The organism is Azospirillum sp. TSO35-2 (assembly GCF_003116095.1).
In the GTDB taxonomy this organism is placed as follows: domain Bacteria; phylum Pseudomonadota; class Alphaproteobacteria; order Azospirillales; family Azospirillaceae; genus Azospirillum.
The window spans coordinates 637440-678609 of the sequence record NZ_LGRA01000018.1 but is presented as its reverse complement, the minus strand read 5'-3'; the positions used below and the strand labels follow the sequence as shown (position 1 = coordinate 678609).

General features: G+C 69.4%; 40 protein-coding genes and 2 pseudogenes (1 of these 42 running past the window's edge). 23 read left to right on the top strand and 19 right to left on the bottom strand.

Annotated features, from left to right (window positions below):
- Positions 1 to 1060: pseudogene (locus tag TSO352_RS14005) on the bottom strand (flagellin); the annotation flags it as partial.
- Between the two features lie 352 nt (positions 1061 to 1412).
- Between TSO352_RS14005 and TSO352_RS14000 the strand changes: the two are divergent.
- Together TSO352_RS14000 and TSO352_RS13995 are read left to right on the top strand one after the other, a co-directional pair.
- Positions 1413 to 1880 carry a RidA family protein gene (locus TSO352_RS14000; RefSeq protein ID WP_085088381.1) on the top strand — a complete coding sequence of 156 codons (468 nt, stop codon included), beginning with the start codon at positions 1413 to 1415 and terminating at the stop codon, positions 1878 to 1880.
- A gap of 101 nt (positions 1881 to 1981) precedes the next feature.
- Positions 1982 to 3142 (top strand): GNAT family N-acetyltransferase, encoded by a 1161-nt coding sequence (locus TSO352_RS13995; protein ID WP_109107920.1) that lies wholly within the window; start codon positions 1982 to 1984, stop codon positions 3140 to 3142.
- A 15-nt stretch (positions 3143 to 3157) separates the two neighbouring features.
- Here the strand turns inward: TSO352_RS13995 and TSO352_RS13990 are convergent, their stop codons facing one another.
- From TSO352_RS13990 to TSO352_RS13970, 5 genes are all read right to left on the bottom strand, one after another.
- Positions 3158 to 4270, bottom strand: a complete 1113-nt coding sequence (locus tag TSO352_RS13990) for a CoA transferase (RefSeq protein ID WP_109107919.1) — start codon at positions 4268 to 4270, stop codon at positions 3158 to 3160.
- A 203-nt stretch (positions 4271 to 4473) separates the two neighbouring features.
- Positions 4474 to 5466 (bottom strand): GTP 3',8-cyclase MoaA, encoded by a 993-nt coding sequence (gene moaA / locus TSO352_RS13985; RefSeq protein ID WP_109108324.1) that lies wholly within the window; start codon positions 5464 to 5466, stop codon positions 4474 to 4476.
- A 205-nt stretch (positions 5467 to 5671) separates the two neighbouring features.
- The gene (locus TSO352_RS13980; protein ID WP_109107918.1) at positions 5672 to 7726 is read right to left on the bottom strand and encodes a 4Fe-4S dicluster domain-containing protein; all 2055 of its coding nucleotides are present in this window, start codon (positions 7724 to 7726) and stop codon (positions 5672 to 5674) included.
- A 171-nt stretch (positions 7727 to 7897) separates the two neighbouring features.
- Positions 7898 to 8749 (bottom strand): substrate-binding domain-containing protein, encoded by an 852-nt coding sequence (locus TSO352_RS13975; protein ID WP_109107917.1) that lies wholly within the window; start codon positions 8747 to 8749, stop codon positions 7898 to 7900.
- Positions 8750 to 8869: 120 nt separating this feature from the next.
- On the bottom strand, positions 8870 to 9571 hold the full coding sequence (locus TSO352_RS13970) for an ABC transporter permease (RefSeq protein WP_109107916.1): 702 nt from the start codon (positions 9569 to 9571) through the stop codon (positions 8870 to 8872).
- A 62-nt stretch (positions 9572 to 9633) separates the two neighbouring features.
- On the opposite strand from TSO352_RS13970, the gene fdhD reads away from it, so the two are divergent.
- The 11 genes from fdhD to TSO352_RS13915 all read left to right on the top strand — a co-directional run bounded on the left by fdhD (position 9634) and on the right by TSO352_RS13915 (position 19066).
- Positions 9634 to 10515 (top strand): formate dehydrogenase accessory sulfurtransferase FdhD, encoded by an 882-nt coding sequence (fdhD, locus tag TSO352_RS13965; RefSeq protein ID WP_109107915.1) that lies wholly within the window; start codon positions 9634 to 9636, stop codon positions 10513 to 10515.
- Complete coding sequence (gene mobA / locus TSO352_RS13960) at positions 10505 to 11128, top strand: molybdenum cofactor guanylyltransferase MobA (RefSeq protein ID WP_109107914.1); 624 nt, start codon at positions 10505 to 10507, stop codon at positions 11126 to 11128. The genes fdhD and mobA overlap by 11 nt, the downstream gene beginning before the upstream one ends.
- On the top strand, positions 11125 to 11643 hold the full coding sequence (locus TSO352_RS13955) for a DUF3305 domain-containing protein (protein ID WP_109107913.1): 519 nt from the start codon (positions 11125 to 11127) through the stop codon (positions 11641 to 11643). Before mobA ends, TSO352_RS13955 begins: the two co-directional genes overlap by 4 nt.
- Positions 11640 to 12215, top strand: a complete 576-nt coding sequence (locus TSO352_RS13950) for a DUF3306 domain-containing protein (protein WP_109107912.1) — start codon at positions 11640 to 11642, stop codon at positions 12213 to 12215. Before TSO352_RS13955 ends, TSO352_RS13950 begins: the two co-directional genes overlap by 4 nt.
- Positions 12216 to 12509: 294 nt before the next feature.
- The gene (locus TSO352_RS13945) at positions 12510 to 13133 is read left to right on the top strand and encodes a molecular chaperone TorD family protein (protein WP_109107911.1); all 624 of its coding nucleotides are present in this window, start codon (positions 12510 to 12512) and stop codon (positions 13131 to 13133) included.
- A gap of 17 nt (positions 13134 to 13150) precedes the next feature.
- A complete protein-coding gene (locus TSO352_RS13940) occupies positions 13151 to 13402 on the top strand; it encodes a formate dehydrogenase (RefSeq protein WP_109107910.1) in 252 nt (83 codons plus the stop codon).
- 13 nt (positions 13403 to 13415) lie between these two features.
- A complete protein-coding gene (locus TSO352_RS13935) occupies positions 13416 to 16316 on the top strand; it encodes a formate dehydrogenase subunit alpha (protein WP_109107909.1) in 2901 nt (966 codons plus the stop codon).
- 18 nt (positions 16317 to 16334) lie between these two features.
- The gene (gene fdh3B / locus TSO352_RS13930; protein ID WP_247872090.1) at positions 16335 to 17045 is read left to right on the top strand and encodes a formate dehydrogenase FDH3 subunit beta; all 711 of its coding nucleotides are present in this window, start codon (positions 16335 to 16337) and stop codon (positions 17043 to 17045) included.
- Between the two features lie 2 nt (positions 17046 to 17047).
- Positions 17048 to 17230: a hypothetical protein gene (locus TSO352_RS13925; RefSeq protein WP_109107908.1), complete on the top strand. Its 183-nt coding sequence runs from the start codon at positions 17048 to 17050 to the stop codon at positions 17228 to 17230.
- Positions 17231 to 17255: 25 nt separating this feature from the next.
- Entirely contained in the window at positions 17256 to 18293 is a 1038-nt protein-coding gene (locus TSO352_RS13920) for a formate dehydrogenase subunit gamma (RefSeq protein WP_109107907.1), read from the top strand.
- An 83-nt stretch (positions 18294 to 18376) separates the two neighbouring features.
- Entirely contained in the window at positions 18377 to 19066 is a 690-nt protein-coding gene (locus TSO352_RS13915; RefSeq protein WP_109107906.1) for a class II aldolase/adducin family protein, read from the top strand.
- Positions 19067 to 19090: 24 nt separating this feature from the next.
- On the opposite strand, the gene TSO352_RS13910 is transcribed toward TSO352_RS13915, so the two are convergent.
- The 10 genes from TSO352_RS13910 to TSO352_RS13865 all read right to left on the bottom strand — a co-directional run bounded on the left by TSO352_RS13910 (position 19091) and on the right by TSO352_RS13865 (position 29002).
- Entirely contained in the window at positions 19091 to 21094 is a 2004-nt protein-coding gene (locus TSO352_RS13910; RefSeq protein WP_247872089.1) for a HAMP domain-containing sensor histidine kinase, read from the bottom strand.
- Positions 21095 to 21280: 186 nt separating this feature from the next.
- On the bottom strand, positions 21281 to 22111 hold the full coding sequence (locus tag TSO352_RS13905; RefSeq protein WP_109107904.1) for a class III extradiol ring-cleavage dioxygenase: 831 nt from the start codon (positions 22109 to 22111) through the stop codon (positions 21281 to 21283).
- 163 nt (positions 22112 to 22274) lie between these two features.
- Positions 22275 to 22754 (bottom strand): F0F1 ATP synthase subunit B, encoded by a 480-nt coding sequence (locus tag TSO352_RS13900; protein WP_109107903.1) that lies wholly within the window; start codon positions 22752 to 22754, stop codon positions 22275 to 22277.
- The gene (locus TSO352_RS13895; protein WP_109107902.1) at positions 22751 to 23401 is read right to left on the bottom strand and encodes an ATPase; all 651 of its coding nucleotides are present in this window, start codon (positions 23399 to 23401) and stop codon (positions 22751 to 22753) included. Before TSO352_RS13895 ends, TSO352_RS13900 begins: the two co-directional genes overlap by 4 nt.
- 93 nt (positions 23402 to 23494) lie before the next feature.
- Positions 23495 to 23719 carry an ATP synthase subunit C family protein gene (locus TSO352_RS13890; RefSeq protein ID WP_109107901.1) on the bottom strand — a complete coding sequence of 75 codons (225 nt, stop codon included), beginning with the start codon at positions 23717 to 23719 and terminating at the stop codon, positions 23495 to 23497.
- Between the two features lie 80 nt (positions 23720 to 23799).
- Positions 23800 to 24543 carry a F0F1 ATP synthase subunit A gene (locus TSO352_RS13885; RefSeq protein ID WP_109107900.1) on the bottom strand — a complete coding sequence of 248 codons (744 nt, stop codon included), beginning with the start codon at positions 24541 to 24543 and terminating at the stop codon, positions 23800 to 23802.
- 12 nt (positions 24544 to 24555) lie between these two features.
- Positions 24556 to 24924, bottom strand: coding sequence for an AtpZ/AtpI family protein (locus tag TSO352_RS13880; protein WP_109107899.1), 369 nt, complete (start codon positions 24922 to 24924; stop codon positions 24556 to 24558).
- A gap of 241 nt (positions 24925 to 25165) precedes the next feature.
- The gene (locus tag TSO352_RS13875; RefSeq protein WP_109107898.1) at positions 25166 to 25780 is read right to left on the bottom strand and encodes an SCO family protein; all 615 of its coding nucleotides are present in this window, start codon (positions 25778 to 25780) and stop codon (positions 25166 to 25168) included.
- 57 nt (positions 25781 to 25837) lie between these two features.
- Positions 25838 to 28024, bottom strand: coding sequence for a bacteriohemerythrin (locus TSO352_RS13870; RefSeq protein WP_109107897.1), 2187 nt, complete (start codon positions 28022 to 28024; stop codon positions 25838 to 25840).
- 225 nt (positions 28025 to 28249) lie between these two features.
- Positions 28250 to 29002, bottom strand: a complete 753-nt coding sequence (locus TSO352_RS13865; protein WP_109107896.1) for a PhoH family protein — start codon at positions 29000 to 29002, stop codon at positions 28250 to 28252.
- A 912-nt stretch (positions 29003 to 29914) separates the two neighbouring features.
- Here TSO352_RS13865 and minC point away from each other — a divergent pair.
- From minC to dgcA, 8 genes and pseudogenes are all read left to right on the top strand, one after another.
- The gene (gene minC, locus TSO352_RS13860; protein ID WP_109107895.1) at positions 29915 to 30679 is read left to right on the top strand and encodes a septum site-determining protein MinC; all 765 of its coding nucleotides are present in this window, start codon (positions 29915 to 29917) and stop codon (positions 30677 to 30679) included.
- 92 nt (positions 30680 to 30771) lie between these two features.
- On the top strand, positions 30772 to 31587 hold the full coding sequence (gene minD / locus TSO352_RS13855) for a septum site-determining protein MinD (protein WP_109107894.1): 816 nt from the start codon (positions 30772 to 30774) through the stop codon (positions 31585 to 31587).
- Positions 31584 to 31832: pseudogene (gene minE, locus TSO352_RS13850) on the top strand (cell division topological specificity factor MinE); the annotation flags it as partial. The gene minD and the pseudogene minE, both read left to right, overlap by 4 nt.
- Positions 31833 to 32225: 393 nt before the next feature.
- Positions 32226 to 33593, top strand: a complete 1368-nt coding sequence (locus TSO352_RS13845; RefSeq protein ID WP_109107892.1) for a CRTAC1 family protein — start codon at positions 32226 to 32228, stop codon at positions 33591 to 33593.
- A 301-nt stretch (positions 33594 to 33894) separates the two neighbouring features.
- Positions 33895 to 34419, top strand: coding sequence for a PAS domain-containing protein (locus tag TSO352_RS13840; protein WP_109107891.1), 525 nt, complete (start codon positions 33895 to 33897; stop codon positions 34417 to 34419).
- The gene (locus tag TSO352_RS34270) at positions 34394 to 35719 is read left to right on the top strand and encodes a methyl-accepting chemotaxis protein (RefSeq protein ID WP_109107890.1); all 1326 of its coding nucleotides are present in this window, start codon (positions 34394 to 34396) and stop codon (positions 35717 to 35719) included. Before TSO352_RS13840 ends, TSO352_RS34270 begins: the two co-directional genes overlap by 26 nt.
- A gap of 341 nt (positions 35720 to 36060) precedes the next feature.
- Complete coding sequence (locus TSO352_RS13830) at positions 36061 to 37107, top strand: methyl-accepting chemotaxis protein (RefSeq protein WP_247872088.1); 1047 nt, start codon at positions 36061 to 36063, stop codon at positions 37105 to 37107.
- Between the two features lie 74 nt (positions 37108 to 37181).
- Entirely contained in the window at positions 37182 to 38174 is a 993-nt protein-coding gene (gene dgcA, locus TSO352_RS13825) for an N-acetyl-D-Glu racemase DgcA (protein ID WP_109107889.1), read from the top strand.
- Positions 38175 to 38204: 30 nt separating this feature from the next.
- Here the strand turns inward: dgcA and TSO352_RS13820 are convergent, their stop codons facing one another.
- The gene (locus TSO352_RS13820; protein WP_109107888.1) at positions 38205 to 38600 is read right to left on the bottom strand and encodes a 4a-hydroxytetrahydrobiopterin dehydratase; all 396 of its coding nucleotides are present in this window, start codon (positions 38598 to 38600) and stop codon (positions 38205 to 38207) included.
- A gap of 147 nt (positions 38601 to 38747) precedes the next feature.
- On the opposite strand from TSO352_RS13820, the gene TSO352_RS13815 reads away from it, so the two are divergent.
- Positions 38748 to 39368: a uracil-DNA glycosylase gene (locus TSO352_RS13815; protein ID WP_109107887.1), complete on the top strand. Its 621-nt coding sequence runs from the start codon at positions 38748 to 38750 to the stop codon at positions 39366 to 39368.
- Positions 39369 to 39371: 3 nt separating this feature from the next.
- Here the strand turns inward: TSO352_RS13815 and TSO352_RS13810 are convergent, their stop codons facing one another.
- On the bottom strand, positions 39372 to 40031 hold the full coding sequence (locus tag TSO352_RS13810; protein WP_109107886.1) for a 50S ribosomal protein L11 methyltransferase: 660 nt from the start codon (positions 40029 to 40031) through the stop codon (positions 39372 to 39374).
- A gap of 239 nt (positions 40032 to 40270) precedes the next feature.
- On the opposite strand from TSO352_RS13810, the gene TSO352_RS13805 reads away from it, so the two are divergent.
- Positions 40271 to 41023: a CHAP domain-containing protein gene (locus TSO352_RS13805; protein ID WP_247872087.1), complete on the top strand. Its 753-nt coding sequence runs from the start codon at positions 40271 to 40273 to the stop codon at positions 41021 to 41023.
- A gap of 62 nt (positions 41024 to 41085) precedes the next feature.
- Here the strand turns inward: TSO352_RS13805 and ubiA are convergent, their stop codons facing one another.
- Positions 41086 to 41170, bottom strand: partial view of a 4-hydroxybenzoate octaprenyltransferase gene (ubiA, locus tag TSO352_RS13800; RefSeq protein ID WP_109107884.1) — the 3' end only. 863 nt of this gene lie beyond the right edge of the window; 85 of the gene's 948 nt are visible here — the last part of the coding sequence; the start codon falls outside the window, past its right edge — the gene reads right to left on this strand; it ends in the stop codon at positions 41086 to 41088.

The following is a 41170-nucleotide window of genomic DNA, read 5'->3' as shown; positions in this document are numbered from 1 at the left end:
CGGTCAGGGTGATCGTGCCGTTGCCGCCGACCGCCGCCGCTGCGACGTCCTTGCCGGCCAGACGGCCGCTGCCGGTGATGGCCGCGCTGATCGACTGCTGGAGCTTGGTCGCGATGTTGACGCTGGCGTTCTGGCCGACCGCGACGTCCGTCGAGGTGGCGGTGTAGCTGAAGGACTGGCCTTCCACCGTGATGGTGAAGATGTCGCCCGCTTCGATCGTGCCGCTGACGTTCACCGTGGAGACCTGCGACACGCCCGACTTGGCGGCGGTCTGCATCTTCGCTTCGATCGTCTGCGTGTTGTCGAAGTAGGAGATGGTGCGGCTTTCGTTGCCGTCCGTGACGATGAAGTCGCGGGTGCGGCCGTTGGCGCCGCGGACCTCCAGCTGGACGTCGGAGAAGCTGCCGAGCGTCGTCGACATGGTGCCCGACAGCTTCAGGCCGGTGAAGCCGTGCGCGTTTTCGGCCTTGGAGATGTCGGCGGTCTTGGCTTCGATCGAGCCGTCACCCTTGATGCGGATCGAGTAGGTGTCGGCCGAGATGACGTTGGTGACGCGGGCGTTGTCGATGCCGGTGATGGTGTTCACCGCGGCGCGCGAGGCGCTGGTGCTGTCCATGCTCATGCCGTTGCCGTTGATCAGGTTCTTGCCCTGATACCCGCTGTCGGCGGCGAGCTTGTCGATCTGGTCCTTCAGCGTGTTGAACTGCGAGGCCAGCGACTTGCGGGTGGCGATGGACGCGCTGTCGTTGCCGAGCGCGGCGTAGGCGGCGGTGGTCAGGCCCTTGGCCTGGTCGACCAGCGAGTCGATCGAGGTCAGGCCCTTGTCGGCCGACTGGATCGTGCTGATCGACTGGCCCATCGCGTCCTTCAGCGACGTCAGGTCGCCGGCGCGCTGGTTCAGGCCCTTGGCCGCGAAGAAGGCGGTCGGACCATCGAGGGCCGAGTTGATCTTGTTGCCCGTCGACAGGATGTTCTGCTTCTTGTCGATACCGGCCTGCGTGCTCTGCAGCTGCAGGAGGTTCGTGCGCATCGAGGCGGTCAAGGTCACATTACCGGCCATGGTCCTAGTCTCCTTCTGAGGCTGTCCCCGCACTTGGTCATTTGACCGGCGAGGCAACGTGCGTTTTCCTGACAGCCTCTCTTTCAAGCGCCGTGCCAACTGCGATGGCATGCCATAAGACGTTGATTTCACTGCGAGATAAAAATGGGCCGGCAAAAAGCGCAGGGTGCCGGCGGGCCGTTGGGCGGGGCGGTCCGAAAAAGAGTCCCGGAATCTTTTGCCGCTGATGGACGGAACTGCCGATTGCCCCGACGGAACGAATCTTCCCAGCGGCGGACCGGTGCGGCTATGGTCGGGTGTCGACACGCAACCCGTGACCGCAAGCGTCACAGCAGGGATAAGGACAAGCAGCATGACCGGTCGGATCGACGCGCGCCTGGCGGAACTGGGGATCGAGCTGCCGCAGGCGGCGGCCCCGGTGGCGGCCTATGTGCCCTACACGCGCTCGGGCAACACGCTCTACATCTCCGGGCAGGTCACCGTGTGGAACGGCGAGCGCAAGTTCGTCGGCAAGGTCGGCCAGGACTTCACGGTGGAGCAAGGCAAGGAAGCGGCGCGGCTCTGCGCCCTCAACATCCTGGCCCAGGCCAAGGCCGCGCTGGGCGGCGACCTCGACCGCGTCACCCGCGTCCTGCGGTTGGGCGGCTTCGTCAACTCCGGCGCCGATTTCCACGACCACCCGCTGGTGATCAACGGCGCGTCGGAGCTGATGCGCGACGTCTTCGGCGAGGCCGGCCAGCACGCCCGCGCCGCGGTCGGCGCCCCGTCGCTGCCCGGCAACGTCGCGGTCGAGGTCGACGCGATCCTGGAAGTCGCCTGAGATCGGCTGTCCTGGACGGTGGTGACTTGCCGCGCTGCGGCATGAGACTTACCTCCATGCCGAAGGCATAAGCGGGTGCCGAAGGCATAGGGAGGGCATGCATGCCGGATGGCAACGACGCGATCACCGTCAAGGTTCTGACCGGGATCGGCGAGGCGGACGCGGGGGACTGGGACGCCTGCGCCGGTCCCGACAACCCGTTCCTGTCCCACGCCTTCCTGCTGGCGCTGGAGGAGTCGGGATCGGCGACGGGCAAGTCCGGCTGGCAGCCCAGCCATCTGGCCGCCTATGACGGCGCCGGCCGCATGGTCGGCGCCGTGCCGGCCTATCTGAAGAGCCATTCCTATGGCGAGTACGTCTTCGACCACGCCTGGGCCAACGCCTACGAGCGGGCCGGCGGCCGCTATTACCCCAAGCTCCAGGTCGCGGTGCCCTTCACCCCGGTGCCGGGACCGCGGCTGCTGGCGGCGCCGGGGGAGCGGGCCGACGCCGTGGCGGACGCGCTGGTCGCGGCGCTGGAGCAGGTCGCCGGGCGCTACGGCGTGTCCTCCGCCCATGTGACCTTCCCGCACAAGGCCGACTGGGACCGGCTGGGCGAGGCCGGCTGGCTGCAGCGCACCGGCGTCCAGTATCATTGGCACAACCGCGGTTACGGCAGCTTCGACGCGTTCCTGGAGACGCTGAACTCCCGCAAGCGCAAGGCGATCCGCAAGGAGCGGCGCGAGGTCGCCGACAGTTCGGTCCGGCTGCACACCCTGACCGGCGGCGACCTGAAGCCGGAGCATTGGGATGCCTTCCACCGCTTCTATCTGGACACCACCGACCGCAAATGGGGCGGCGGCTACCTGAACCGGCGCTTCTTCGACCTACTGGGCCGGACCATGGCCGACCGGGTGGTGCTGGTGATGTGCGAGGATGGCGGGGAATGGGTGGCCGGCGCCCTGAACCTGCTGGGCAGCGACACGCTGTACGGCCGCAACTGGGGCTCGGACGGGCGCTACCGCTTCCTGCATTTCGAGGCGTGCTATTACCGGGCGCTGGACTGCGCCATCGAACGCGGTCTGGCGCGGGTCGAGGCCGGCGCCCAGGGCGAGCACAAGATCCAGCGCGGCTACCTGCCGGTGACCACCTACAGCGCCCACTGGATCCCCGACCCCGGCTTCCGCCGCGCCGTCGACCGCTATCTCGCCCAGGAACGCCCCGCCATCGCCGCCGAGATCGAGGCGCTGGGCGAACTGTCGCCCTATCGTCAGGACGGCTGAAGTGTCGGGTGGGGCTCAGCCCCAGCCGGCCAGCACGGCGGCGGCGTCGCTTTCGCGCAAGGGTGCCCGCTCCGGCGGCGGGCCGCCGTCGACGCGCAGGCCCATCAGCGTTTCCACCAGCGGCTCCGGCCCCCCGGTCGCGCGGACCTGGCCGCGTGCGGCGATGTGCGGGTGGCTTGCCACCTCGGTCAATTCCGGCAGCGCCTCGAAACAGCAATCGACCGGGTCGAGCAGCGCCTTCCAGTCGGCCAGCGTCCGGCTGGCGAACAGGGCGTCCAGATCGGCCGTCAGGGCGGTCTGCGGCAGGGGATCGGCTTGGCGGGCGATCCAGTCCGGCCGTCCCACCGCCTCGCAGAAGCCGCGCCAGAACTTGGCCTCCAGCGCCGACAGGGTGACGAAGCGGCCGTCGGCGGTGCGGTAGATGCGGTAGCAGGCCGACCCGCCCGACAGCAGCGCCTCGCCCCGCTTCGGCATCTGGCCGCGCGCCGCGGCGGTCAGGTTCAGCCCCTGCCAGCCCAGCACCGATTCCATGATCGACAGGTCGAGGAAGCAGCCGGTGCCGCTGCGCTCGCGCCCGAACAGCGCGCCGACCACCGCCAGCGCCGTCTGCTGGGCCGACGCGAAGTCGGCGACCGGCAGATAGCTGATGACCGGCCGGTCGGGCAGCCCGGAGGCGTCCAGACCGCCGCCGACCGCCATGTAGTTCAGGTCGTGCCCGGCCCGCGTCGCGTAGGGACCGCCATAGCCCCAGCCCGACAGGCTGGCGTGGACCAGCCGCGGATTCAGCGCCCGCAGCCGCTCGCGCCCCAGCCCCAGCTTGTCCATCACGCCCGGCCGGTAGCTTTCGATCAGCGTGTCGGCCTTCGCCAGCAGCGACTCCAGCGCGGCGCGGCCGTCGGCCGACTTCAGGTCGATGCGGATGACCGTCTTGCCGGCGTTCAGCAGCTTGTAGGCGGCGGTGGTGCCGTCGCTGTCCGTCGGGCCCAGCCGGCGCAGCGGGTCGCCGTCGGGCGCCTCCACCTTGACCACCTCGGCGCCGAGGTCGCCCAGCAGCTGCGCCGCGTGCGGGCCGGGGAGATACTGGCCGAGATCGACGATGCGCAGGCCGGACAGGAAGGGCAGGGGCATGGCGGTGCTCGGGGTTTGTTGTTGGTCGGGGACGGTGGGTGCAAGGTGTTGCCCCCACCCTGACCCTCCCCCTCTTCGAGGGAGAGGGAACTCCGTTGCATTCCTGCAAAGCTCCTACCCCCTCTCCCGCCGAAGGCGGGGGAGGGATGGGGAGGGGGCATCAAACAGGAAGGGCAAAGAGCCGGCGCCTCAGGCGGAAAGCCTCACCCCCCGGTGACGCTCATGTGCCGGCCGACCGCCGGACCCTGGTGGCGGCGGTCGATCATGAAGTCGTGGCCCTTGGGCTTGCGGGTGATCGCCTCGCGCACCGCGTCGATCAGCGGGGCGTCGTCGTCGCTGACCCGCAGGGGCGTGCGCAGGTCGGCGGCGTCCTCCTGGCCCAGGCACATGTAGAGGGTGCCGGTGCAGGTCAGCCGCACCCGGTTGCAGCTTTCGCAGAAATTGTGGGTCAGCGGCGTGATGAAGCCGATGCGCTGGCCGGTTTCGCCGACCCGCACGTAGCGGGCCGGGCCGCCGGTGCGGTGGTCGCTCTCCTCCAGGGTCCAGCGCTTCTGCAACTCGGCCTTCAGCATGGTCAGCGGCCAATACTGGTCCAGGCGGGCGCCCTCGCCGATGTCGCCCATCGGCATCACCTCGATGAAGGTGAGGTCGAAGCCCTGCTCGCCGCACCACGCCACCATGCGGTGGATCTCGTCGTCGTTGACGCCTTTCAGCGCAACGGTGTTGATCTTGATCTTCAGCCCGGCGTCCTTGGCCGCCTGGATGCCGCCCAGGATCTTGTCCAGCTTGCCCCAGCGGGTGATCGCCTGGAACTTGTGCGGGTCGAGCGTGTCCAGCGACACGTTGATCCGCCGCACCCCGGCCTCGTACAACCCGGCGGCGTGCTTGAACAGCATGGTGCCGTTGGTGGTCAGCGTCAGCTCGTCCAGGTCGCCCGCCTTGATGTGACGGCCCAGCGCATGGATCAGCCGCATCACGTCGCGCCGCACCAGCGGCTCGCCGCCGGTCAGCCGCAGGCGGCGCGTGCCGAGCTTCACGAAGGCGCTGCACAGCCGGTCCAGCTCCTCCAGCGTCAACACCTCCGCCTTGGGCAGGAAGCTCATGTCCTCCGCCATGCAGTAGACGCAGCGCAGGTCGCAGCGGTCGGTCACCGACACGCGCAGATACTCCACCTTGCGGCCGAACGGGTCGATCAGCGGAGCGAGGCGGGGCTGGGAGAGCGACGGCGGGGACTGCAACTGCGTCGAAGGCGGCAGGGTGCTGGTCATCGATGGACTCCACGGACGGCCGACGGCGGGCCGCCCCAGTATATGTTCGCTGCACGGACGACATGCAACGATCGGGGGAGCGTATTCCACATCACGGTATGCCGACTTTGATGGCGATCAAGTGTGTACGATGTCATGTCAGCTTTTGTCGCACCGCCTCCTGCATCGCCTCCTCGCGCTCGCGCAGGTCGTCGTCGGTGGTGCGGGGCACCGGCGGGCGACCCAGCGAGAAGGGGGCGTCGCCGCGGTTGAATTGGTCCTGGACGCGGCAATCCTCGCACATGCGGATGCGGTTGGCGGCCTCCGGCGTGGCGAACATCCAGTGTTTGCCGGCCAGCGTCGCCACGATCTTCTCGATCGAGGATTTGCTGGCGAACGGCTTGCCACAGGACACGCAGCAGAAGGGCTCCTCCTCCTTCACCACCACGGCGCCGCGGGCGTGGTCGCGGAAGTCGATCTCCGGCACCAGGCTGATGACCTTTTCCGGGCAGGTCGCCTGGCACAGCCCGCACTGGACGCAGGCGTCCTGCGCGAAGGACAGCATCGGCTTGTCGGCGTTGTCGAGCAGCGCCCCGGTCGGGCAGGCGCCGACGCAGGACAGGCACAGGGTGCAGCCCGCCACGTCGACCGCCACCCGGCCGAACGGTGCGCCCGGCGGCAGCGGCAGCACCTCCACCGGCGCCTGCTCCAACCGGGGGGCCACCGCGTGCAGGTGGCGCAGCGCCAGCATGGTCACCGTGCGCTTCGGTCCCATCGGCAGGAACATGCCGGGCTGGACGGTGTCGGGCGGCAGCGCCCACAGCTCGTCCGCCACCGCGTCGGGATCGGCGGCGTCGATCACCGCCACCCGGCCGGAGCCGTAGCCGAGCCCGCTGAACGCCGCCTCGGCCAGTCCGATCTGCGAGGCCAGCCCGGCGGTCTCCCCCTCGTTCTCCGGCCCGGTCAGCACGCGGACATGGGTGCAGCCATAGGCCAGCGCCAGCGCGAACAGGTCCAAACCGACCTGCGTCACCTCGTTCAGCGCGAAGGGCAGCACCCGGGCGGGCAGGCCGCGGCCATGGCGGGCCATCATGCCGATCAGCGCGTCGCCGTGGCGGGGGTCGTGGATCAGCAGCGCCGGGGCTGTCCCGCCGGCCTTCCGGTGGGTGTCCAGCAGCGTGCGCAGCCGTTCATACACCGTGGCGGCCGGCGGCAGGGCGTAGGTCGCCGCCCCGGTCGGGCAGACCGCGGCGCAGGAGCCGCAGCCGGCGCAGACATGCGGGTCGATCGCCACATGGTCGCCGTTCGGTGCGACGGCGCCGGTCGGGCAGACGTCCAGGCAGCGGGTGCAGCCGGTCTTGCGGCTGCGCGAATGGGCGCAGAGTTCGGCCTTGAAGTCGACGAAGCGCGGCTTTTCGAACTCGCCGACCAGATCGGCCAGCTCCAGCAGCGCCCTGGCCACCTGGACCGGGCTGTTGGGGTCGGGGCGCAGGTAGCCGTCGCGGCGCTTGTGGTCGGGGAACAGCGGCGTGCCGCCGGTCAGGTCGAGGATCAGGTCGCAGCGGGCCGACGCCCCCTGCCGTACCGGCTCGAACCCCAGCGTCCCGCGCGACGAGGGCAGGGCGGGCGCGTAGTCGTCCACCACGATCTCGAAGGCGCCGACCCAGCCGCGGGCGCTGCGGATGCGGCCGCGGAACAGCGCCACGTCCATCACCTGCGGCGGAGCGATGTCCTTCGGGCTGGTCAGCAGCACGGTGACGTCAAGACGCTTGGCCAGCTCCCGCCCGGCCTCGATGGCGCGGTCGTCGTTGCCGTAGACCAGGCAGGTGCCCTGGGAGGTCAGCGTCAGCGCCCCGGTGGGGGGGATCGGCAGCGCCGCCTCGGCCAGCAGCGCGGCGATCTTCGGCAGCGCCTGCGCGCCCTCGTCCGACCAGCCGGCGCGCTCGCGGATGTTGGTGAAGGTCAGCGGGGTGTCGGGCGCCACCTCCGCCGCGATCTCGCCGAACAGCGGCGCCTCCTGGGTGCAGGCGACCAGCAGCGGCTGCCCGGTCGCCACCGCCGCCTCGAAGCGGTCGAGCTGCGCCCGGCACAGCTGGGTGTGGACGGTGACGGCGCTTCCAGCGCCGCAAGCCTTGCCCAGCGCCGCGCCGTCCAGCGTCATGCTGTTCGCGCAGTCGCAGACGAGCACCGTCCGATCGCCGATTTTCATGGTCCCAAAGACTCCCGTCGCTTGGGGCTGACGCCCCTGGCCTGCCGACACTCATATGGGGGAATGCGGCGTGTTGGGAACGGGAATCTTATTGGGACTGATTGGGTGGAACACTGATGCAGGCTCTCTCGCAGTCTTCTCACCCTTGAGGACGGCGAGAGGGCCTACCCCTCACGCCCCCGGCTCGTGGGCGTTCGGGAAGAACAGCTGTTCGCCGTTGATGGTGTAGTCGGCGATCGCCTTCTGGCCGTCGTTCGACACCAGCCAGTCGACGAAGGCTTGGCCGTCGGCCGCCTTGACGTGGGGGAATTTGGCCGGGTTGACCAGCATCACGCCGTATTGATTGAACAGGCGCTTGTCGCCCTCGACCAGGATGGTCAGCGGGCCGCGGTTCTTGAAGTTCAGCCAGGTGCCGCGGTCGGTCAGGGTGTAGCCGTTCATCGCCGCGGCGGTGTTCAGGGTCGGGCCCATGCCCTGGCCGATCGCCTTGTACCAGCCGCCGTCGTTTTTCGCCGGGTCGAGGCTTGCGGTCTTCCACAGCGACAGTTCGGCCTTGTGGGTGCCGCTGTCGTCGCCGCGCGACACGAACGGCGCCTTGGCCCCGGCGATCTTCGACAGCGCGGCGGCGACATCCTTGGTGCCCTTGACGCCGGCCGGGTCGGCGGCCGGGCCGACGATGACGAAGTCGTTGTACATCACCGGCTTGCGTTCGGTCGAAAAGCCCTCGGCGACGAATTTCTCTTCCGACGGCTTGTGATGGACGAACAGCACGTCGGCGTCGCCGCGCTTGGCGAGGTCGACCGCCTGCCCGGTGCCCTTGGCGACGACCCGCACCTCGATGCCGGTCTTGGCGGTGAATTTCGGCAGGATCGAGCCGAACAACCCGGAATCCTCGGTCGAGGTGGTCGATGCCACCGTGATGAAGCGGTCGGCGGCCAGCGCGCCGGACGGCGCCGCCCCCTGGACCAGACCGAGAAGGGCCGCGGCGGCGGCGCACCCCATCACGAACGAACGGCGCAGCATGACGTCACTCCCCCCGCAAGCGTTGTTGCCTGAACAGCATATCGCACTATGGACGGAGCCGCACCCGCTTGCCAAGCCCCGGCTGGCCGGCAAAGGGTCGCAAGCCCCAGGGTTGTGGCGTCACTGTTGGAGACGCGCCGTTTCCTTCATCAGCGACGCGGCGAGGTTGATGGCCAGCGACAGCGTCATCAGCACGATGCCCAGCCCGAGCGCCGTCGGCAGGTCCCCCTTGCTGGTCTCCAGCGCGATGGCGGTGGTCATGACCCGGGTCGCGTGTTCGATGTTGCCGCCGACGATCATCACCGCGCCGACCTCGGCCGAGGCGCGGCCGAAGCCGGCCAGCACGGTGGTGACCAGGCTCCAGCGCGCTTCCGACAGCAGGGTGGCCAGCCGGCGCAGCGGGCCGGCGCCGGTGACGCGCAGCAGGTCGTCATACTCGACCAGCAGATCCTCGACCGTCTGGCGGGCCAGCGAGGCGACGATCGGCACGATCATCACCGTCTGGGCGATGATCATCGCCGTCGGCGTGAACAGCAGCCCCAGCACGCCGAAGGGGCCGGAGCGCGACAGCATCAGGTAGACCACCAGCCCGACCACCACCGGCGGCAGCCCCATCATGGTGTTCAGGGCCACCGACACCGCCTGCCGGCCGGGGAAGCGCAGGTCGGCGACGGCGGCGCCGAGCGGTAGCCCGATCAGCGTCGCGGCGGCCACCGCGGTCAGGCTGACCCGCAGCGACAGGCCGATGATGCGCATCAACCCCTCGTCCAGCGAGAGGATCATGGTGACGGCCACCGTCAGAGCCTGGGAAAAATCGTGCATGGAGTCCAATTCGACAGGGGCGGGGCTTGTCGGACGGCTGGCACTCGCCCACACTCGCGACCATGAGCCTCGAGACCTTCACCATAGCGCCGGATCCGGCGAACCCCAAGCTGACCGAGCGCGTGCGCGGTCTGGACCAGGACGGCCGTCCCGTCGAGACCGCCGTGACGGTCGAGCGACCCCTGACCCTGTACCTGAACGGGCAGGAGATCGTCACCATGATGACGATCGGCGACTACCCGGACTGTCTGGCGGTCGGCTATCTGCTGAACCAGAACATGCTGCGCCGCGACGACCGCATCACCGGCATCGACGTCGACGAGGAGACCGACACCGTCGTCGTCCGCACCGAACGTGCGACCGACTATGAAGCCAAGCTGAAGAAGAAGACGCTGACCTCCGGCTGCGCCCAGGGCACCGCCTTTGGCGACGTGATGGAAACCTTCGAGTCGGTCCGGCTGCCGGCCGACGTGCGGCTGCGCACGTCCTGGATCTATACGCTGTCGAAACAGATCAACCTGCAGCCGAGCCTGTATCTGGAGGCCGGGGCGATCCATGGCAGCGTGCTGTGCTGCGAAGATCGGCCGCTGGTCTACATGGAGGACGTCGGCCGCCACAACGCCGTCGACAAGGTCGCCGGCTACATGCATCTGAACAACATTCCGGCTGCGGACAAAATCTTTTACACCACGGGTCGTTTGACATCCGAAATGGTGATCAAGACCGTGCAGATGGGCATACCGATCCTGATCTCGCGCTCCGGCTTCACCGCTTGGGGCGTGCAGCTGGCGCGGCAGGCCAACCTGACGCTGGTCGGCCGGGCCAAGGGCCGGCGCTTCATCGCGCTGGCCGGAACCGACCGTCTGGTGTTCGACGCCGAGCCTTCCGGCGCGTCGGACGAGGACCGCCGCCATGGACGCAAAGGAAGCCGTGATGACGACTGACATGGCCGGCGTGCTGCTGGCCGGCGGGCTGTCGCGCCGGATGGGCGGCGGCGACAAGTGCCTGCGGACGCTGGGCAGCCGCACCATCCTGGAACGGATCGTCGCCACCGTCCGGCCGCAGGTCGGCCCGCTGGTGCTGAACGCCAACGGCGACCCGGAGCGTTTCGCCGAATTCGGGCTGCCGGTGGCGCCCGACGTGGTGGAGGGCTATGCCGGCCCGCTTGCCGGCGTGCTGACCGGGATCGAATGGGTGCGCGGCACGGCGCCGGGCATCGCCTGGATCGCCAGCTTCGCCACCGACGCGCCCTTCATCCCGCGCGACCTCGTCGCCCGCATGGCCGCGGCGCTGGAGCGCGAGGGCGCCGATCTCGCCTGCGCCCGGTCGGGCGGGCAGGAGCATCCGGTCTTCGGCCTGTGGCCGGTGCGGCTGGCCGGCGACCTGCGCCGCGCCATGGTGGAGGAGGGCATCCGCAAGGTGGACGCCTGGACCGCCCGCTACCGTCTGGCGGTCGCCGACTTCGACGTCGATCCGGTCGATCCCTTCTTCAACACCAACCGGCCGGAGGATCTGGCCGAGGCGGAACGGCTGCTGCGCTCGGGAGGCGTGCCATGACCGGGCCCCGCCCTGAACCCCAGGCCGAACCCCTGGCCCGCGTCGAGACGATGGCGCTGGGCATCGTGGTGGAGCGCCGGCGTGGCGTCACCCCTTGGGCCGACTGGAACTGGCGCCCGGTGTCGGTGATCCCCGGCGCCGGCCCGGTCGAGCCGCCCGGCCGCATCCTGCTGGAGGGCGACGGCTGGAGCCACAGCCACGCCGCCACCCTGACGCTGGAACTGTTCCGCACCGACACCGAGGGGTATCGCCTCAACCTGTCGCAGGACCCGCCGCGCCTGTGGGTGGTGATGCGCCCCGGCCCGGATGGCGAGACGCCGGCGCCCTTCGTCGTCACCGCCTCCGCCCACGAGGGCGAGGGCTACCAGATCGGCGACGACGTGGTGGAGACGGTGGCGATGCCGCCGGAGGTGATCGCGCTGGTCCGCGACTTCGTCGACCAGCACCACGTCGACGTCCCCTTCTACAAGCGCGAACGCAAACGCCATTTCGACAAGGAGGAGCGGCGGCGGTGAGCGACGAGGCGTTCCTGTCCCGCTGGTCGCGCCTGAAGCGCACCGCGACCAAGCCCGAGCCGACCCCGCTCGACGGTCCGCCGCCGGTCGATGAGGTCGCGCCGCTGCCCGCGGTCGTCGCCGGCGAGTCCGCAGCCGATTCCGCGCCGGCGTCCGACTCGGAGGCGTCCGATAGCGCCGACCCGTTGAAGGACCTGCCGCCGATCGAGGAGTTGACCGGCGAGTCCGACTTCACCCCCTTCCTGCGTGCCGGGGTGCCGGAGGATGTGCACCGGCAGGCCCTGCGCAAGCTGTGGACCTCCGACCCGATCTACGCCAACGACGACGGGCTGAAGGACTACGCCGACGACTACACCGGCCTGTTCACCGGCAGCGCTCCGGTCAAGACGCTCTACCGCGCCGGCAAGGGCTTCCTCGACGCACTGGACGAGGTGGTGGAGGGTGCCGACCCTGCTCCCGCCGTTCCCGCCTCTTGCGCACACGACGTTCGTGCCGACGGCGTCGGGCGGATCGATGATTCGCCGACAGCGCCGGATGAGGGCGAAGCCCCTCCCGCAAAATCGGCCTCATAACGCGACGGATCGGCGCGCTGCTTTGAACGCATTCAAAAGCCGGGGGCGTTCTGTTAGCGCGAGCATAGCGCGGCGATAAAGTTTCATTTGCACCTCTTCCGGCCGTGTCCTTAGTTGACAAAAGGATAGGTTCAGTCCTTTTATTATCTGCCTGTGCAACGCTAAGCCACTGTAGGGCAAAGGCTTTTCGCAGGTGCACCAAAAGGGGTGCGGGGCGGGGTTCCAAAATACGGCGCGTGGCGGGGCTGCGAACGCCGATGGTCCCGTCCGTATGTCCGGGAGGAGTTGCGGCGCGTGTCCAAGGCCGTCGATCACACCATCCCCTCCGCCATCGCGGAGGAGGAGTTGCTGCGCGCGCAGGTCTACGGCCTGCTGGCGCGCCTGCTGGCGCGCGCCCCCGACGCGGCGCTGTTGGCGACGCTCGGCGACCTGGTGGGGGAGGGTGGCGCCTTCGGGGCGGCGCTGGACCAGTTGGCCGCGGCGGCGCGGGACTGCGATCCGGCGGCGGTGGAGGACGAGTTCACCACGCTGTTCATCGGCGTCGGCGGCAGCGAGCGCACGCCCTACGGCTCCTTCTACCTGACCGGGTTCCTGAACGAAAAGCCGCTGGCCGAACTGCGCGCCGACATGGCGCGGCTGGGCATCGCGCGCGCCGACGGCGTGTCGGAGCCCGAGGACCACATCGCCGCGCTGTGCGAGATGATGGCCGGCCTGATCGGCGGCGCCTTCGGCGACGGTGACGAGTCCATCGGCCTCGCCGGGCAGCGCGCCTTCTACGACCGCCATGTCGGCTCCTGGGCCGGGCGGTTCTTCGCGGATTTGGAGACCTCGCCGTCGGCCCGCTTCTACCGGGCGGTCGGTGCGGTCGGACGGAGTTTTCTGGCGGTCGAGGCGCAGGCCTTCGACCTTGCGGCGTGACACGAAGGAGCGGAGCCATGACGCGGGACGCGGTCAAAGCCACGAAGGACGCCATCCAGGGCGATAAGAACACGGGCGGCACGAACACCACTCTGGACCGGCGCGACCTGTTCCGCGTCGCCGGACTCGGTGTCGGCGCGCTGGGCGCCGCGGCGGTCGGCGCCACGGCCACCGGCGGGACGGCCCAAGCCGCGCCGGCCGAACCCAAGACCACCGGATACCGCGAGACCGACCATGTGCGGAAGGTCTACGACGTGAGCCGCTTCTAAGAGGAACGCCCCGATGCTCATCAAGAAAAGCCCGGCGACCTCCGGCGGCCGCCACCTGTCCCGCACCCTGGCCCAGACGCTGGCCTCCGCCACCGGCGTCACCGTCGACCGCCGCGCCTTCCTGCGCAGCTCCGGCATCGCCGCCGGCGGCGCCGCGCTGGCCTCGGCGCTGCCGTTCGGCATGGTGAAGAAGGCCGACGCCGCCACCCCGGCCGCGCCCGCCGGCGCACCGGTCAAGCAGGTCAAGTCGGTCTGCACCCACTGCTCGGTCGGCTGCACGGTGATCGCCGAGGTGCAGAACGGCGTGTGGATCGGCCAGGAGCCGGGCTTCGACAGCCCGATCAACCTGGGCTCGCACTGCGCCAAGGGCGCCTCGGTGCGCGAGCACGCCCATGGCGAGCGCCGCCTGCGCTACCCGATGAAGATGGTCGACGGCAAGTGGACCCGCGTCGGCTGGGACCAGGCGATCACCGAAATCGGCGACAAGCTGCTGGCGATCCGCGAAAAGTCCGGCCCGGATTCGGTGTTCTGGCTCGGCTCGGCCAAGCACAGCAACGAACAGGCCTACCTGTTCCGCAAGTTCGCGGCCCTGTGGGGCACCAACAACGTCGACCATCAGGCGCGCATCTGCCATTCGACGACGGTGGCCGGCGTGGCGAACGTCTGGGGCTACGGCGCCATGACGAACAGCTACAACGACATCCAGAAGTCGCGGGCGATGTTCTTCATCGGCTCCAACGCGGCCGAGGCGCACCCCGTCGCCATGCTCCACGTCCTGAAGGCGAAGGAGCAGAACAACGCGCCGCTGATCGTCGCCGACCCGCGCTTCACCCGCACCGCCGCCAAGGCCGACGAGTACATCCGCTTCCGTCCCGGCACCGACGTCGCGCTGGTCTGGGGCATCCTCTGGCACGTCTTCGAGAACGGCTGGGAGGACAAGGACTACATCGCCAAGCGCGTCTACGGCATGGACGACATCCGCGCCGAGGTCGCCAAATGGACCCCGGCCGAGGTCGAGCGCGTCACCGGCGTTCCGGGCTCGCAGTTGAAGCGCGTCGCGCGCACGCTGGCGTCGAACCGTCCGGGCACGCTGGTCTGGTGCATGGGCGGCACCCAGCACCACATCGGCAACAACAACACCCGCGCCTATTGCGTGCTGCAGCTGGCGCTGGGCAACATCGGCGTGTCGGGCGGCGGCACCAACATCTTCCGCGGCCACGACAACGTGCAGGGCGCCACCGACTTCGGCGTCACCTCCGACAGCCTGCCCGGCTATTACGGGCTGGCCGAGGGCGCCTGGAAGCATTGGGCCCGCGTCTGGGACGTCTCCTACGACAGCCTGCTGAAGCGCTTCGGCTCCAAGGCGCTGATGGAGAGCACCGGCATCCCGGTGTCGCGCTGGTTCGACGGCGTGCTGGAAGCCAAGGAGAACATGGACCAGCCCAACCCGCTGAAGGGCATGGTCTTCTGGGGGCACGCGCCGAACAGCCAGGTCCGTCTGCCCGACATGAAGAAGGCGATGGAGGCGCTGGAACTGCTGGTCGTCGTCGATCCCTACCCGACGATGACGGCGGTGCTGTCCGATCGCAAGAACGACTTCTACCTGCTGCCGGCGGCGACCCAGTTCGAGACCTCGGGCTCGGCCACCGCGTCGAACCGCTCGGTCCAGTGGCGCGAGAAGATCGTCGAGCCGCTCTTCGAGTCGAAGACCGACCACGAGATCATGTATCTCTTCGCCAAGAAGTTCGGCTTCGCGGAGGATCTCTGCAAGGCGATCAAGGTCAACGGCAACGAACCGCTGATCGAGGACATCACCCGCGAGTGGAACCGCGGCATGTGGTCGGTCGGCTACACCGGCCAGTCGCCGGAACGCATCAAGCTGCACATGCAGCATCAGGCGACCTTCGACCGCACCACGCTGCGCGCCAACGGCGGCCCGTGCGACGGCGACTATTTCGGCCTGCCCTGGCCGTGCTGGGGCACGCCGGAGATCAAGCATCCCGGCAGCGCCAACCTCTATGATCCCTCCCTGCCGGTGGCCGAGGGCGGCGGCGCCTTCCGCGCCCGCTTCGGGGTGGAGCGCAACGGCGTGACCCTGCTGGCCGAGGGCTCCTACCCCGAAGGGTCGGCGATCAAGGACGGCTATCCGGAAGTCACCATGGCGATGCTCCAGAAGCTGGGCTTCGACACGGATCTGACGGCGGAGGAACTGGCGGTCATCCAGAAGATCGGCGGCGACAAGATCGGCACCGTATCCTGGACCACCGACCTGTCGGGCGGCATCCAGCGCGTGGCGATCAAGCACGGCCTGAACCCGCCGGGCAACGCCAAGGCGCGCTGCGTCGCCTGGAACTTCCCGGACCCGGTTCCGATCCACCGCGAGCCGCTCTACACGCCGCGCCGCGACCTGGTCGCCAGCTACCCGACCTACAAGGACACCAAGTCCTGGCGCCTGCCGACGCTCTACAAGTCGATCCAGGACCGCGACGTCTCGAAGGAATACCCGATCATCCTCACCTCCGGCCGTCTGGTCGAGTATGAGGGCGGCGGTGACGAGACGCGCTCCAACCCCTGGCTGGCCGAGCTGCAGCAGGACATGTTCGTCGAGATCAACCCCTTCGACGCCAACAACGCCGGCATCAAGGACGGCCAGATGGTGTGGGTGGAAGGGGCGGAGAAGGGCCGCGTCAAGGTCAAGGCGATGGTCACCGAACGCGTCGGCCGCGGCGTCGCCTTCATGCCGTTCCACTTCGGCGGCGTGTACCAGGGGCAGGACCTGCGGTCCAAATACCCGGCCGGCGCCGACCCGATCGTGCTGGGCGAGGCGGCGAACACCGCAACGACCTACGGCTACGACTCGGTGACCCAGATGCAGGAAACCAAGACCACCCTTTGCCGCATCCAGTCGGCTTGACGCGCGGGAGTTTGAACCATGGCCCGGATGAAATTCCTGTGCGACGCCGAACGCTGCATCGAGTGCAACGCCTGCGTCACCGCCTGCAAGAACGAGAATGAGGTGCCCTGGGGCATCAACCGCCGCCGTGTCGTCACCATCAACGACGGCAAGCCCGGCGAGCGGACGATCTCGGTCGCCTGCATGCATTGCTCCGACGCGCCCTGCAAGGCGGTCTGCCCGGTCGACTGCTTCTACCAGACCGACGAAGGCGTGGTCCTGCACAACAAGGATCTGTGCATCGGCTGCGGCTATTGCTTCTACGCCTGCCCGTTCGGCGCGCCGCAGTACCCGCAGGCGGGCAACTTCGGCAGCCGCGGCAAGATGGACAAGTGCACCTTCTGCTCCGGCGGTCCGGAAATCGACAACTCGGACGCCGAGTTCAAGAAGTACGGCCGCAACCGTCTGGCCGAAGGCAAGCTGCCGCTTTGCGCCGAGATGTGCTCGACCAAGGCGCTGCTGGCCGGCGACGCCGACATGGTGTCGGCCATCTACCGCGAGCGCGTCGTCGCCCGCGGCTTCGGTTCCGGCGCCTGGGGCTGGGGCACCGCCTACCAGACCCGGTCGGGCCAGGAGCGCGACCGCAGCGCCGGCGGCGGGATGTTCCAGGGCACCGGCGGCCCGGGTCCCAACCCCGGGGCCATCCCCGGTGCCGGCGGCGGCATGCCGACCCAGAAGCAGGGGCTGTGAGGGTGACACGCGCGCTGCTGCTGGCGTTGGGCGCCGCGGTCCTGCTGGCCGGGTGCCAGGAGGATGCGGCGCCGCGTCCGATCCATCTGGACAAGGGCGTCTACCAGGGCGCGGCCGACACGCCGCGCACCCCGGAAGAGCTGCGGGCGCTGCAGCAGCGCACCGCCTACCAGGCTGTGCGATAGGGAGCGTCCGATGGAAGGTCATCGCATGAAGGCGGCTGTGGCGGTTCTGCTGCTGGCGGTCGGTTTGGCCGGCGGAGCCGCGTTGCCGGCCGCCGCCCAGTCCAGCGTCCGCGTCGGCGGTCCGGTGGACCAGCACATCGACCGCGACGCGCCGCCGGTGGCGAACCAGATCCCGGGGCAGAGCCGGGCCGACTCCTGGCACGGCATCCGGCTGGGCGAGCAGGGCACCGTCTCGATTCCCAACAAGCAGGCCGGCGTGCTGATCCAGTCGGAGGGCGAGGCGTGGCGCGCGGTGCGCAACGGTCCGCTCAGCCAGTACGGCTCCTGGATGCTTGGCGGCATCCTGGCGCTGCTGGCGCTGTTCTTCCTGCTGCGCGGCCGCATCCGCATCGACGGCGAGAAGACCGGCCGCACCATCCAGCGCTTCAACGCGTTCGAGCGCGGTGTCCACTGGATGACCGCCGGCAGCTTCGTCGTGCTGGCGATCTCCGGGCTGAACGTGCTGTACGGCCGCCACACGCTGCTGCCGCTGCTCGGGCCCCAGCCCTTTGCCACGCTGACCCAATACGGCAAGCTGGCGCACAATTACCTCGGCTTCGCCTTCATCCTGGGGGTGGCGCTGACCTTCGTGCTGTGGGTCGGGCACAACATCCCGTCGCGCCACGATCTGGTGTGGTTCCTGAAGGCGGGCGGCCTGTTCTCCAAGGGCGTCCACCCGCCGGCGCACAAGTTCAACGGTGGCCAGAAGATCATCTTCTGGTCGACGGTGGTCGGCGGCGCCGCGCTGGGCTTCACCGGCGTCCAGCTGATCTTCCCGTTCAGCTTCGCCACGATGGAGCAGATGCAGCTGTTCCAACTGGCCCACGCCGCCATTGCGGTGGTGATGATCGCCATCATCCTGGCGCACATCTACATCGGCTCGATCGGCATGGAAGGCGCCTTCGCCGCCATGGGCGACGGGCAGGTCGAACTGCAGTGGGCGCGCGAGCACCATTCCCTGTGGGTCGAGGACGTCACCGGCGAAAAGGTCCGCCACGGCCACCACGGCACGCCGGCGGAGTAGGGCGGGCGGGGAGGCGGCAAGGGGCTTGACGGCCGATGGCCCCCATGGCCCCCTGACGCGTCCCACCCACCCGGAAGCCCGCCATGACCGCTTACCTCGCCGAACGTCAGGCCGTGATCGACGGTTGCCTCGCCATGAACCGGCTCGGCGTCAACCAGGGCATGTCGGGCAACCTGTCGCACCGGGTCGAGGGCGGCTTTCTGGTCACGCCGACCAGCCTGCCCTACGACGCGATGACGCCGGACGACATCGTCGAGATGGGGTTCGATGGCACCTATCGGGGTGAGCGGCGGCCGTCGTCGGAGTGGCGCATCCATCGCGACATCCTGCGGGCGCGGCCGGACACGGCGGTGGTGCTGCACGCGCACCCAACCTTCGCCACCGCACTGGCCGTGCATGGCCGCGGCATTCCGTCCTTCCATTACATGGTGGCGCTGGCCGGCGGCGATTCGATCCGCTGCGCGCCCTACGCCACCTTCGGCACGCAGGAACTGTCCGACCACGCGCTGGCGGCGCTGGAGGGGCGGACCGCCTGCCTGTTGGCCAACCACGGCATGATCGTGCTGGGGACGAGCGTCGCGGCGGCGCTGGCGCTGGCGGTCGAGGTTGAAACGCTGGCCCGCCAGTATCTCTACGCCCAGCAGCTCGGCGAGCCGGTGATCCTGCCGCCGGAGGAGATCGCGCGGGTGGCGGAGAAGATGCGGCGGCTGAAATACGGTCAGCCGGTCGACGACGGCGACGCGCCGGAAGACACCGCCCGCCCGCTGGCCTGATCCGTCGGAACGGACTGATCCGTCTTACGGCGAGAGCTGCGTCATCGTCGATGTGGTGGCCAGATGGCCGGCGGGCTTCAGCGAGGCGACGCTCAGCAGCGGCTTGGCGTTGCCGACCGCCTCCAGTTGCAGCGGCCGTTCCTCCGCCGGCGGTTCGTAGACCGCGGGCAGGGCGATGGTGATGCGGGTGCCCTGGCCGGGCTCGCTGGCGACCTCGATGTCGCCGCCCAGCATCGCGGTGTAATGGCCGACCAGGGTCAGTCCCAACCCGGCGCCCCGCGGCTTGCCCTGGCCGCGGGTGGCGATGGCGCCGCTGCCGGCGCCCTGGACGAAGGGCTGGAACAGCCGCCCGGTCTGGGCGCTGGGGAAGCCGCGGCCGGTGTCGGCCACGGTGAAGCGGTACCAGCGGGCGCCGTCGCGCTCGATCCGCTCGGCCGACAGGGTCACGGTGCCGCCCTGGGTGAATTTGCAGGCGTTGTCCAGCAGGTTCAGCAGCGCCTGCCGCACCTTGGTGAAGTCCGAATGCATCTGCCCCAGCCCGGCCGGCGCCGTCAGGTCCAGCGCGTTGCCGTGCAGGTCGGCCGCCGGCATCGAGCGCTCGCGCGTTTCGGTCAGCAGCCGGTTGATGTCGAAGTCCTGCAGGCAGACGTCCATCGCCCCGGCCTCGACCTTGGCGTAGTCGAGCAGGGTGTCGACCAGCGCGGTCAGCTGCTCGCCGGTCCACTGGATGTGCTCGATGTCGGTCGCCAGTTCGTCCACCCCCAGCCGGTGCAGTTCGGTCATCAGCGACTGGCTGGCGTTGACGATCTCGGTCAGCGGGCCGTGCAACTCCTGGCCCATGTTGACCAGGAAGTCGCTCTTGGCCTGGCTGGCGGACTCGGCCAGCGCCTTCTCGCGCAGCAGCCGGGTGTGTTCGGTTTCCGCCTCGCGGCGCTGGCGCTCGGTGTCCTCGGTGATGCCGCGCAGGGTTTCGACGGCGCGGGCCATGGTGGCGATCTCGTCGCGGCCGGTCAGCGCCGGCAGCGTGACGTCGGTGCGGCCGGCGGCCAGCGCGGTCACCGCGGTCGCCATCGTCCGCACCGGCCCGGCGACGCTGCGCTGAACCAGCCACAGCGCCAGCAGCCCGGCCAACAGCAGGATGCCGCCGATCCACAGCGCGACGCGGGTGTAGCCCGACAGCCCGTCGGCCAGCGTGCCGCGCAGTTCCCGCGTGCCCGCCTCGGCGCGGCGGCGGATCTCGCCCAGGTTGGCGGCGATGCCGGCGGCGTTGGCGGCCATCGCCTCGGCCCGCAGGTTGTCTTCCTCGGTGACCGTCGATTCGATGGCGGTCAGGATGCCGCCGGCCTTGGACAGCAGTGTCCCGACCTCGTCGATCACCTGCTTGGTGCCGGGAACCCAGAGGTAGCGGTTCATTTCCGCCAGACGATCGCGGGCGATGGCGAGCTGGGCGCGCATCGCCTCGGCGTCCTGCGGGTCGCGGCGGTCGATGTAGCGGGTCAGATGCTCCTGCATCAGCAGCACGGCGATCGCGGCGTCGCTGGCCAGCGCGGTCGAATCGACGCCGCCGGCGCTTTTCAGCAAGTCGAGCTTCTGCCGGGTCTGACCGACCAGCGGCTCCAGCCCGTTCATCACCTGGCCGTTGCGCTCCGTGCGCAGCCGGATGAGGGTCTGGACCGCCTTCCAGTAATCGTCGAGCGAGGCGCGCGCCTTGTCCACCCCCTGGCGGTCCGCCGTCTCCACCGCGCCCTTGCCCAGCGTGTCGAGCCGTTCCGCCAAGGTGTCGTGGCGCCAGGAGGCGTCGAGCAGGCTTTGGTCGTCGCCGTAGGTCAGATGGTCGCGGACGGCGACCTCCAGGTCGCGCAGGCTGACGTCGGCGTCGGCCGCCGCCTGGGACAGGTCCGCCCGGCCGGAGAAGGCGCCGACGTCGCGCGACACCGCGTAGAACCAGCCGAGCCCGACCACTCCCAGCAGCACCACCAGCGCCAGGGCGACGCCGAAGCCTGCGGTGACCCGGGCCGACACGGTCATGTCGCGGAATCGGGTCCGGCCGCCGCTCCGGGACAGAATGCCGTTCCGCTTCACACCGACTCCCAATCGCGCTAGTGCCTGATCATTCGCGCGGAATCCCGAAGGCCGGGGGCCACGCGGCGCGGATTGTAGCCTGCGAAACCCCCCAGGCAAACAGACAAGTGTGGGACGGGGTACCGCCAAAGGTCAGACGGCGCCGTCCCCGCCGCTGAACGCGTAGGCGTGCATGCCCAGGCTGCCATGTTCGAAGCCGGCGTGCAGGCGCTCGGCGCGCGGGTGGGGGCCGGCCGCGCCCAGCGCCACCGGCAGCGGCAGGAAATGCTCGTCGCTCGGGTGGGCGCGGCGGGCGTCGGGGCAGGCGTCGAGCCAATTGCCCAGCGCCTCGGTGTCGCCGGCCGCCAGGGTGGTGTCGAGCCAGTTGACGAAGCCCGAAGCCCAGGCGGCGACGCCGGTGCCGCCGAAGCGGAACTCCCGCAGATTGTGGACGGCGCCGCCGCTGGCGAGGATCAGCACGCCCTCGTGTCGCAACGCGTCCAGCCGGCGGCCGAGCGCGATGTGGTCGGCGGCGCTGCGGTTCGGCATCACCGACAGCTGGGCGACCGGGATGTCGGCCTCCGGGTACATCAGCATCAGCGGCACCCAGGCGCCGTGGTCGAGCCCCTGCGATGGGTCGATCGCGGCGCCGGTCAGCGCGGCGACGCGCTCCGCCAGCGCTGGCGCACCGGGGGCCGGGTAGCGCATCCGGTACATCACATCCGGGAAGCCGTAGAAATCATGGATGGTGTCGGGCGCCGTGGCGCCGCTGACCGTCGGCTGCCCGGTGGTCCAATGGGCCGACACGGCGAGGATCGCGCTCGGGCGGCCGAGCCGGCGGCCGAGCGTCGCGAGGAAATCGCGGCCGGCGCTGGTCTCGATGATCAGGGTCGGGGCGCCGTGCGACACGAAGACCGACGGGAAGACCGTGGCGGCGTCAGCGGGAAGGGCGGTGGCAAGGGAATCAGCGGGTGTGGCGGGCATGGAAGGGCGGGGCTCCGGCCGGGCAGGGGAGGGCGGCGACGGCTCCATTCGACCAAAGAAAAACCCCGGCGCCAAGGCCGGGGTTTTTCGAAACTCCGTTGTCCGTTCCGCAACAATCGCCGCGGGGGACACCGGCTCATGCCGATCGGGCCAAGCGGCCCGCTCAGTGCAGGTGCTTCGGCAGTTCGGAGATCGACTTCTCGATCAACGCATCCGCCTGGACCGGGGGCAGGCCACCGGCCAGCACGCGGCGGCTGGCGCCGATGGCGACGTCCACCGTCAGGTTGCGGACCTCGGCCACCGCCGTGGCTTCCGCCTGGGCGATGCGGTCCATGGCCTGGGCCTCGCGGCGCTTCAGCGACGCTTCGAGGTCGGCACCGGCCTGATTGCGCAGACGGTCGGCCTCTTCGCGAGCGTGGGCCAGGACGGCCTCCGCTTCCTTCAGCGCGTCGGCCTGACGCTGCTGGTAGCTGTTGAGCAGGGTCTGGGCGTCCTTATGAAGACGCTCGGCCTCGTCCAACTCGGCGCGGATCTTCTCGGCACGGCCGTCGAGCATGCCGCCGACCGCCGCCGACACCTTCTTCCAGACCAGCACGGCGAAGATGACGAACGCGATGGCGACCCAAAATTCAGGTGCGTTCATCCCCGGCGCTCCTCAAGCACGGCCGCGACCGCGGCGTCCGCCTGGGCCTGGTCGACCTCGACGCCGGCCAGACGGCCGGTGATGTCGCGGACGATGTCGGTCGATGCGGTGCGGATGTTGGTCAGCGCCTGTTCCTTCGCCGCGGCGATCGACGCCTCGGCGGTGCGCAGACGCTCGGCGATGTCGGCGTTCAACGCGGCCTGACGGGCCTGGTTGTTCGCTTCGATGTCGGCGCTGGCCTTGCCGATCAGGGCCTGGGCCTCGCTGCGGGCGCCGGCGAGGGCCGCCTCGACCTGGGCCAGCACGGCCTCGGCCTGTTCCTTCAACTGGGCAGCCTTCGCGAGGTCACGCGAAATGCGCTCCTGGCGCGCCTCCAGAACCTCGGCCACGCGCGGGAGCGCTTTCTTGGACATGAGGTAATAGAGAACGCCGAAGGTCAGCGCCAGCCAGAAGATCTGGGTCGGGAAATTGGCGGGATTGAGCTGCGGCAGGCCGCCGGAAGCGTGCTCGCCGCCATGCGCCGCGTCCGGAGCGTGCTCCGCCGCGGCCGCCAGGACGGTGCCGGCCATCGTGGTGAGGGTGACGAGCGAGGCGCCCGCCACTCCCGACCAGCGGGCCAGCCGGCCTTTGGCCAACAGGTTCGGCATGATCGGTCCCCCTAGGCAAAGGAGCGGCGCCGAAACTTCGCTAAGAAGCCCGGCGCCGCGTCAGAGCTGTTTTTTTGAAAAGCCGCTCTGGCCTTAGGCGAACAGGATCAGGAAGGCGATCAGCAGGGCGAACAGCGCAACGGCTTCCGTCAGCGCGAAGCCCAGAATGCCGATCGGGAAGACCTTCGGCTGGACGGCCGGGTTGCGGGCGATCGAGCCGATCAGCGTCGAGAAGATGTTGCCGATACCCATGCCGACACCGGCGAGGGCGATGACAGCCAGACCGGCACCGATGAACTTGGCGGCTTGAGGATCCATTGTACTCTCTTCCTCTAGGTAAGGGTGAACTGGTTGGAACTTGAGGTGAACAGGGTGTCCGGCGGGTTGCCGGGAGCGGCTCAGTGCAGCTCCAGCGCGTCGCGGATGTACAGGCAGGTCAGGATCGAGAAGACGTACGCTTGCAGGAAAGCCACCAGGAACTCGAAGCCGGTCAGCGCCACGTTGATGGCCAGGGGCACGAGGCCGGTGACGAAGCCCAGCGCGCCGAGACCGCTGATCATCATGACCGTGAAGCCGGCAAACACCTTCAGCATCGTGTGACCGGCCATCATGTTGGCGAAAAGTCGGATCGAGAGGCTGACGGGGCGCATCACGTAGGAGATCACCTCGATCGGGATGAGGATCGGGGCAAGCGCCACCGGAGCGCCGTGCGGCATGAAGAACGTGAAGAAGTGCAGGCCGTGCTTCAGCAGGGCCAGGATGGTGACGAACACGAACACCGTCGCCGCCAGCGCGAAGGTCACGATGATGTGGCTGGTGAAGGTGAAGGTGTAGGGGATCATGCCGATCATGTTGCCGATCAGCACGAACATGAAGATCGCGAACACGAACGGGAAGTAGGGGCGGGCGTCGTGGCCGGCGTTGTCGCGCACCAGGTTGGCGACGAACTCGTACGACATCTCGGCCAGCGACTGCAGGCGGCCCGGGACCATCGACTTGTTCGCCATGCCCATCACCAGCAGGGCGTAGATCGCCGCCACGGCCACGACCATGTAGAAGGCCGAGTTCGTGAACGACACGTCATAGCCGCCGAGCACGATCTGAAACAGTGAGTGGATTTGGAACTGGTGCAGCGGATCCAAGGTCGTCCTCGCTCAGTGTTCGTCGCCGTCTCGGCGCTCGTTGTCGTCCCCAGTGGGCCGGCGGTAGCCGGCGGCGATTCCGAAGCCGCTGACGGCCCGGTAGACGTTCAGGACTCCCGCCGCGGACCCCAGGAAGAACATGACGATCAGTCCCCAGGGCGCGGTGCCGAGCCAGCGATCGAGCAGGAGCCCGCCACCGACGCCGACGATCATGGCCGCGATCAACTCCGAGCCGATGCGCCAAGCGGCACCGAGAGCGCTCTGTGGCGGGCGGTGGTATTTGCTACCAGACTCGCCCGACCAGCCGCGTTGTCCCTCGCGCGCCTTGCGCAACCGGGCTTCGAGGTCCTCCAAGGGATCGGGGGGCGATTTGTTGTTCATGCCGCCTCTCAATCTCTCCAGGCTCGCAGCCATGCGAAAGCGGCGAGACCATACGGGTGGGGCGTTGCACTGTCAAGTCGCAAAACCCTCCAGCTAAGTCCTTGAAAAGACTATAAAAGGAGGGAAAAGCCGCCGTTTTTGCCGCGGTGCGGCGCGATGTCCCGCTCCAGCCTGCGAAAAAACCGGGTGGTATGACCGGTTTTCGCGGCTTTCAGGCGGTTTTTCACCCCTTCCGCGCCGGTCAGCCGGCGATTCGGCTCCCCAGATCCTGCGCGATGCGGTCGGCGGTGGTGCCGGCGGGATACACCCCGACGAAGCGGCCGTCCGGTCCCATCAGGTAGATGAAGCTGGAATGGTCCATCAGGTACTCGTCCGGCTTTGCGTCCTTTTGCGGCGCTTTCGCGTAATAGACACGATAGGCGCGGGCGGCTTCGCGCACCTGGTCGGCGGTCCCGGTCAAGCCGACCAGCCGGGGGTGGAACAGCCCGACATAGTCGTTCATGTGCGCCACAGTGTCGCGGTCCGGGTCGACCGTGATGAACAGCGGCTGCACCTTGTCCGCCTGCGGCCCCAGCAGGTCGAGCGCCTGGGTCATCACCCCCAGCTCGGTCGGGCAGACGTCCGGGCAGTAGGTGTAGCCGAAATAGATCAGCAGGTATTTGCCGCGGTAGTCGGCGTCGGTGACCGTCTTGCCGTGGTTGTCGGTCAGGGTGAAGGGGCCGCCGATCGGCACGGCGCTCTTCGTGCCGCTTTCGACGGAGGAGGCGGCGTGGTTCACCTGCCACCACGCGATGCCGGCGGACACGGCGATGGCGAGGACGGAGGCGGCGGCGATGCGGAGGATTCGTGCCTTCATGATGCGTCAGGAATGGGCCTGTGCGCGGCACAGGTCAAGAGGCGTGGTCGGGGACCGTCAGGCCGCCCGTCCCGTCACCCCGCCCGCCGCCGCCTGTCCCGCCAGATGCTCGCCGATGCGCTTGTCGACGCGGCGGATGTGTTCGAACAGCCATTCGCGCACCAGCGCCAGCAGCTCGTCGGCGACGGAATCGCCGGCGTCCAGGCGGCTCATCAGGTTGCCGGCGCGTTGGCGCAACGCCTCGTGCTGGGCCTTGTGGGCGACGCGGTCGGGGTAGGCGCACTCGTCCATCAGGCGCTCCTCCTGCTCGAAATGCAGGACGGTGTAGGCGATCAGCCGGCCGACCGCCTCGCGCAGCGCCGTCCGGCCCGAACCGCCGCGGGCGTTCCCCGCCGCTCCGGCCAGGGAGGCGGCGTCGTTCAGCAGGGCGATCAGGATCATGTGGTCGGTGTCGATCCCGGTTTCGCCGACCGCCAGTTCGCCGGTCCAGGGCATGAAGATGGCGGCGTCGCCCGCCCCGTCCCCGGTCCGGTCGCCGTGCAGGGCGGCGAGGGGGGCGGCGGTGATCGCCTCGACGTTCACCAGGAAGGCGTCGACCATGCCGCGCAGGCTGTCGGCCTGACGCGACAGCCCGCCGGCCGCGCCTAGCAGTGCGTCGGCCGAGCGTTCGGTTTCCAGCGCCGCTTCCGACACCGCATCGATGCTGCTGGACACCAGCCGGGTTCCTTCCGCCGCCTCGCCGGCGCTGCGGGCGATCTCACCGGTGGCGGCGCCCTGCTGCTGGACGGCGGCGGCGATGGAGGTGCCGATCTCGTCGCTGCGGGCGACGATGGTGCCGATGTCGTGGATGGCGGCGACGGCGGACCGCGTCGCCTCCTGCACGCTGGCGATGTGCTGGGCGATCTCCTCGGTCGCCTTGGCGGTCTGGCCGGCCAGATTCTTGACCTCGCCGGCGACGACGGCGAAGCCCTTGCCCATCTCGCCGGCCCGCGCCGCCTCGATGGTGGCGTTCAGCGCCAGCAGGTTGGTCTGGCTGGCGATGCCGGCGATCAGGCCGGCGACCTCGCCGATCTTCTGGGCGGCGCTGCCCAGCCCGTCGACCTGGGCACCGGCGCGTTGCGACGCCTCCACCGCCTGCGTCGAGATGGCGGACGAGGTCACCACCTGCTCGCCGATCACGGCAATCGAGCCGGTCAGCTCCTCCGCCGCCGCGGCGACGGTCTGCACGCTGGTCGAGGCCTGCTGCGACGCCCCGGCGACCGAGGTCGCCTCGCGCCGGTTGCGGTCGGCGGTGGCCGACAGGGCGCGGGCGGTCGTCTCCAGCGTGGTGACGGCGACGCCGACCGTGCGGATGGTTTCCGCCACGGTGGCGTCGAAACGGTCGGTCAGCCGCTTCAGCGCGTAGGCGCGCTGCTCGCTGACCTCATGCTCGATCCTCTGGCGCTCCCAATGGCCGGAGAGGTCGATCTGCTGGACGCGGAAGATCTCCACCGTGCGGGCCATCGCGCCGATCTCGTCGCCGCGGTCCGTACCGGCGACGGCGACCGCGCTGTTGCCGCCCGCCAGCTCCTGCATGACGCGCCCCAGCCCGTCGAGCGGCCGGACGATGGCCCGGCTGACCAGCAGCGCCACCAGCGCGGCCACCAGGCCGATCAGCAGCCCGGTGCCGGCCAGCCGCAGCGCCGCGGCGCGGAAGGCGGTGTCGACGTCGTCGATGTAGATGCCGGAGCCGATCAACCAGCCCCACGGTGCGAAGCCCTTGACGTAGGACAGCTTCGCCACCGGTGTCGCCGAGCCGGGCTTCGGCCACAGATAGTCGACGAAACCGGCGCCGTCGGCCTTCACCACACGCACGAACTCCTGGAACAGCAGCTTTCCATTGGGATCGGCGCTCTGCGAGACGTCGGTGCCCTCCATCTCCGGCTTGATCGGGTGCATGATCATGCGCGGCGCCAGATCGGTGATGAAGAAATACTCGCCGCCGTTGTGGCGAAGCGCCCTCAGCGCCGCCTTGGCCTGGGTCTGCGCCGCCGCGCGGGGCAGGGAGCCGGCGCGCTCCTGCGCCTCGAAATGGGCGAGCAGGGTGTGGGCGACCTCCACCACGTTGCGGGTCTTGTCCTGGCGGTCGGCCGTCATTTCCGCCCGGAGCCCGAGCAGGCTGACCACCGCCACCAGAAGCAGCCCGGCGCCGGACGCAGCCAGGATCAGCCCGATCTTGCCCTTGATGCTGATGCGCTCGAACACGGTGACGGTCCCCCCGGAAACAACGCCGTAAAAGTCCCTAAAGTTGTCGGGACTTTTGCCGGGGCCGGGCGGCCCGTCAAGTCAAAATGTTTGCATGACGTATGTTTATTTCAACGGAATGTCACGATTGCAACCATAACCGGGTGTGTCGGGCGAAGTTCCGCCACCGGATGGCGGAAAGCGCCGCGCCGGCGCCTTCCGCACAACCAGCGCTTTAAAGACTGGTCAGAGGACGGTCAGCATGCTGGCGACCAGCGGGTGGCGGACGATGTCCTTTTCGGTCAGGCGCGCCACCGCGATGCCCTCCACCGCCTCCAGCCGGCGGGCGATGTCGGCCAGCCCGGACAGGTTGTCGAGCAGGTCGGTCTGGTCGGGATCGCCGGTCAGCACCATGGTGGAATGCCAGCCCAGCCGGGTCAGCAGCATCTTGATCTGGGAGTAGGTGCAGTTCTGCGCCTCGTCGATCACCACGAAGGCGTTGTTCAGGGTGCGGCCGCGCATGAAGCCGACCGGCGCGATCTCGATGGTGCCGTCGGCCATCATGGCGCGCAGCCGCTTCGAACCGAGCCGGTCGGTCAGCGCGTCGTAGAGCGGGCGCAGGAAGGGGGCCATCTTCTCGTGCATGTCGCCGGGCAGATAGCCGATGCTCTCGCCCGCCTCGATCGCCGGGCGGGACAGGACGATGCGGTCGACGCTGCCATCCTCCAGCGCCTCCACCGCCGAGGAGATGGCGAGGTAGGTCTTGCCGGTGCCGGCCGGCCCCAGCGCGACCACCAGATTGTGCGTCCGGATGGCGTCCATCAGCTGCTTCTGGTTCGGGTTCTGCGGCTTGACCTTGCGGAGATAGCTCTGGTCGCGGCGCTCCTCACCCCCCAGCGGATCCCAGGCGAGGCCGGCACCGCCGCCGATGCCCGGGAACAGCGGGTGAACCGTGGAGTCGTCCGCCGTGGCAATGACTTTGCTCGAACGCTTGGCCATGTCGCATCTCCTCGAAAGGTGGGATTGGCGCTGATTCCGGGCACAAAAAAGCCTCCCGCAGGGGGGAGGCTCGATCGGTCGCGTGGGTGCATGCTGGTCGGTGCTGCGGCCGGGCGCTGTGCCGGAGCCGGTCGTGCCGGTGCGGGCCGACCGCGAAGAGCCCGGCGACCCCATAGGCCGCCGCGCCCCGTGCCGCCCCGCCCGATGCCCCTCCGCACGAGGCCGCCATGCGATCCGACGCGGGCCCGCCCGTGGACACTGGGGCGGAACGCCGGGAGCACGCGATCCTCGATGGGCGAAACAAGGTGCAAGAGACCCTCGTCATCGGTGGAAGCCACACAACGCGACTGTACCGGTGATAACGCCCGGCGTCAGGCAGAATTGCGGTCGACGCAAAATATTCATACCAGATGTGGTGTGGGTGCCGCAGGAAAGCCGTCGACCCGGCGATGGTAACCCTTTCCGCCGAGGCGGGGTCCGGCGGCGGATGGCCTTCCGGCGGATGACCCCGAAAGGCTTTGCCGCTGCCGGCCGCTTTCATTACTATAGGTCGAGTGGGGGAAATCGAACGATACGCTGCAACTCAGGCCTGTCCGCTGTGACCGCCGGCCATGCTCGTCATGGCTGTGGTCCGCAGGGCCGGGCCCATGCCGGGTGCCTGCCGGCCGTCCTGGACGGTTGGGCGGCCGACCGGCAAGCGGTGGCGTGGCTTTCGATTGTCACCCGGGAGGACCGGGAATCTCTTGAACCGGACCGGTGCGGACGGCTAGAAGGCGCGGATTGGCTGGCTCGATGCCGGTGCCGGAGCTTCGAGGCTCACCGGCGGATGCTGCGGGACTGCGCTTGGGAGCGCGCTTCCGGGGACCGCGGACGCACGGTCGTGGGGCGGCAGGAACGAACGGGAAGGCTACGGTGAGCAGCGCCAGTCAGGTCGCCGAACGGGATGTGCCGTTCCAGTTGCGTGGCAACTCCTTCACCATGATGGTGCTGAAGGTTTTCGCCCCGACATCGCCGGATTTCTTCACCCAGCTGAACGTCAAGGTGCGTCAGGCGCCGAACTTCTTCCGCAACGCGCCGGTCGTGCTGGACTTCGACGACCTGCCGGAGGGCGTGGTCTTCGACCTCGGTGCCTTCGTGGCGCAGGTGCGGGCGCAGGCCCTGCTGCCGGTCGGCTTCCAGGGCGGGCCGCAGCCGGTGCGCGAGGCGGCGATGACCGTCGGCCTGACGCCGATGCCGTCCGGCCGCGCCGCCAAGCTGGAGGAGGTCGTGAAGGCCCCCGACCCGCGCGTCGCCGACGCGGCGCCGGTGGCGGCGCCGCAGGTGCTGATCGAGGTGGTGCATCGCCCGACGGTGGTGGTGACCGACCCGGTGCGGTCCGGCATGCGGGTCTATGCCGAGAAGACCGACCTGATCGTCACCAGCGCCGTCTCACCCGGGGCGGAACTGCTGGCCGACGGCAACATCCATGTCTACGGCGCCCTGCGCGGCCGGGCGCTCGCCGGCTTCTCCGGCGACCCGACCGCCCGCATCTTCTGCCATAGCCTGGAGGCGGAGGTGCTATCGGTCGCAGGCAATTATCGGGTAAGCGAAGACATCGGCAGTGACTTTTACAAGAAAGCCGTGCAGGTTTTCCTGCGCGACGGGGTGCTCAGCATGGATCTGCTGAAGACCGTGTAAAGGTTCGGTCGATAGAATCTTGTCCGGGGACGGAAACTCCGGATCGTTGTGGTATCGGTGACGGCAACTTTGGGATTATGGGAGAGGCTTCGTTGAGCAAGATCATCGTCATGACCTCCGGCAAGGGCGGTGTCGGCAAGACGACCTCGTCCGCGGCCTTTGCGACCGGGCTGGCCCTGCGCGGCTTCAAGACGGTCGTCATCGACTTCGACGTGGGCCTGCGCAACCTCGATCTGGTGATGGGCTGCGAGCGCCGGGTGGTCTTCGACTTCATCAACGTCATCAACGGTGAAGCGAAGCTGAACCAGGCGTTGATCAAGGACAAGCGGATCGAGAACCTGTACATCCTCCCGACCTCGCAGACGCGCGACAAGGATGCGCTGAGCCGCGACGGGGTGGAGAAGGTTCTGAACGAGCTGTCGAAGGAGTTCGACTACATCCTGTGCGACAGCCCGGCCGGCATCGAGCGCGGCGCCCTGATGTCGCTGTATTTCGCCGACCACGCGATCATCGTCACCAACCCGGAAGTCTCGTCGGTGCGCGACAGCGACCGCATCCTGGGCGTGCTGAACTCGCGCTCCCGCCGGGCGGAGCAGGGGCTGGAGCCGGTGACGCAGCAGCTGCTGCTGACCCGTTACGACCCGGACCGCGTCGAGCGGGGCGAGATGCTGAAGGTCGACGACGTGCTGGAGATCCTGGCGATCCCGCTGCTTGGCGTCGTTCCGGAAAGCCAGGCGGTGCTGCGCGCGTCGAACGTCGGCATGCCGGTGATCCTGGACGAGGCGTCGAACGCCGGCCAAGCCTACATGGACGCGGTTGGCCGCTTCCTGGGCGAGGACATCGACCACCGCTTCGTCAACCCCCAGAAGAAGGGCCTGTTCAGCCGGCTCCTGCGGAGGAGCGCATGAGCATCTTCAGCTTCTTCCGTTCGGCGCCGCGCCCGTCGGCGGTCCAGGCCAAGGAGCGGCTGCAGATCGTCATGGCGCACGAGCGCGCCGGGCGCAGCGGCCCCGACTATCTGCCGATGCTCCAGCAGGAACTGCTGGCGGTGATCGCCAAATACGTCGACATCGACCAGAACAAGGTCGAGGTGAAGCTCGACCGCGGCGGCGACTGCTCGACGCTGGAGGTCAACATCGAGCTGCCGGCGCGCGAGCAGGCCAAGGCGGCGGCCGCCGCCAAGGCGGGCGACAAGCCGGCCGGCAACGACGATGCGGCGGCCAAGCGGCCGGTCAGCGGCGGTTCGGTCAACGGCAGCGCCAAGAAGCGCGGGTAAGGCACGGCGTTCCCTCTCCAGCATTGAGGGAGGGGGAACGCGGCCTCCGGTGCTTGGCCGCGACGTGGTGGCGTCACGGCGTCGCGGCATCGGACATAGGCCGTTCCTGATCGTCCGTCCGGGTTTACGGGCGGGCCCCGACGGGGTATCTACAGGGATACGCCGTACGAAAGGTCAATGGCTCCAACGGTCTGGAGCGCCGGCCCGCGGCGGGCCGTTCCATGACGACCGGCCAGCGGACAAGACCGACCACGGGATGAGAGGGTGCCGATGTTCCTCGACTGCTCGTCGCTGCTTGCCGAAAACCCGCCGCGCCTGTCGAACGGCATCGCGGTCACGGACATCGATGGCGACGGCGTCTGCGAACTGGTCGTGGCCGGCTACGGCACCGCCAACCTCGTCCTGAAATGGGTCGACGGGCGTCTGGTCGACATCGCCAACCCGCTGATCGCCGATCCGACCGGCCCCGCGGTCGGGCTGGCCGCCGCCGACGTCGACGGCGACGGGCGGGAGGAGCTGTACATCGTCAACTGCGACCGCTCCACCGGCTCGAAGGACATGGCCGACCGGCTGCTCGCCTGCTTCGGGCAGCATTGGCTCGACCTGTTCGCCCAGGCGGAGAACACCGGCGCCGGCAACCACACCGCCGCCCGCGCGGTGGCGGCGCTCGACCGCTGGGGCCACGGGCGCTACGGCTTCGTGGTGACGACCGACGGCGGGCCCTTGCGCCTGTACGAGCTGACCCGCCGCGGCCGGCTGGAGGATGGGGCGGAAGAGGCCGGGCTCGACGCCATCGGCGCGGCGCGCGGCGTCACCGCCCTGCCGATCGTCTCCGACCGCATGGACGTGGTGACGGTCAACGACGGCGGCCCCAACCAGCTGTTCCGCAACCTGGGCGACGGCAATTTCGAAGAGATCGCGGACGAGCGCGGCATCGCCGACTCGCGGCCGTCGGGCCGGGCGGTGGCGGCGCTCGACGCCGACGGCGACGGGCTGTTCGACCTGGTGGTCGGCACCTGGGACGGGGCGCAGCGGCTGTTCCTGCAACGGATGGGCGGCGGCTTCGTCGAGTCGGCCGGCCCGGACCTGTCGATGCCCGGCCGGGTCTTCACCGTCGTGGTCGCCGATTTCGACAACGACGGCTACGAGGAGCTGTTCTTCCACACCCAGGGCGAGCCGAACCGCCTGTTCGGCTGGCGTCACGACCAGTGGCAGGAGCTGGAGTTGGGCGACGCGGCGGAGCCCAAGGGGATGGGCACCGGCGCGGTGGCCGCCGACATCGACGGCGACGGCCGGCTGGAACTGGTGCTGGCCCATGGTGACGGCACGGCGCAGCCGCTGTCGGTCTACCGCCCCACGGGCAACCACAATGGTTGGCTGCGGGTCCAGCCGCTGACCCCCTTCGGCGCCCCGGCCCGCGGCGCCGTGGTCAGCCTCACCGCCGGCGGACGGCGGCAGCGCCGGGTCATCTGCGCCGGGTCGGGCTATCTCTGCCAGGGCGAACCGGTCGCCCATTTCGGCCTGGGTCCCCTGCATACGGTGGAGGAGGTTGAGGTCCGCTGGCCGGACGGCACCGTGGTGACGGTCGACAACCCGCCGGCCGGCCGGCTGCTGGCCATCCCCTATCCGCCGGAGTGACCCACCGCGCCGGCCGAAGGCGGTGAGGCACGTGGGCAACGCCCATCATCCGCGTGCGGATATTTCATCGCGGCAACATGTTCGGTCTTTTCTGCAACGGTTCGTCACTTTACATTGGCGTTCGTTGCGACGCCCAGGCTTCGGGCCTTCGCGCGGTGTGTCGATCCGGACATTTTCCGACCTTGCCACGGCCGTGCGTCGACAGATCCGACGCGCGGCGGGCGCATGAGCGACCCGCTGCGGGCGATTGGGGGCGGGCGGTGGCGCCGGCCGGGCTGACAGGCGGGAGACCGGAAGGCATATGGCACGACGCGACGTTCCCCTGACGGGGGTGGAACGCTTCTTCGACCCGGATGAGGTCATCGTTTCCAAGACCGACCTGAAGGGTCGCATCACCTATTCGAACCGGGTGTTCCAGCGCGTCGCCGGCTACAGCGAGGCCGAACTGATGGGCGCGCCGCACTCGATCGTGCGCCACCCCGACATGCCGCGCTGCGTCTTCAAGCTGCTGTGGGACACGCTGGCGGCGGAGAAGGAGATCTTCGCCTATGTCGTGAACCGGGCGCGCAACGGCGACCATTACTGGGTCTTCGCCCATGTCACGCCCAGCTTCGACGCTGACGGCCGGGTGATCGGCTACCATTCCTCGCGCCGGGTGCCGGAGCGGTCGGCGGTGGACAAGGTCATCCCGCTGTACCGTCAGCTTCTGGACATCGAGAACAGCCACGCCGACCGCAAGCAGGGGATGGAGGCGGCCTTCGCCGCCGTCGTCGCCCTGCTGGCCGACAAGGGGATCGGGTATGACGAATTCGTCTTCTCTCTCTAAGGCCGGCGGGTTGGTGGCGCTGGGCGGGGCCGCGGTCGTGGCCCTGCTGGCGGTCGACGCCCTGGGGGTCGGTGGCGTGGGGTCGGGCGGCATGGCGCTGCGCGCCGGCCTGGCCGTCGCCGCGCTGGCGGCGCTGGGCGGGGCCGGGCTGTTCCTGCGGCGGACCATGACGGTGGTGGACCGGTTGACCGCGGTGAACCGCGCCGTTGCCGGCGGTGACTTCGAGGCCCGGGTCGTCGGCATCGGCGAGGGCGGTGCGCTGGGCGCGCTGATGGACTCCACCAACGACGCCATCGACCGCACCGACGCCTTCGTGCGCGAGGCGACCGCCTCGATGCACGCGGTGTCGGAAAACAAGTATTTCCGGCGGATTCTGCTGCGCGGCATGCAGGGCGGTTTCCTGCACGCCAGCCGCACCATCAACGCCGCGACCGAGAGCATCGCGGGCAAGGTGACCGGATTCGCCGGTGTGACCCAGCGCTTCGAAAGCCAGATCCAGAGCGTCTGCGCCGAGGTGGCCGACACCGCCCACCAGTTGGAGGTCTCCGCCCGCAGCATGGAGACCGACGCCGACCATGCCACCGGCAAGGCCTCGTCCGTCGCGGCGGCGGCGGCGCAGACCGGCAGCAGCGTCGGCAGCGTCGCCGCCGCGACGGAGGAGCTGTCGGCCTCCATCGCCGAGATCACGCGCCAGGTCGGCGAGGTCGCCAAGGTGGCGGAAAGCGCCGCGGGCGAGGCCGAACGCTCCAACGCGCTGGTCGCCACCCTGTCCGGCGCCGCCCGCACCGTCGGCGACGTCATCACCCTGATCAACGACATCGCCAGCCAGACCAACCTTCTGGCGCTGAACGCCACCATCGAGGCGGCGCGGGCGGGCGAGGCCGGCAAGGGCTTCGCCGTCGTCGCGCAGGAGGTCAAGCGGCTGGCCGACCAGACCGCCAAGGCGACCGGCGAAATCGCCGGCCAGATCGCCGGCATCCAGTCCTCCACCGACGAGGCGGTCGGCGCCATCGTCGGCATCGGCCGCACCATCCACGCGATCAACGAGATCGCCGCCGGCATCAGCGCCGGGATCGAGCAGCAGGGCTCCGCCGTGCGCGAGATCGTCGCCAACATGGAGCAGGCCGCCGCCGGCACCCGCGCCGTGTCCGACGACATCCAGGACGTCACCGACGCCGCCGGCCGCACCAGCGGCACCGCGCACGAGGTGTTCGCGGCGTCGGAACGCATGGCCGCCGAGGCCGATCGCCTGACCCGCGAGGTTCAGCGTTTCCTGGACGACATGCACCGCGTCGCCTGACGCGCTTCAACTGCCCGGCGAATGTGCATGGCGTGTGCACAGGATTTTGCGATGCGGAATGGTTGTGGCGTCTTTCGGGGCGTTTAGGGTTTCTTGTTGCGCATTTTAAGAGAAATCGTGTTACGTCTCGGCAATATGAATGCCACGTTCACAACGCGCTGTGCAGCCGGGCGCCAGTCTGCCCACCGTTTCAGCACGCTAACCCCACGACAATCCTGAAAGAACAGTGGGCAGGCGCCCGTCGCGGTGAAACGCGGCGGAAAGCGGGACGGGCGGATGGCGCGGCACCGCCCAGTGACCGTTGGCATGGCTTTTGATGAGGGCAGGGAACAGGGACGGTCATGACGGGGGACAAGACGATGAGCATGGCGGGCACCGATCTCTTCGAGCTGTCGCGGGGCGTGCTGGATGTGGCGTCGAAAAAGGTGTCCTTGATCGAGGACATCACCCGACGCACCAAGATGCTGGCGATGAACGCCCTGATCGAGGCGGCGCGGGCGGGGGACGCCGGGCGCGGCTTCGCCGTGGTCGCCAACGAGGTCTCCGAGATCTCGACCCAGGTGAACAGCATCACCAAGGAGCTGCGGTCGGAGATCGTCGCCCGGGTCGATCACCTGACCACCACCGGCAGCGCCATGGTGCAGGAGATGCACGGCAAGCGGCTGGCCGACCTGTCGCTCAACATGATCGAGATCATCGACCGCAACCTGTACGAGCGTTCCTGCGATGTCCGCTGGTGGGCGACCGACAGCGCCGTGGTCGATTGCGCCGCCGATCCCAGCGAGGAGGCGCGCCGTCACGCCTCGCGCCGGCTGGGCGTGATCCTGGAATCCTACACCGTCTACCTCGACCTGTGGATCGCCGACCGCAACGGCAACGTGATCGCCAACGGCCGGCCCGACCGCTACCCCGCCGCCCGCGGCGCCAACGTGTCGGACGAGCCGTGGTTCCGTCAGGCGCTGGCCACCCGCAACGGCGGCGAGTTCACGGTGGGTGACGTCGCCCGCAACCGTTCGCTGGATGACCGCGTCGTCGCCACCTACGCCACCGCGATCCGCCGCAACGGCGAGGCGGACAGCGACGCGATCGGCGTGCTCGGCATCTTCTTCGACTGGGAGCCGCAGGCGGCGGCGGTGGTCGAGGGCGTGCGGCTGGAGGCGGGGGAACGGGAACGCTCGCGCTGCCTGCTGCTCGACGCGCGGCATCGGGTGATCGCCTCGTCCGACGGGCGCGGCCTGCTGACCGAGACGGTGACGCTGAAGCGCGGCATCGGCACGATGGGCCATTACACCGACGACAAGGGCCGGCTGGTCGGCTACGCGCTGACCCCCGGATACGAGACCTACAAGGGGCTGGGCTGGTACGGCGTCATCGTCCAGGAGCGCTGACGACCGAAGGCGGTCGCCTTGACCCACAGGGCCGGGATACACTCCCGGCCCTGTTCCGTTTGGGGGTTATTGTCATGCCCGATCAACGCCTGACCGTCCGTCGCGAAACCTTTCCGATCCGCGGCGCCTTCCGCATCTCGCGCGGGGCCAAGACCGAAGCCGCGGTGGTGGTGGCCGAGGTGACCGATGGCGGCCATCGCGGCCGTGGCGAATGCGTGCCCTACGCCCGCTACGGCGAGAGCGTCGACGGCGTGGTCGCCGCGCTGGAGGCGATGGCGGACGCGGTTGCCGGCGGGCTGGACCGCGAGGCCCTGGCGGCGCGGATGCCGCCCGGCGCCGCGCGCAACGCGCTGGACTGCGCGCTGTGGGACCTGGAGGCCAAGCGCACCGGCGTTCCGGCATGGCGCTTGGCCGGGTTGGCCGAGCCGCCGGGGCCGCTGGTCACCTGCTACACGCTGAGCGTCGACGAGCCGGCGGCGATGGCGGCGGCGGCGCGCGAGCGGGCGCCGCGCCATCCGCTCCTGAAGATGAAGCTGACGGGGGAGGGTGACCTCGACCGCGTCCGGGCGGTCCGCGCCGCCGCGCCGGCCGTGCGGCTGGTGGTCGACGCCAACGAGGGCTGGACGCTCGACCAGCTCCACCGATTCGCGTCGGTGCTGGCGGAGCTGGGGGTGGAGATGATCGAGCAGCCCTTGCCCGCCGGCCAGGACGAGGCGCTGCGCGGCGTCGCCTGCCCGGTGCCGCTGGGCGCCGACGAATCCTGCCACGGGCTGGAGTCGCTGGACCGGCTGCGCGGGCTCTATCAGGTGGTGAACGTCAAGCTGGACAAGACCGGCGGCCTGACCGAGGCGCTGGCGATGGCGCGCGCCGCCCATGGCCTGGGGTTCGAGGTGATGGTCGGCTGCATGGTGGCGACCTCGCTGGCCATGGCGCCGGCGATGCTGGTCGGGCAGGGCGCCCGTTACGTCGATCTGGACGGCCCCCTGCTGCTGGCGCGCGACCGCGAGCCGGGGCTGGTCTATGACGGCGCCCTGGTCCAGCCGCCGACCGCGGCGCTGTGGGGGTAGGTGGGTGAAAGCTCCCCTCTCAGCCCCCTCTCAGCCGCCCTGCACGTAGGGCGGCGGCGGGGTGCCGACCGAGGCGGGGACGTAGGGCGGCTCGGACAGGCCGTTGACCTTGGCGGCCATCACGAAGTCGTTCTCGTGCAGGCCCTTGATCTTGTGGGTCCAGAACGCGACGTTGCAGTGGCCCCAGCCATACCGGATCTCGGCATGGTGACCCTCCAGCTCGCAGAGGTTGCCGACCTGGGTGGCGAAGGCCTGGGCCTGGGCGAAGTCGGGGAAGCGGAAGTCGCGTTCGATCCGGTCGGGGTCTTCCTTCAGGACCCAACCCGGCACCTGGACCAGATAGGACGCGGCCATCGCGCGGTCCATCGGCGGCACCCCGCCGCGGCAGGGCTCGCAGCTCCTGGCGGCCAACTCCTGCGGTGTCATCCTGCTCTCTCCCCTGTTGGTCGGATGGGCGGTCTCAGCTAGAACCCTGGGCTGGAACCACGCCTAGAAGCTTGGGTTCGCAGGGGCGGTTCGGCAAGTCCGGCTCCCCGCTTGCCCCTCATGCCCCCGCTATTCGGAACCATATCAATGACCGACAGCCCGCCCGCCGCCATCCGGCCCGACCTGCCCTTCGCCGATTACCAGTTCCCGACCAAGCCGGCGGCCGGGCCGCGGCTCGCCATCGTCGGCGAGGCGCCGGGGGCGGAGGAGGCCAGGCTCGGCCGACCCTTCGTCGGGCGCAGCGGCAAGCTGCTGGACGAGTCGCTGGCCGCGGTGGGGATCGAGCGGGCGGAGTGCCTGGTCGCCAACGTCTTCCGCTACCAGCCGCCCGGCAACAAGGTCGGCCACTTCTTTTCCTCGCGCGCCCGCGCCCGCAAGGAGGGGCGGGAGATCGACGAGCGCTGGGGCGCCTTCGGCACCTCCGACCGGCTGCTGGCCGAGTTCACCGGCGAGATCGAGCATCTGCGGACCACGCTGGCCGATTTCCGCCCGTCGGTGATCGTGGCACTCGGCCGCACCCCGACCTGGGCGTTGACCGGCGAGAACGGCATCCTGCAACTGCGCGGCACCGTGCTGCCGTGCCGGCTGGTGGAGGGGGTGGAGGTCGTGCCAACCTTCCACCCCAGCTACCTGCTGCGCGGCCAGCTGGTCGAGCAGCCGACCTTCCTGGCTGACCTGCGGCTGGCGGTTTCCCGACTGTCCCGCTAGGTCTCATTCCGCCGGCAGCAGGCGCCAGATCGTGGTCTCGCGCGTCTCGCGGTCCTCCAGCTCCAGCGAGGTCGGGACGGTGTAGGTCGCGACCCGCTCCAGCCCGCCGGCGGGGACATAGGCGCGGCCGGGGTCGCCCAGCAGCACCAGCGCGCCGGTGGCGGCGACGCCGCGCAGCCAGCCGGTCACCCGGTCGGCCATCGGCTTCTCGTAACAGACGTCGCCGGCCAGAACGACGTCGATTCCCGGCAGATCGCGGCCGACGAGGTCGGCGCTGACCGCCTTCACCTCCACCCCGTTCGCTTCGGCGTTCAGCGCGATGGCGGCCAGCGAGAAGCGGTCGATGTCGCAGGACTGCACCCGCGCCGCGCCGGCTTTGGCCGCCGCGATCCCGACCAGCCCGGTGCCGGCGGCGAAGTCGAGCACCGACTTGCCGGCGACCAGCTCCGGCCGGTCGAGCAGCAGGCGCGCCACCGCCTGTCCGCCCGGCCAAGCGAAAGCCCAGTAGGGCGGTGGCAAATTTGTGGCGGCCAAGGTTTCCTCCGTCGCCTGCCACAGAGGTGTGACTTCGGTGGCAAGATGAAGCCGTAGTTCCGGCAGCAGCGGGGTGGTCGTCAGCGTCGTGTTGTCGCGGACGAAATCTTGCGGAGATGCGTTGTTCATACGAGGATTCCCAAGGGACTCCGCTGTTGGAGGGATGACCGTCGGCGGCTTATGAATGTTACATAATTCAAACGGTGTAGACACAGGCGGAAACCCGTGTTACCCGTTCCTCAAGGGAAAACTGAGCAATTGGGGGAATCATGCGGCAGAGGGGAACCGCCATCGGCCTTTCGTTTGCGGCTTTGATCGCGCTGAGCCCCCTTACCGTGTCGACGGCCGCCGCACAAGACGGCGATTGCGTGCGCACGGTCCGTTCGATTTCCGACTTCACCATACGCGGCGACGCCTGGACCTGGTGGGATCATGCCGCCGGCCAGTATGACCGGGAGCATCGCCCCGCCGTCGGCTCCGTCCTCGTCTTCAAGCGCACCGGCCACATGCGCCGCGGCCATGTCTCGCTGGTCAGCGCGGTCATCGACCGCCGCACCATCGAGGTGGACCACAGCTGGATCGACGGTGACGGCCTGCGCCGCGGCATGAAGGTGGTCGACGTTTCCAAGAACAACGACTGGTCGGCCGTCCGCGTCTGGCACGAGCCGACCGAACAGCTGGGCTTGCGCGTCTACACCGCCTACGGCTTCATCCTGCCGGAAGGCGAGGAGGACAGCCAGTCGCGCAGCAGCCGCACGCTCGACGCCGGCGATCGCGGCATGGACCGCGGCTTCACCGTGTCCCCGAAGGGTCGCGGCGCGGCGCCCGCCAGCCCCCGCATCGTCGAGGCGTCGCTGCACCCGCAGAAGGCGCTGAGCGTCACCGTCCCGGGCCGCAAGCCCCAGACGCTTGCTCCGACGCTGACCGCCTCGCACACCCCGCAGAAGCCGCTGCGCCTGGACGTCGCGGTGCTGCCGCCGCGCAAGCCGGGTGGCCACCACAGCGCCGCGCCGGCCGAGGCCGAAGTCGCCTCGCTCCCCGCGCCGCGCACCGTGACCCCGCCGCGCAAGCCGGGCTCGACCAGCGCCGTCGCCCAACTCGCCGACCACGACGAACGCTGACGCACGGTTCCGGGGCGCGGCGAACCCGCCGCCGAAGCGGGCGGGCTCTAGCCCCGCCCCGTTCAGAGCTTTCCGGCCAGGATCGCCGCCAGCACCAGCCAGCCGAACCAGCGGTTCGACTTGAACATCCTCAGGCAGTCGTTCTGA

What these genes read in the sequence shown, in the direction of transcription:
- TSO352_RS14000 (WP_085088381.1), top strand. Translation starts at nt 1,413, where the DNA reads ATGACCGGTCGGATCGACGCGCGCCTGGCGGAACTGGGGATCGAGCTG.
- TSO352_RS13995 (WP_109107920.1), top strand. Translation starts at nt 1,982, where the DNA reads ATGCCGGATGGCAACGACGCGATCACCGTCAAGGTTCTGACCGGGATC.
- TSO352_RS13990 (WP_109107919.1), bottom strand. Translation starts at nt 4,270, where the DNA reads ATGCCCCTGCCCTTCCTGTCCGGCCTGCGCATCGTCGATCTCGGCCAG.
- TSO352_RS13980 (WP_109107918.1), bottom strand. Translation starts at nt 7,726, where the DNA reads ATGAAAATCGGCGATCGGACGGTGCTCGTCTGCGACTGCGCGAACAGC.
- TSO352_RS13975 (WP_109107917.1), bottom strand. Translation starts at nt 8,749, where the DNA reads ATGCTGCGCCGTTCGTTCGTGATGGGGTGCGCCGCCGCCGCGGCCCTT.
- TSO352_RS13970 (WP_109107916.1), bottom strand. Translation starts at nt 9,571, where the DNA reads ATGCACGATTTTTCCCAGGCTCTGACGGTGGCCGTCACCATGATCCTC.
- fdhD (WP_109107915.1), top strand. Translation starts at nt 9,634, where the DNA reads ATGAGCCTCGAGACCTTCACCATAGCGCCGGATCCGGCGAACCCCAAG.
- mobA (WP_109107914.1), top strand. Translation starts at nt 10,505, where the DNA reads ATGACGACTGACATGGCCGGCGTGCTGCTGGCCGGCGGGCTGTCGCGC.
- TSO352_RS13955 (WP_109107913.1), top strand. Translation starts at nt 11,125, where the DNA reads ATGACCGGGCCCCGCCCTGAACCCCAGGCCGAACCCCTGGCCCGCGTC.
- TSO352_RS13940 (WP_109107910.1), top strand. Translation starts at nt 13,151, where the DNA reads ATGACGCGGGACGCGGTCAAAGCCACGAAGGACGCCATCCAGGGCGAT.
- TSO352_RS13935 (WP_109107909.1), top strand. Translation starts at nt 13,416, where the DNA reads ATGCTCATCAAGAAAAGCCCGGCGACCTCCGGCGGCCGCCACCTGTCC.
- fdh3B (WP_247872090.1), top strand. Translation starts at nt 16,335, where the DNA reads ATGGCCCGGATGAAATTCCTGTGCGACGCCGAACGCTGCATCGAGTGC.
- TSO352_RS13920 (WP_109107907.1), top strand. Translation starts at nt 17,256, where the DNA reads ATGAAGGCGGCTGTGGCGGTTCTGCTGCTGGCGGTCGGTTTGGCCGGC.
- TSO352_RS13915 (WP_109107906.1), top strand. Translation starts at nt 18,377, where the DNA reads ATGACCGCTTACCTCGCCGAACGTCAGGCCGTGATCGACGGTTGCCTC.
- TSO352_RS13910 (WP_247872089.1), bottom strand. Translation starts at nt 21,094, where the DNA reads ATGACCGTGTCGGCCCGGGTCACCGCAGGCTTCGGCGTCGCCCTGGCG.
- TSO352_RS13905 (WP_109107904.1), bottom strand. Translation starts at nt 22,111, where the DNA reads ATGCCCGCCACACCCGCTGATTCCCTTGCCACCGCCCTTCCCGCTGAC.
- TSO352_RS13900 (WP_109107903.1), bottom strand. Translation starts at nt 22,754, where the DNA reads ATGAACGCACCTGAATTTTGGGTCGCCATCGCGTTCGTCATCTTCGCC.
- TSO352_RS13895 (WP_109107902.1), bottom strand. Translation starts at nt 23,401, where the DNA reads ATGCCGAACCTGTTGGCCAAAGGCCGGCTGGCCCGCTGGTCGGGAGTG.
- TSO352_RS13890 (WP_109107901.1), bottom strand. Translation starts at nt 23,719, where the DNA reads ATGGATCCTCAAGCCGCCAAGTTCATCGGTGCCGGTCTGGCTGTCATC.
- TSO352_RS13880 (WP_109107899.1), bottom strand. Translation starts at nt 24,924, where the DNA reads ATGAACAACAAATCGCCCCCCGATCCCTTGGAGGACCTCGAAGCCCGG.
- TSO352_RS13875 (WP_109107898.1), bottom strand. Translation starts at nt 25,780, where the DNA reads ATGAAGGCACGAATCCTCCGCATCGCCGCCGCCTCCGTCCTCGCCATC.
- TSO352_RS13865 (WP_109107896.1), bottom strand. Translation starts at nt 29,002, where the DNA reads ATGGCCAAGCGTTCGAGCAAAGTCATTGCCACGGCGGACGACTCCACG.
- TSO352_RS13845 (WP_109107892.1), top strand. Translation starts at nt 32,226, where the DNA reads ATGTTCCTCGACTGCTCGTCGCTGCTTGCCGAAAACCCGCCGCGCCTG.
- TSO352_RS13840 (WP_109107891.1), top strand. Translation starts at nt 33,895, where the DNA reads ATGGCACGACGCGACGTTCCCCTGACGGGGGTGGAACGCTTCTTCGAC.
- TSO352_RS34270 (WP_109107890.1), top strand. Translation starts at nt 34,394, where the DNA reads ATGACGAATTCGTCTTCTCTCTCTAAGGCCGGCGGGTTGGTGGCGCTG.
- TSO352_RS13830 (WP_247872088.1), top strand. Translation starts at nt 36,061, where the DNA reads ATGACGGGGGACAAGACGATGAGCATGGCGGGCACCGATCTCTTCGAG.
- dgcA (WP_109107889.1), top strand. Translation starts at nt 37,182, where the DNA reads ATGCCCGATCAACGCCTGACCGTCCGTCGCGAAACCTTTCCGATCCGC.
- TSO352_RS13820 (WP_109107888.1), bottom strand. Translation starts at nt 38,600, where the DNA reads ATGACACCGCAGGAGTTGGCCGCCAGGAGCTGCGAGCCCTGCCGCGGC.
- TSO352_RS13815 (WP_109107887.1), top strand. Translation starts at nt 38,748, where the DNA reads ATGACCGACAGCCCGCCCGCCGCCATCCGGCCCGACCTGCCCTTCGCC.
- TSO352_RS13810 (WP_109107886.1), bottom strand. Translation starts at nt 40,031, where the DNA reads ATGAACAACGCATCTCCGCAAGATTTCGTCCGCGACAACACGACGCTG.